This is a genomic window from Desulforhabdus sp. TSK (assembly GCF_022836495.1).
Classification (GTDB): domain Bacteria; phylum Desulfobacterota; class Syntrophobacteria; order Syntrophobacterales; family Syntrophobacteraceae; genus Desulforhabdus.
In genome coordinates this window covers 1-57,671 of record NZ_BQXM01000027.1, presented here as the reverse complement: position 1 = coordinate 57,671, position 57,671 = coordinate 1, and the positions used below count along the sequence as shown (strand labels likewise).

Genomic DNA, 57,671 nt, shown 5'->3' with positions numbered 1-57,671 from the left:
ATGTAGTTGCCAGTCGTTTCAGTCTCGTTTCCGACGAATCGGAACGTCCTGCGCCCCCTCCTCGAGCCCACACGGCGTGCCAACGCCTATCTGATTTCCGTCTGCCGTTTGTGAACCCATTCAGGCCGCCTCTCCACCCTTTCCATTCACGGGAGTGGCTGCAGACGGCTGGAATGCTCCGCAAACAACCCACCCATTCATTCCCCATTTTGCACAAGGAGAACCGCCATGCCCTGGAAAAGAGCCCTTTGCCCCGACGGGCAGGAAAAAACCTTCGATGAATGCCTCGCCTGCCGGAAAGAATGCTTCGACCTGGAAATCCGTGAGGCCCTCTTCGAGCGCGAGTGCAACTGGCAGGCCGCTGAGCACACGGGAGATCGCATCAGCGTCACGGCCCTTCTAGGATGTCTTCGGTCCACCTACCTGGAGCGAGTGACCGACTACGCGGCCACCCCTGAAAGCATGTGGTACAGCCTGCGAGGGGAGCTGATCCACCGCCTGGTGGAGCGCCCCGACATGGACAATCCCTACCTGCGTCGCTCGGAGATGCGGTTGCGGGTCAAAGTCAACGGACACGAGGTGAGTGGTCAGCTTGACAATTACAAGCTCCGCTTCCTGGAACAGGGCGTGCTCAAGGACTGGAAATCCATCGGGGACAACGGTCTGCAGTACATCATCTTCGAGGGCGCCAAGGAAGAGCACATCTGGCAGACCAACATCTATGCCTGGATCGCCCGGCAGAATGGGTTTCGGGTGGATAACATCGAGATCGCCTACCTCTCTCTCATGCAGGTCGTGAAAACGGGCCGGGTAACACCCTTCGTCGAATTTCTCGTCCATCCCCCGACCCGGAGCGGCAAACGCAGGAACATGATCGGGCACCCGCGGCTTGTGCGGGAATACCCCTCGGGTAAGAAGAAGTGGGAATGTTACTACCGCATCCCCGAGGTCCCGCTTTACGATGACCGGAGCGTCCTCACCTTCGTTACCACCAAGCTCGCCTGCCTGGCGCAGGCCTTCGATTCCGGCCTCCTGCCTCCGGTCGCCGATGAAGAGACCCGCCGCTGGAAATGCGACGGTTACTGCCGTGTGCGTGGGCTGTGTGAAGCCGAGGAGGAAAGGCAAGGCCGCTCTCTTGTGATTCCACGATAGCGCCGAGCCGAGAAGGCGTCATAAGCGAGGGAGGAATTTTACAGGGTGGCCAAGGGCAGAGTCTGTCGCCCCCTCGTCCGGATCAGCATTGCAGAGTCTCTAATCTTGCACCATTAGGAGGAGTAGTCATGGATCTCAAGACGATCACAGGAAAAAACCTCATCGAGGCATTCCGGGAGCTCGACCGGCAGCTACCCGCACATGCTTACAAAAAGATCGAGGGAGGCAAAGGCGGAAAGCTCGGGCTCACCGACATCATCCCCGCCTTCCTGCCCGATCTGCTCCTGGAGCTGTTCGGCCCTATCGGCTACGGCTGGGGCTTTCATTTGGACAGCATGGAGTCCTCCACCAAAACCGTCGAGCGCAAAGGTGGCTACACGGAGGAAGAAGTCACCGCCAATTGCAAGCTCTCCATTTGGTATCGCTTCCTGCGCGATGGCGAAGTGACCATGTCCGAGCCCATCCCCGCGACGGGCGGCAGCACCAACACCCTGGTCGAGTGGGCCATGAAGGGGGCCCTCACCAATGCCCTTGGCTGCGCCTGGTTTTTCGCCGGCTACCAGCTCAGTGTGTACAAGAACGAACGGTCCCACAATGGCGATGGGCAGCAGCAGGGGCAGGGACAGAAAAGTCAGCAGGCACACCAAGACAATAACCGGCAGGGGCAGAGAACACAAACGGGAAACAATCAACTCCCATCCCCGAATTCATCCAACGGACACTCCGCATGGCAAGCCGCCGCGAGCACCATCGACCAAATGCTCATAGAGCTGAACCTTCCTCCTGACCGCTACTGGCGCTATGCCGCCGAAAAATACAAAGCCGCCCGGGACAACCTCACAGTGCAGCAGCTCCAGGAGCAGGTCGCCCTTTTGAGCCAGTGCCGCCAAAATCCTGTCAAGCTTGACCAATTCCGCGGGCTACTTGGCGATTCCGCTGGCAAGCAGTCCACTCAGCCTGAAGACCAACAAGGGGGGATGCACTGATTCAGGAACTCTGCGCTTGCCTGTCATTAATCAGGAACGATGTAAGCCTTGTCGCAAACTCACAGCAAGATCAACTCCGATCTCGAACGAAACGTCTGCTTTCCGGCGTACGCCGAATCCATGCAGTAGTCCAAGGGTAGGAGAGCATTTCGCCGACCATGACCAAATGACGATTGTTCAGGTAGCTGATAGCGGGATTCATCCTTCGTGGAGGCCATTCGTACGAGGTAGCAAGGTTTACAATACTTACACCGTCTTTGGAACCATTGACCAAATCGGCAGCAATGCGCAGAGCGTCGCTTTCAGGGTTCCATGGCTTGAAGTGGGAGTCAAACTTTACAAACAGTTCAGATTCGGGAGTCAAAGAGCGGAATCCAATAGTGCCACAACCCAAAGTTGTATGCCGCCTCACGAACCCTTGTTCCTGCAGTTCATCGATTCCGTCAATGATGTCTTCGTCAACAAGTCTTGTGAATTGTCGTATCTCGTCCGGCTCCAACTGCGGGTCCATTGAACAAGCATGTGTGGATTTCTCCACCATCAATCGAACGATGGCTTCTGCGGCGGCGGAAAGGCCCAATTCCGGAGTGCGTTGTAAAATGACCTTTGGAATCGGTCCGAGAGGAGGTTTTTCGCTGATCCCATGTAGGTGGGATGCCAGTTTTTCCACGTCTGCTCCATAATTTGTGATCTCAGGCGAATGTAAAGATCGCAACAGAGGAGAGAGTTTTTGAATTGGGAGTCCGACTCGCAAGGGTATGAATCTTACCTGTCCTTCGATTTTTTGAATGAAGGCGGCATCGATCTCGGTATTCACCCATTCCTTCCCTATGCTGGCGGGGGTCAAGATCGCGATGAAATGGGTGCATTCCTCCAAGCCCTGATCGATCTTCCGTCGAATGCTATCACTCGGGCCAATTTCCCATTCGTCGAAGAAAACATTGATGCCCCTGCTCATCAGATCGTTAGCAAAATCTTGTACAATATCATTATCCTCCGATGCATGGCAGAGAAATACCACAGGGGGAGTGGCGATTTCAGCCTTCTCTTCTCTGATTTTCATCTCTTTATCCTCAATATTCATTGGAAAGGCGATTCTTGATCATTTCGAAAACCTCATAAAACCGGCAAGGTGTCTAATAATGTCAATGAGCAGAGCCATTTTCGTCTCGGTCCAACTCCAGCACGGCGCTCCAAAAGCTCTCTGCGTAGTGTCTCGCTTTCTGGCAAACGTAATTGGGAAGAATAGTCCGGGCGAGCAGGAATGCTGTTATCAGCAGGACTAAAGATACAGCGCACCAAATGATGCCTCTACCTGTCCAATAGAAGGAGGCGAAACATCCGGCACAACTCAGTACCGATGCGGGCAGCCAAATGAAACGGAGCCCCGCAAAGTTTCTGGTAAAACCATAATCGGCGTTGTGCACTCGAAGCCTGTCAGCGTGTTTGCCGTCTCTGAGTCGATAGCGAAGAGTGGTTACCGCATCATTGATGATCTTCTCGATCTCGTCATCATTAAGATCTGCCGCTGCGACGACATCGAGCCCCGTTAGACGCTTAATAGCTGCATACCAAAGTGCTTTCTGTTGATTAGACCGATTTTTATCATTGGGAAACAGCCACTGATTTGTAGGGGCATCGTACGGCCATCTGGGCCAGACCCTTTGCTGTAGGCGATTTCCAGCTGCGGAAGCAAGATGGGATAGGCCGACTGCCAGGGCAGCTGAGACTCCAACTCCCATTGCGAACGTACTGATCCAGCCGTCAAGTGACTTCCCAAGTGTGGCGGAAACCGGTAGTAGGAACAAAACAGAGATCAGCGCTGGAAGAAAACGCGCTTTCCGCTCATAATGGTCGCTAAGATTAATGTAGCTGAGCCAGTCCTTATTCTCCAACATCTGTTACCTCTTCATCCCTCTGCAGGAATCAGCAGCAGATTATCCATCCAATTCATCTCACCGATAAAACAGCTCACTTCTCCTTGATCTCCTGCTATCATCATCAGAGCAGGAAGCCCATCTCGCCCCATCAACTCGTTCAGCCAGGCAAAGACCTGCTGATCTTGAGCACTTGGCGTTGTACGCACCCCCTTGGGATGAGAATGCCACTCACCGATATACTCTAAACCGCCGTCTGTCTCTCGAGACACCTTCTCAGTTTTAGTTTTAAGACCTTTACATCCGCGGATATAGAGCGTTGGCCATTCCACACTGTCGGGTGGCGAGGGGATAGTATCGACGATGTAGACCACACGCCTCTCAAGATCGAAGGACCCCAGGAGCACACCGCCGGTTTCGTTTGGTAGTCTTTGTTCTCTGAGCTGATGGAGCTTCAGGACCAGCTGTGTGTCGGCGCAAACGGTCCAGTCTCCTGCTTCACGACGGGTCGTAGAGCATGGTTGCACATCCACACGCCTCACATTCCCACGTGCGTCGGCCCGCCAGATGGTTATCGATGCGGTATCAGATGTCATAACCTCGCGAATGGCCCGGCTCGCAATGGCTGCATGAAGTGCGACCAGGTCCTGGGGCAAAGTGCTCGTGACATCGCGACAGGATTGGCCGTATCGCCTTCGCCTCTGCAAAGGCTTGAAGTGGCCTGAAATGTCTTCCTCCGTGACGATAGCTCGATAGTACTGCATCTCGAGCTCGTCCAGTTTCAGCTCCCTCTTCTTGTCTTCCGCCAGAAGGACCAGATCATCACCCGTCGGAGTCAGGAACAAGGAGACGCGCCTGCTGGAAGAGTCTACATCGAGCGAGAGGTATCTTTCGACAGAGACGGAAGCAGACATGTCGAGGATAAGGTCTGAGCTTTTTAGCGTATCCGAAATTCTCTGAGCCTCTTCTCTCGGATTCATTACATCGACAGAAATGTATGAAAAGGCACTGTCGTCATGAACTAAACGCTTTGCTTCCTCCGCCATCACAAGAGATTTTTGCCAGCCTACGTGGGCTGCATGAAGAGCATGACGCGCAAGGTTGTGCGGCATCAGGCGATCATCATCGATAAAGACCCAATTCCCGAAGCCGCTCCGGACAAGATTCATTGCAACCTGGGAGCCCAAAGCTCCGAGCCCAATCGCCGCAATCGACGGAGTGTCGGCCCGTTCTTGGCCATTCAGTTTTATCGCCAGATCTCGATCGAGTTGGAAGGATGGGTTCAACAGGTCGAGAAGCACCGCCTCCCCTCGTTTTGCGTCATCAACAACAAAGAAGGGGCACAGATGCCCATCACTTGATTGCCACACACCTGTCTTTTCCCCCGCTTCCTCCAGAGTGGAACCTGTTACGAAGGCCCAGACATCGGTGGTCTCTGGCTCCAAGCCTGCGTGGCGCAACTTGGGGCACACGATCACCAGTACCAGCGAAGAACGTCGAGCATCATCGTTCAGAGCGTCCATCTCCCACCATGTCTTTAGCCTGCCTCTCAGCTCACCGAGTAGATCATGGCCAAGGTCTTGAAAGACTTTCGCTAGCTCGGCCAGGGACGCTGGACGCCTATGGATGATCCCATGTTGTTGTGGAGGACAAGCGTGAACGCTCACGACAATAGGAAGAGATTGAACTGGTGCAGGCGGTTTTTTGCAGTGGGCAATGAGAAATCGCTGTGGGTCAGTGGCCGTCAGATATAATCGTTGCGGCATATCTCCCGTGCTTGATTTTAGAAGGTCACGAGGCAGAATGATTTGGCCTGCATAGCCAAAGAGAAGCGGTTCAAGAGGCTGATCTTCCTGGTGCAATCTACCCTTTGCCGTCAGGGCGAGCCACTGTCTGACCCGCTCCACAAAACGAGGCGCGGTCCAGCGTCGCTTGAGTTCACTGTACCGTTCTTCGTAGAGGCACAGGCTGCGGGGTAGCTCTTTCTCTCGCAGGTTTAGATGCGGTACTCTGGGAAAATCACACCGGAGCGCCAAGACTTCAGGAGCGGAGTCGTCAGATCTCGGGAAGATCCCGGCAATACGCTCCACTCGATTGATTGAATGCACAGGGCGTTGTGGAACCTCCGCCTCAACGTCGAAAATGATCACATCAGCTTCTTCCGTTACCCGGCATTCAACCAGAGACGCATATTCATTGGTCTGTTGACTGAGTGTTTGTGCCAGCGCGATCGCTTTGGGGACTCGAAGGCCAGCGATCGAAGCCACTATTCCGGGAGCATCACAATAGGTGACGGTCATACCTCACCCCGCCCTTAGCGCCGGAGCGCTCATAGCTGCAACGGCCGCCGTTGACGCTTGCTTCTTCACTGTCGCTCCGGTGCTTTCAATTTCAATCACCAGTGGCTTCGGTGCCGTTTTTTTCGGATGCTGCATGGTCACCATGAATTCCCCGTTGAGCTGTGTTTCGATATCTTTGTAATAATTCGCGGCCTGCCGGTGCGGGGGATAGCTGTCCTTATCTTCTTTGCTTCCCTTTGCTGGAATGGGGTCACTTGTTGCCACGAGAATGCCTCTATCCGCACCCTGATTCTCATATAACCAGGCGACATCCGGAACGGGCTCTGTCTTATCGTTGCCCTTTTCCGGTCCGATAGACAAATAGCTGCAATGATGCGGAATCTTAACGATGTCCCATTCCAAGCGCTCGGGTCGATCCTTCTTGTTTTTTGTGACGTCGACGATGTCCGTGATGATTTCGTGAGTCACATCGGACATGAGCAGCATTTTGGTTTCAACGCCTGCGACCTGGAAAACGGCCTGCATCACCAGGCAATCATCATTCCTGTCTTCAACTTCTCTGCCATTCATGCGTTTGGCAAACGGTGAATGGACGAAAAACTCAATCCCGTCTGAGTCTTTCTTGAGCTCAGGAGCGATTTTCCCAGCATCGGTGATGATATTCAAACGCTCTTTCAGCGATATGCCGTTCTTTTCACACCAAGCCTTCAACCTCTCAGGTCGAGAGAAAACTCGAACCCCCTTCCCCTGTTTGAAACGATGCCGGGCCTCCTGGCGTATGACGCGGCCCTCTTCCTTGTCTACCGCTTCCTCGGTAATCACGGCTGCGGGAACCCACATGACCTTGATTCTGACCCGATTATCTCCTTGATACTTCTTTGCGTGATCAAACCAGAAGAATTCTGTTGCGCCCTTGTAATGATCTTCGTCCAGATGAGTGAAGGCCACCACGTCAAAATCGTTCCGTTTGGCGGTGGCGAGGTCCTCACGAAGCTCCTTCGGAAGATCGCATCGCAGATCATATTGATTGCTTGAGTCGCGCATATTGGCATAGTCGAAGAGAATCTTCTTGCCGTTTTCGAGATCGATGCGATAGCAGTCGGCAGTGCCGACGGGGAAGAAAGTAACCTTATGCATAGTGCTGCCTCCTCACAAATTTCCGCTCATCAAATCCGGCATTGTGGCGGCTGTTAGGGTTAAGGACTCTCGATGTATAAGAGCAAAAGAAGAAAATGAGCTTGAAGTCTGTGCCCGTTGGATTTTCGCGTAAGGACGATTAGATCTTTCCGACCGAGTCGCTCTAAGAAATTGAGGTGGTTCTTCTGGACGGGGTTTCTATCACTCCAAGGGAAAACACCCCGCAAGAATACTGCCTTTGGCAAACGTTATGAGCCTCTCGATATCTTCTTCCTGAAGCTTGTTTTCGATGATGAAGCGGACCAGTTCCAGGGCCTTGGGGCTCTGCCGCAGCATGTCGGTGATGTCGGGGTCCGTGGACAGGGAGAGGCGGAACAGCACATCGGGGTCCGCGGCCAGCAGCCGGGCCAGTCCCTTGATGATTTCCGGGCGTGGCGGGCTTTCCTTGTCCCGTTCGATGCGGCTCAGGTAGGCGGGGGAAATTCCCACCTTGACGGCCGTCTCCCTCAAGCCCAGGCCCTGTGCGTTACGCAGCTCTCGAATGGTTTCTCCGAATTTCTTCATAGTGGGTCAATCATATTCATGCGTTTAGTGTTTTGCAACACATAATTTATCTGGTATTCTATTTTCTCGTGGGGTATTTTGGGGTACCTTGCACTTTTTTCCGCATGCCCCTCGGGTGGTGCGTGAGAAGGCTTTCCTGAAGGAGTTTTTGAATAATCAATGAATATTATGAATGGGTTGTGCCGTTGTGGCGATCCCTGGGCAGGCCGACGCGGTTTTTGACGCCGTATCGATTCGAGGGCTGCTCCGGTCGGTCAATGCCCGCAAGCACCCCGAGCCCCAGGCGAGAGAGTACCTCATGGACACAACCAAAACGAACGTCCCCCCTGGAAGCACCATCGCGGCGGGTTACATGCTCGATTATGTTTCCGGGAAACAGGTGAAGGAGACAAAAAAAGAGCTGGTGCGTCAGCGTGTGGCGCGCGCGCTCATCCACGAATACGGGTTTTCCCCTGAAGACATGGAGAATGATTTCTCCATCGGCGGCCGCAAGAAGGTGGACATCGCCATTTTTCACCATGGCAAGGACCACACCGTGGATAACCTGGGACGCGCCGTGATCTGCCGTCCCGAGCCCAATGTCGGCAAGGGCGCCGTGCGCATCCGGGATTTCGAGCAGGCGGCCAAGGACCTGGATGAATTAGAGACCATCATGCGCGAGGTCGAGGCCGTTCGGTACGGGCTGTGGACCAACGGGCTGGAGTTCTTCTTTCTCGAAAAAGAGAAAACGCGCTTCGCCACCAACTGCAATCCCATCGGTGATTGGCCCCTCGCCGAGGAATCCGTCGGCACCAGGGAGGTGCTTTCCGACGCCCACACCCGTGTGGCCGACAAGGAAATGCTCAAGGTGACTTTCCGCCGCTGCCACAACTACATCCACGGCAACGAGGGGATGCCCAAGGACGCCGCGTTCTGGCAGTTCCTGTACCTCATTTTCTGCAAGATGCACGATGAAAATCTCCGTAACAAACAGCGCCAGGCCTGGCAGCGCCGTTTCTGGGCCGGCCCCAGGGAACAGTTCGACGACAAGGGCCGCAGGGACATCCGCAAGCGGATCGAAGACCTCTTTGCCGAGGTCAAAAAGCAGTACAACAATATCTTTCGAGGCAACGAAGAGATTTCACTCTCCGACCGCGCCCTGGCCTTCATCGTCTCGGAGCTGGCCAAGTACGACTTCACCCGCACCGACGTGGACGCCAAAGGGGTGGCCTATCAAGAGCTGGTGGGCGTCAATCTGCGCGGCGACCGCGGCCAGTACTTCACCCCGCGAGGCGTGGTGAAGCTGGTGGTCGAGATGCTCGACCCCAAGGAAGATGAAACGGTCCTGGACCCGGCATGCGGGACCGGCGGCTTCCTCGTCGCCACTCTCGCTCACATATTAGAAAAGCTCCGGGCCGCGCAAAACACTCAGGCCGGCAACGAGAGCACTTTGGAATTTCTGAACGTCCATGAGCCGCTCAGGAAATATGCCGCGGACAAAGTGTACGGAGCGGATTTCGACCCCTTCCTGATCCGGGCCTCCCAGATGAACATGGTCATGGCCGGCGACGGTCGTGGGCATATCTATCACATCAATTCCCTCGAATTTCCCAACGGACACCTGGTTGAAAAGATCGAGCAGGAAGAAGAAAAGCTCCAGATCAAGAAGGAAGAGGGATGTCGCAGGAGGCTGGCGCTCGGCTCCTTTGACATCGTGATGACCAATCCTCCTTTTGGATCGGATATCCCCATCACCGACAAAAACATCCTGCGGCACTACGAGCTGGCCCATACCTGGGAGCCGGACGGCGAAGGGGGCTTTCGCAACACCGGCATTCTGAAAGGCAGCGTCTCTCCCGAGATCCTTTTTGTGGAGCGCTGCCTCAAGTGGATCAAGCCAGGCTCCGGCCGCATGGGCATCGTGCTCCCCGACGGCATCCTGGGGAACCCGGCGGCGGAATACATCCGCTGGTGGATCATGCGGGAGGCACAAGTGCTCGCCTCCATCGACCTTCCGGTGGAAGCATTCATCGCCGAGGCCAACGTCAACATCCTCACCAGTCTCCTGTTCCTTCGGCGCAAGAGCGATGAGGAAAAGCGGATGGAGGCCCTGGGCGGCGCGAGGGAGTACCAGGTTTTCATGGCAGTGGCTGAAAAGGTCGGTATCGACCGCCGGGGCAACAAGCTCTACAAGCGCACACCGGATGGTGAGGAGATCGTCGAGCCGCGCCTGCATGTGGAGCGTCTCCGCATCGGCGGCAGCTTTGTGGAGCGCACCCTGATCCGCCCCGAAAAAATCGAGGACAACGATCTGCCGGTCATTGCCCGGAAGTACAGGAAATTCATCGAGGAGCACGAATGATGTCCACGGCGGTCCACTATCATGAGGGTGCTTTCCCTCCCGCGGAATTGAACTGGGCGCGCCTGGTGACATTGATCGGTTCGGCCAACGGCGCCGTGGCCCGGTATGACGGGTTGCTCTCGGCCATCCCCAACGCGGCGGTCCTGCTGAGTCCTTTGACCACGCAGGAAGCTGTTCTGTCATCCCGCATCGAGGGGACCCAGGCCACCATGGGTGAGGTCCTGGAATACGAGGCCAAGGGAGATACCGGCGACTTGACTTCACCCAAGGAGGCCGACATCTGGGAAGTCCTCAACTATCGAACCGCCATGCGCGCCGCCGAGACCATGCTCCAGGAGCTTCCCCTTTCGCTGCGCGTCGTTCGCGAGGCCCACAAGATCCTGCTTTCCGGCGTGCGCGGGCAGGGAAAGTCTCCGGGCGAATACCGCCGCATACCCAATTGGATCGGGCCGGCCGGCTGTACGATGGAAGACGCCAGGTTCATCCCCATTGCCGCGGACAAATTGCCCGAAGCCATGTCCCGCTGGGAACGCTACATTCATGAAGAAACCCCCGACCGCCTGATTCATCTGGCCCTCCTTCACGCCGAATTCGAGGCCTTGCACCCCTTTCTGGACGGCAACGGACGGCTGGGCCGCATGCTGATTCCCCTGTTCATGCATCAGGCCGGGTTGATCCATCGCCCCATGTTTTATATCAGCGCCTTTTTGGAAGCCAACCGCGACGCCTACTACGACAGGCTGCTGGCAGTTTCCCGAGACGGCGATTGGACCGGTTGGTGCGCCTTTTTCTTGACGGCCGTGCAACAGCAGGCCGAGGAGAATCATCGCAAGGCCGCCGCCATTCTTGATCTCTACAACCGCATGAAAACGCATTTTGTGGACCTGACCCATTCTCAATACGCCATTCACGCCCTGGACTGGATCTTCGAGCGGCCCATTTTCAAAAGCAGCGATTTCGTGACCGCCTCGCCCATTCCCAAGCCGACTGCCGGCAGGATTCTCAATGTGCTCAAGCAGGAAGGGGTCCTGAAGGAAATCGAGAAGGGAAGCGGCCGCCGGGCCGCCGTGCTGGCCTATGCGGAGCTGCTCAACCTTGCCGAGGGACGCGATGCATTTTGAGTCTCATGAATTAATGACAAACGACTTTGTGTCTCACGAATCGAAGTATATGAGTCGCAAAATATTTTGTGACTATTTCATGAGACACAAAAAGCGCGTAAATCGCCTTCGTTGGAAATCTCAGTGCTCTCCTTCGGTTTCAGGAGCTTCCGAAACCGAAGGACCTCCCTTGGAGGAAGGAAGGAGCCAGGTGACGTCATGAGCAGGACCTTTCAGTGCAAAGCGATTCCCAGCACCTGGCTGGAGCACAACGGCCGCCGCCTGGATTGCGGGCCTTATATGTCCGGAGCCATTGAAGCCAGGGAGCTGTTGAAGAAGCATCGGACCGAGGCGCTCAAGAACCTGACTGCGGGCCATGGTGGAGGGATATTCAATGGCCCTCGTTTCCCACGCATTTATGTCGACGATCCTGCCCATGGTGTGCCTTTTCTCGGGAGCACCGATATTTTGAATGCCGACCTTTCTCACGTTGCCTTGATCTCGAAGAAACAGATCGAGGAGACTCCAGCCCTCGTTTTGGATGAAGGGTGGACGCTCATCACCTGTTCTGGAACCATTGGTCGGATGGCCTTTTCCCGTTCGGACATGAAAGGCATGGCTGGATCTCAACACTTCATGCGAGTGGCGCCCGATACGGAGAAAGTAAAGCCAGGCTATCTATACGCTTACCTTTCCAGTCGATTTGGAGTTCCCATCGTCATCTCCGGTACATACGGTGCCATCATCCAGCACATCGAGCCCCACCACCTTGCGGACCTGCCGGTACCACGATTGGGAGATGTCGAGGATCGAGCGCATGAGCTGGTGCGGCAGGCGGCGGATCATCGTGTCTTAGCAACGAATTTACTCAAAGAAGCAATGAGAGATGTCTACTCGAAGCTTGACATGTCGATTCCAGTGGCTCCAGCAAAAGGTGAAGCACCATCCATCACAACACAGTCCTCCCATTTCCTTTTTCGAAGGATGGACTCGTTCTACTACAGCTCTGATAATCTCAAAGCGCGCGAAGCATTTGATGCGGCAGGCAATCGGTATGGAAGCGCTATGCTTGGAGATGTTGCAAAGGTATGGATTCCTAATATTTTCAAGCGACTGTATGTTGATGATCCAAAATTTGGCTATCCGTACTACACTGGAAAAGCGATTTATGAACTTTCCCCATCTACAGATCTTTATCTGAGAAGGGATATTGCTGATAGCAACCAGCTAGTTCTGTCAAGAGGAATGCTGCTTATTCAAGATTCAGGGCAGATCTCTGGACTCATCGGAAGACCAGTTCAAGTGGGAAAGCATCTCCATGGCGCTGCCTGCACTAACAATATGGTTCGCGTTCATTCTGCCGAAGAGTATGACAGCGGATATTTGTTTGGGCTATTGGGGACACAGTATGGCCTAAAGTTGTTGAAGCGAGAAGCCGCCGGCTCAAGTATACCGCACCTGGAAGAGAGCAGAATCAAGGAACTGAGTATTCCTTGGCCTCAAAAGAATCTGCGAAAACTTGTCGGGATCAAGGTGATGGAGGCGCTAGAACGTAGAGACAAGGCGGTTGACCTCGAAGACCAGGCACGCGCCCTCGTCGAGCACGCCATCCAGGAGGGATGCCGCTGATGGCCAGGGTCATCCCCATCGGGCAGCCCGCCAACGACTCCGAGCGCAAGGCCATCGGGTTCCTCCGGGACCATTTGCCCGAGGGCTGGCTGATCTTCCACAACTTCGAGATGCGCCAGGGGGAAGAGGTGTTCGAGATCGACATCGCCCTCCTGGCGCCTCACGCGGTCTATCTGGTGGATGTGAAAGGCACGCGGGGCCTCATCGATGTGTATGGCTCCAAGTGGTATCCCGAGGGACGCCAGCCATTCCATTCTCCCCTGGCCAAGCTGCGGAGCCATGCCAGGACCATGGCCACCATCATCCGCGAAAGCAACGCCGGTCTCATCGAGCTGCGCAAGGCGCATGTGCATGCCGCCGTGCTGCTCACCGCCGATGACGCGGCCGTCCACGACTCCGCCGGGGTCGACGGTCCGGACGTGACCGACTTCAAGCATTGCCTCAAATACTTCCGGGACATCAGCCGGATTCCCGAAAACCGCCTGGATAGCATCACGCGCTTCCACTCCCGGATCGTCAAGGTGATCACCGGCAAGGCCAGGCCGAAAAACGCGGCGCTGGTATTCCGCGACTGGCAGGTGGAAGAAAAGCTCGGGGGCACCGATCGCTACACGGAATATCGCGCCCGGCACACCCTCCTGGGCAAGAGCGGCGGCATGGCCCGCCTTCGGGTCTACCAGGCCGATCCTTACCAGGAGGAAGCCGCCCGCAAGGCCGAGGTCAAGAAGATCAGCAACGCTTACCGGGCCGTGGCGCACATGCCCACCCACCCCAATGTGCTGGCGGTGAAAGACCTGTTCCTGTCCGACGACGCGGACAAAGTGGTGCTGGTGACGGAAGACCTGCCCGGCCAGGTTTTGCACCTGCACATCAAGAAGGCGCGGCTGGCCTTGACCTTCGACCAGAAGCTTCAGGTCATGCGCGATGTGCTTTCGGCCCTGGACCATGCCCACCGGCACGAGGTGATCCACCGCAACCTGACTCCGGACGCCATTCTGGTGACCAGGGGCGGCCAGGCCCGCGTGACCGGCTTCGACTTTGCGCGGGTGGGCAAGGATCGTACCTCCACCATCGCCGACCAAATCATCGACGACCTGGATGCTGCCTACCAGGCGCCGGAATGCTTCAAGCCCCAACAACTCGACCCGACCCAGGCCGGCATTGCCTCGGACCTCTACGCCGCAGGGCTCGTTTTTTATGAGCTGCTGACCGGCGAATCGCCCTTCGAGGGCATCGACCAGATGATGGAGGCCGACGGCAAGTTCCCCATGAAGCCCTCGGAGCACAGGCCGGACCTGCCTGGGGGGATCGACGGGTGGCTGCAGAAATTCTGCGAGTTTGACCCCGAAGAGCGCCATGCCAGCGCCGCTGTTGCGCGCAAGGCCCTGGATGACATCATCCTGCCCGAAGCCGGAGGCGAGCTTGCGCGGGATGATGGGGGAATAAAAAACGCGGCGGACCTGGAGCTTCCCGAAGATTTGCGAAAATTGCCCCGGGACTTTGTCCTGGCCAACCGCTTCGCTATTCAAAAAAAGCTGGGCGAAGGGGGCTTCGGCGCGGTTTACAAAGTCTTTGATTCCTACGCCGATGTGGTGCGCGCCATAAAGATCATCGACAAGGACAGGCGAAGCGTCTTCGAGCGCGTGTGCCGGGAATACAAGGCCCTGACCAATCTGCCCGAGCACCCCCATGTGGTGAAGGTGATTTGGGCGGATCGCATGGCCGATGCCAGGCAGACCCCTTACATCGTGTTTGAGTACGTGGAAGGGCTGGATGTTTCCGACCTGATAGAAAGCGAAGCCCTCTCCCTGGAGGACGCCGTTCGCATCGCTCGCGAATCGGCGGAAGGACTGGCTCACCTGCATCGGCACGGGGTTTACCACCAGGACGTCAAGCCCTCCAATCTGCTGTGGACCGACAAGGGCGTTCGCATCATCGACTTCAACGTCGCCGTCACCGAAAGGGACGAGGCCCGAGGCGGTGGCGGTACGCGCCGCTATCTTCCACCGGACTACAGCCACTCGACCGAGCCCGATGCCTCCGACCGCATGGATCGCGACCTCTACGCCCTGGGCATCTCTTTCTACGAGTGCCTGACCGGGAGATACCCGTTCGACGAGCCGACGCCGCCCATCAGGACCAGGCCGAAAGACCCCAGGCAGTGCAAAGGGTGCGGAGACCTGAGCTCCTCCCTGGTGAGCGTGGTGCTGAGGATGATCGCGCCGGAGCGCCAGGACCGCTTCGCCTCCGCGGCGGAGCTGCTGGCGGCCCTGGCCGGGGTGAAGCGTTACCGCGCGGGCGGAACCAGCGGCGAGATCGGTATCGGGCCGAAAGCCGACGCCCGGCAGGGCTTTGAGCCTTCCCGTCCCAATACCAATCCCTTCGTGGCCCATCTCTTGACCCTCTACAGCCAGAGCCAGGTGTCCAACGCGGGCACTCGAGGTCTGGATGAGATCGGCAGGGCCACCTATGTGCCGACTTACCTGGATGTGAAGCTTCAGCCCGCCTTACTGAAGGGGGGGCTTCGCCTGGTGATCATCAGCGGCAACGCGGGAGATGGAAAGACGGCCTTCATTCAACAGTTCGAAGCCCTTGCCGAGAGCAAGGGCGCGAAGGTCCGGCGCGGGGCCAACGGAGCTGTTTTTCGGCTCAAGGGACGCACCTACCGGAGCAATTACGACGGCAGCCAGGATGAAGGCGACGAGCGCAACGATGCCGTGCTGCGCAAGTTCTTCGCCCCTTTCGCCGGCCGGGACGGCGCGACCCCGCCTGCGAACGAGATGCGGCTCATCGCGATCAATGAAGGCCGCCTGGTGGATTTCTTCCTGGAGCACGAAGAGGAGTTCCCGCGGCTCTCCCGCCAGGTCCAACGTGGGCTGGCGGGCGGGGCACCCGAGGACGCGGTGGCGGTGGTCAACCTCAATCTGCGCTCGGTGGTGGCCGATCCCCAGGAGGGACAGACTTCGATCCTGGAGCGCCTGATCCTCCGCATGACGCAGCGGGAATACTGGTCGGTCTGCGAAGGATGCGACCTTCAGGGCAAGTGTTACGCCTGCCACAACGCCAGGACCTTCCAAGACGCCACTGCCGGGCCGAAGGTGATCGAACGTTTGAAAATGCTCTACACCATCACGCACCTGAGGGGGCGATTGCACATCACCATGCGCGATCTGCGCTCCGCCCTGGCCTTCATGCTGGTGGGGACCCTCGATTGCGACGGCATTCATCGCCTCTATCAAAACGACAGCGAAAAGAACAGGAAGCGGATTCTCGACGGTTTTTATTTCAATTCCTGGCTGGGGGGGAGCTCCGGCTCCAACGACCGGCTCTTGTCGCTGCTGCGGGAAATCGATGTGGCCCAGGTGGGCAATCCGGAGCTGGACCGCGAGCTGGGTTTTCTACCGCCCTCGGTCAGGGCCATGGGCCGCTTCTCCTTCGGAGCGCGGACCGGCTACGATGAAGAGCTGCTCGAAGCGCGATTTCGCAAGCTCCCTCGGGATTACTCGTCCAAGAACCGGGCGCGGTTGATCGCCAGGCACCGGAATTATCTCTCCCACGTGCGCAGGCGGCATTTTTTCGAGCGCCGCGACATGGGCTGGAAAGACATGCTGCCTTACGGAAGCATCGAGCCCTTCCTCGACGCCATCCGGGAGCCCGGCGTGAAATGCGCGGATGAGACCGCGTCGCTGCTTCAAGCCATCAATCGGGGTGAAGGCCTGGGCGACCCCGGTTGGCCGGGCCACCGGCTGGCCTTGCGGGTCCGCCGCGTGGAAAAGGGAACGATTCGCAGCTACAGGCTTTTCGACGGGGATCGCTTCATCCTGAGGACCGACCGGGAAACCGAGGCCCATCCCTTTTTGGAGAGCCTGCCGGAGGCGCTGGTGCTGCTCTACGACTCGGGAGACGGACACCGGGCGAGCCTGCGCATCAACCTCGACATTTACGAGATGCTGATGCGGCTCAACAAGGGATATCGGCCGAGCCTCGAGGAGGAGGAAGGCTTTTACCTTAGCTTGGCCGTCTTCAAGAATGTTCTGTCCGCGGCGCCCTACCAGGAGGTTCTCTTGACGGAAAGCGGCTACGAGCTCTTCCAGATCCGCCGTGATGCAAGCGGCGTGCTGCATATGGGGAAAGTGACCCGGAGGGCCGACGCATGAGCATCAAGGGCCGAGACAAGGAGTTTCGCACACCCAAGACCACCTATGTGGACTTCAAGCACATCGAGATGGACCGGGTACTGACACTCTTGTTTCCTCGGTTGAAATTTCGCGGATACGCAGGCCGAAAGCCTCCCCGCGCGAACAACCTGCAACCCGAGGAATTTGTCGAGGAAATTCTTCGCGAGGAGGAGATGCGGAAGTTCTTCGTGGGCTTCGATCAGTATCCCGACATCGTGCACAAATGGTTTGAAACGGAGCTGCTGGATGTTGTGAATCGCGGGAAGGCCAATCAAGCCGTGGCCTCTCCACGTCCCTTGCACGGCGAGACTTATAAGTTTCGTAACGCCAGGCACTGCCGCGACTATGGCGCCGCCGAGCAGATCTACTGGATGCTTTATTTCGCGCGCCGGGGCGAGGGGGAGTCGGCCCTTTCCGACCTGAAGCGCTTCTTTTTTCCCGGATTCGACTGGATCACCGAGAAGTATGACGCGTCCGTGGTCGTCGATGTCGAAACCCAGGCACTTTTACGCTTCAACGAGCAGGTCAAGCAAGACATGCGCGACTCTCGCGAGCCGGATCGGGTCCCGCCCCTGTGCATCGGCCAGGCCGATATCCTCGCCGATGACATTCTGCGGTTGCTGGCTTATGAGCCCCACGTTCCCCGCTCGGTGCTGGTCGAGTACCTGAAGACCCTGTTGGCTTTCCACCTGGGGCTGTATCACCTCAAGCTGTTGCAGATTCTGCCAGGGATCGTGAAGCAACGGTCCGGTAACGATCTGTGCGGCATCAAGGAATGCCCCGTGAATCCGCGACTGGATAACGCCGTCGAGGGTTGTCCCTACCGCCTTTCCCTGATTGTGGACATGGGCGATGTGAACAATGCCCGCATGGTCGAGCTGGCCAGGAAATCCGCCGACAGACTGTACCGCCGGATACCGGCTTTCGTGCAGGCCAACTTCGTCGTAAAAAAGCTGGATGAAATGGCGACATATCTGAGCAAGAAGAGGGGGCAGCCTGTTCCGTCGGCGAATGGGGAGCTTTCCGTGGGCGAGCTGGCGTGCCTGCTCAAGCCGGAGCACGATGCGGACCGACAGACCTACTTCCAATTTCGTCTCGCCGGCCTGATCGAGGAATCCTCGTCCGGAGGCGGCGATGTCGATCCCGAGGTGCGGGAAGCGACCGCCATGGGACTTGGAGAATTCGATTCGTTCATCGAGATCCTCATGGCCTATCGGGGCAAATACCACCGGCAGTACATCACCGAATGCCTGGATTCCCTGCTCCTGAAGAACAAGGAGAACGGGCTGCTGGCTCAGTCCCGGAGCAAGGGGAGTCCCCGCCGGTTTGTCCTGAGCAGCAGGTTGCTGGAGGTGCTGTTGCAAGTGGCCGTGCTGACCTGGGAAGGCGGTCGGTTCATCACTCGGGAGGTGCGCATCGAAGAGCTGCTGGCGTTCTTGCGTACTCGCTACGGCCTTTATATCGACCGGCTTCCGGAAGGCAGCCAGGCCGCCGGCAGCATCGTGGACCGCCGGGCCATGCGGTTGAATCTCGAGGCCTTCAAGCGCCGCCTGCGTGAGATCGGCTTCTATGAAGACCTGTCGGATGCGTATGTCACCCAGAAAGTATCGCCGCGCTATGCCATCGGGAAAAGCCATGAAGACCAAGAAAATGGGAGGCGTCCATGAGTCAGGCCTTCATGAAGCTGACCGTGAATCAATTGAACGCTGCGGTTGCCGGCCTGCTGTGCCCTCGCATCGAGGCGATACTGAGTGAGCGCGGGCCGGGACACTGCATTCGAGTCACGGATCTCGACCATGAGGTCATGGAATCGGCTTGCAAGGAGCTTCGCAGGACGCGGCCGGATGGGAATATCTTCATCTTGGGCGGCCATGATCAGGATGGGCTTCCCTTTCGGGTCACCTCCACCAGGCTGGTCGAGCTGCGCAATCCGGAGGTCAACGGCGAGCTGCGTCCCCCGCTGCTGGTCTTCATCCCGGCTTTCCTGCGCACCAGCGCCGAGGATTCCTTTGGAGTCGCCACCTTCGAGGAGCTTGCCTTCACCGGGATTTATCGGGAGTTGATCGACTCGCTCCTGGAGCGGTTGCCCCCTTCCCTGCTGGGCCATGTTCGGGACCTGTTCGGCATTCTCGCGGAAGAAGGATGGCTCTTCGCCGATGAGGTGGCCCGAGCGAGGTATCTGCTGACGGCGCTGGAAAACGGCATCGACGGCGAAACCCTCGGGGCCGCCTTGTACGAGCTGACCCTGATTCCGGATTTCAAGCTCCTTGCCGACCCCGGGACGGTCAACGGCAAGATTCGCCGGAACCTGGACTGTGTCCGCGGCCTCATGACATCGCACAAGTCGGTGCGTGGGCGAATCGTGGAGCTTGGCCTCCGAGACAAGGCCCTTCAGTCTCGCTTGTTCGCCTTCTTTGAAAAGTTCGAGGTCCAGGAGCCGGAAGGGTGGACTTCGCTTATTGCCACGGACAAGAGCTGGTGGAGCATATCCTTCGACAAGTGGGCTTTCCAGGAAGAGCCCATGCTGGGCAAGGTTCGGTTGGCCGTTTTGAAAACCGATCTTCCCCTCGTGGAAAAGGATGAGGCCGACGAGCAGCTCTCGGGGCTCACCGGGCAACAGGTGCTCGTGCCCCATGAGCACAGGAAGATGAATGTATCTTTCGAGGTCAGTCCCCATCCGGGAAAGGTGAGCGGTCTGGACCATTTCACGGTGCAGATCGTTTCCCGCAGTGACGGTCCCGTGGGCAAGTCCAAGAAGGTGAAGGCATGGAAGCACAACCGGGTGCAATGCGCCGCCAACCTGGCGAGGCTCGACAAGATCGACTTTGAGGAAGGCTGGCATTTCATCCGGGTCCTGCCCTGGACCGCGGATGGAGACCCCGTTCCGATGGAGTCGGGGTCGGAATTGGAAACAGCCCAGCGGATCTTCGAGAGCGAGCCCTTCTATGTTCTTCCGGGAGGGAGCCTGGACGAGGAGCCGCCTCAGCGGACCGTTCGCGATGAGCAGAGCCTCGATCATGCGCGCTTCAGACTGCAACTGAACGCTCTCGGCGAAGAGCGTGATCCCGACAAGATCTTCCCGACCACTGTTTCCTGGGCGGAGGAGGGGCAATCCAGAAAGGCCTCTCGCCAGGAAGCTCTGCTGGTGAAATTCGGCCGGGAAGGCAGCGTTCAAGTCCCGGTCTCTCGAATGCTCAAGACCATCGAGCAAGGCATTTTGGCCGAGCCCGGACGCCCCTGTGGCCGACGGATGCAGGCCCGTCCGGACAGCGCCGACTATCCTTCGGAAGTTGAGCTGCCTCTCCCCTCGACGGCGGCGGCCCGGTCTTTTCTGTCTGCGCGGGAGGAGCTCTTTTCGCTCGTGCGGCAGGATGCGGCCGACCTGATCATGGAAGGGCTTTCCTTTCGTGACGCCGAAAAGGAAATCCTGGCCTACGCCGAATCCTATCTGGATCTGGTGCGCGGTCTCCTGCGCCAGGCGGAAACGACATCGGCGGTGGAACGGCAGCAGCATTTACAGTCGCTGCGGCATGTACTGGCCGTGGACTCCGTTCATGTGATCCTGACCGATTATGGCGGGCGACGGCGCGAAGCGGTCCTGGTTGCGCCCACGCACCCGCTCCGAGCACTCTGGCTTTCGGGCTGGGTGGAGCTTGGAAAGGACTGGATCGGCAAGATTCAAGCCGGAGGAAAGGATCACATTGCTTCCGTGCGGGCGGCCCTGCTGAATGGCTTGTGCTCTTCCGGATACCCCGTTGGCGTTCCGGTCGAGGATGGTCGGATTTTCACCCCTGTGGACAATGTGAATCCTTTCTGGGGATTCTACACGCCGACAGGGGAGGAAAATTCCAGGAGCCTGATGGCCGAAGTGTGTGCCGCGCTTGGTCTGGCGGAGCCTCCCAGCGTTGGCTCGGACATTTCGGGGAGCATGATCGCGGACAAGATCGAGCGCTACCTGTCGCAGCATCCTTACGTGCGCGAGCTGTCCTTGAATGTGTTCAATCCCGGCGCGGGCGCGGTGATCACGGAGGCGCTTATGGGCCTTCAGCAAAAACGTGAGTATGCGGACCTGCGTTATGACATTCGCTTGTTCACCTCCGACCCCGCGTCCTTCGTCCCGGGGGAAGCTCTCGATTCCATGGGACGGCCGGGCGCCCTGGTGAGCGAGGCGGCGGATGCCTTTGCCACGTCCACGGGAAGCCATTTGTTCTCCAAGCTGAACCTGGCCCGATATGCCCTGGTGGAATTTCATGCCAACGCCGGGAGCTACCCCGCGCACATCAGCGTATTGCTCGACGTGTTTCCGGCGGAGGAGCTGTCCATTGCCGAGAAGCCTCCCGGCCTGACTCCCCTGCATGGGCTGATCCAGGATTTTGAAACGGATTTTGTGGAGGATGACTCGGGGGCTTTTTGGAGCAAGCGGCCGGTGGTGGGAAGCGCCTGGAATGCCGACACGCAGCCCGCCTGCTTCGATTTGTTGGCTTCCTTAAGCCGAAACCTGTGCTTTGCCGTATCGGCGGTGGCCTCATCCGGGGCGGCCTTCAGGGCTGTTCCGGTGCTGACCCTTGGATTGGGTGTCCCTCAGCGGGCGCTCATTCATGAGGTGCATCAAGTGAGCGACTGGGTTCTCACCATCGATCGGAATATGGGGATTGAATTCTTCGATCACGGAGGCAAGAAAGACAGACCCGACTACCTGATCGATTACGTTCCCAGGGGCGGCTCCCAGGCGACTCATAATCTGATCATCTCCTCGAGGTCCCATGAGGAACTGGAGGCGATGCTCAAGCCCGTGCTGCTCAGGCATGGCCTGTCCGCCGACGGGGAGCAATCGGTACAAATCCTCGGCGCACTGCGGTCCCTTTCGGGACGGCTCGCTCTGAAGCTGATTTCGGCGCGCACACAACAGGATGAGGCCCTCGGCCTGGCCCTGGCCAGGCTGTACCTTGAATACCAGGGTGCCTTGAGCAATCAGATCATCATGCCCCTCGACGCGCACACCGACCTTTACCGGTCGAAAGGGGGGGCGGACGATGTGGACGATGCCATCAGCTTGCAACGTACCGACCTGGCCCTTTTCGACCTGAATCTGGCCGAACGGGTCATCACCTGCAACCTGGTCGAGGTGAAATGCTATTCGCAGGTGGGCGACTTTTCGGCCTTCAACCAGCTCAAGGAAAAAGTCGCGGTCCAGATCAGCCAGAGCGAGCGTATCCTGCAACGGCACTTCGACCCGGCCATCAAGAAGCCGGACCGTCCGGATCGGCTTCTCAAGAGCCGTGAGCTGTCTCAAATGCTTCGCTTCTACCTCGAACGGTCCCTGCGCTATGGAATTTTCGACGAAGCGGCAGCCCAGGAGGCGCGAGGCTTCCTGCAGTCCATCGAGCTGGGATACGCCCTTCGGTTCCGGCGCTGCGCCCTGATCTTCGACTTCGAAAAGAACGGCGCCGAGGCCCCGGAAAGCGAGGTGGGGATCGAGTTTCACCGGGTGGGCAGGGACCTCATCCATGCCCTCCTGGAGAATTGCCGTAAACCCGTCACTGAGGAGGTGGAGGAAGAGGCGGTCGTCCGTCCGTTGAGCGAGCGGTTCATAGCCACCGTGCCGAAGCTGGAAACCGCGGCGTTTATCGCGCCCAGGCGAGAGCGAACCACGCTCTGGCGGTTGGAGGAGACCTGGCGGGGCGAGCCGCCTCAGGGGGATGGGGATGGCCCCGCGGCGTCGGAGTCGGAGTTGGACAAGGCGCGAGAGCGGAAGGAAATGGACAAGGCCGGGGAAGACTCACGAGCAGTGCCACCTGCCGAGGACAGGGAGACGTTTGAGGTCGAGAAGGACGGTGCCGACGACCGGATGCCGGTATCCGAGAATGCACGGACTGGTGAGGTCGGCGCACCGAAGGTCGAGGAAGAGACAATCCGGGAATCGGACAGGCAAGGTCCTACCGCCGGAGTCGAGTATGACGTCATGCTTGGCGTAAACGGGACATCACCGCAGTACGGCGTGCTGGGAGAGATCGCCGGCCGGAAAATCGCCCTGGATATTAACCACACACATACGATCAGTCTCTTCGGGGTCCAGGGAGGAGGGAAAAGCTATACTCTGGGCACGGTGATCGAGATGGCTTCCATGCCCATCCCAAATATCAATATGCTGCCGGGTCCCCTGGCGACGGTGCTCTTTCACTACAGCCCGACCCAGGATTACGCTCCGGAATTCACGTCCATGGTGCATCCCAATTCGGTGCCCCAGGAGGTCCAGATCCTTAAGGAGCACTATGGCGCTGAGGGGCAGGCGCTCAAGGACGTGTTGATCCTGACGCCATCGGACAAGGTCGATTTACGGAAGGCGGAATACCCGGATATCGAGGTCCGGCCGATCACCTTCGCCGCTTCCGAGCTCAAGGCTTCCCACTGGAAGTTCCTCATGGGGGCCATCGGCAGTCAGAGCATGTACCTGCGGCAGATCAACCTCCTCATGAGAGGGCTCCGCAACAACCTGACCCTCGATGGCATCCGAAGCGGGATCGAGAAATCAGGTCTTTCGGATCATCTGAAGGAGCTGGCTCAAACACGCCTCCGATTCGCCGGCGAATATATCGACGACAGCCAACGCCTTCAAGATCTGATCCGCCCCGGACGCCTGATCATTGTGGACCTGCGGGATGAGTACATCGAAAAAGATGAAGCCCTGGGCCTTTTCGTGGTGATGCTGCAGATTTTTTCCGAAGCCACCTTCAACGGAACGGCGTTCAATAAGCTGGTCGTCTTCGATGAAGCTCACAAATACATCGAGAACGATGATCTGGTTTCCGGCCTGGTGGAAGTGGTGCGGGAGATGCGCCACAAGGGGACCAGCATCATGGTGGCTTCCCAGGACCCGCCTTCAGTCCCTGTTTCCCTCATCGAGCTTTCGACCCAGATCATCATGCACAAATTCAACTCCCCCGCCTGGCTCAAGCACATCCAGAAAGCCAACGCCGCCCTGGGGAACCTGACGTCGGACAAAATGAGCCGCCTCCAGACCGGCGAAGCCTACGTGTGGTCCAGCAAGGCCACCGACGACAGCTTTTCGAGGGGAGCGGTCAAAATCAATTGCCGCCCCAGGGTCACCCAGCATGGGGGAAGCACGAAGACGGCTGTACAGTCGTCAGGAAGGAAGCATTGAGGATAGGAACTCCCAACCAGGTGCGTACAGGCCTCACTCCCGGATGCAGAACGTCACCATCCGCACCGACTACTCCGCCATAAAGCCCGCAGTTACGCTCTTCGGAAGCTTGCCGGTGCAAAAGAGGTCGTTCTTAGAGAAACAATAACCGGAAAAACAGGCCAGCACATCACGTACATGGAAAACTTTCAAACCGATTTACTGCCCTGCTTCACACGGAAAGCGTATATCGATAATAGCCTCCAACTCTTAAGGACAGCCAACTTTTATGTTCTGATGGCTCGCATAATCAATGCCCGGATTGACCAGCACTGGATTGCCATTCTCTTCATGACGGAAATAGAAAATAGTCCTCGCCGTCAGCTTGAGCAAAAAACCCTCATAGGTCTCGCCTACGGCTAGATCTGCTTCAGTTTGCGGACCTACCCAATGGAAATGGGTAAAGCCTGGAGATTTAGGAATCTGACCGGGGTCCACACACCATGTGATCGGATTTGTACTGAGTAGCGTTGCGTTAATAGGCGTTCCAATTAATAGCCATCCCACTGTATCCTGGCCATGCACCGCAACAGGGATCCGATCGATGGTTTCATTCGTAAAGTGAATGTAAAAAAAACCCTGTAAATCCCCCTTGCCAACCATTTGTGACTGCTGATGCGTATCGATCTCATTCCCGAAAAGAAACGAGTAGGGCAAGGCGTGATCATTCCACGGTGTGCCTTGGGCTCTGCTCACTCCTGGATCCGCCACAACAAGCACTAATGCGGTGAACACCGCAATAATAAACCTCCTCATGGTATTCTCCTTGATCTTCAAGATAGCGCATTAGAAAAATGAAGCTAAGCTCACAGCGTCTTAAATATAATAGCTCCAAGTGCCCGATGCAAGACCAGCCACAAACGGAAAAACTGAAAGCGCCTGTCGAGGAGTATGCTTCATTTTGCTGAAGCATGTTCGAGTGCTGAGGCGAGAAACTTCCGGAATAGACAGCTGCTCGATGTTTATAAAAGGCGACAACAATCTTGACACCCATCGTCTGGCCATGAGGATCAGACAGCCTTGATTCCTCGTTCTCCCGTGCTGATGCGAATGGCTGCCTCCACAGGACTGACATAGATCTTTCCGTCGCCACGCAAAGAGGTCCGAGCCGCTTGCTCGATGGTGGAGACAATAGTCTCCACCAATTCGTCCCGGCAGATGATTTCGAGCTTCACCTGGGGAATGAAATCCACCAGGTCTTCCGTGACCTTGTCAGGAACGTTCCGTGCTCGCCCCCGCCCAAATCCCCGGACCTCGGAGACACTCACTCCCGTAAGGCCCTCAATTTTCTGGAGAGCCAGAGTTACGGAGGAAAGCTTGTGTCGTTTGATGTAGGCTTTGATTTCCTTCATTGAAGAAGCTCCTTCTTTTCACGGTCTTCATCGTGAGGCTCCGTATTTCCATTGAGCACCCGGGTATCCCTTGCAACCTCCACGGCGAACCACTTATAGATCGCCGGGATGACCAGCAATGTCAGCACAGTGGATGTCACCAGACCGCCGATCACCACCGTGGCCAGGGGACGTTGTACTTCGCTTCCCGTTCCGCTGGAAAACAGGAGAGGAAAGAGGCCAAGGCCGGCGCAGAGTGCGGTCATGAGCACGGGACGCAATCTCAGGCAGGCTCCCCGCACCGACGCTTCATTCAGGGGCATGCCGTCCCTCACCAGTTGATTGAGGTAGGTGACCAGCACCATGCCGTTGGCCAGCACGATGCCGAAGAGGGCGATGAACCCCACGGAGGACGGAACGGACAGGTTCTGTCCTGATAGCCACAGCGCTGCTACTCCTCCCACCAGCCCCAGGGGAATATTGAGGAGGATGAGCACCGTGTTCTTCAGGGAATTGAAGCTGCCGAAGAGCAGGAGGAACACGATGAGCAGCGTGATGGGAATCACCAGCGCCAGGCGCCTGTTGGCCTCCTGCTGCAACTGGAATTGTCCGCCCCAACTGGTGATGTAGCCGGGAGGAAATTTCACCTGGTCTGCAATGGCTGCCTGTGCATCCTGCACAAAAGACCCCATGTCTCGCCCGCGAACGTTGCACTGCACGGTGATGAACCGTTGGTTGTTCTCTCGCGTCACCTGGCGTGGCCCCACGATTTCTTCGACGGTGGCCAGCTCTGCCAGGGGAATATTGGTGCCGCCCGTGGATTTCACCACGATGCGGCGGATGGCTTCCACGCTCTCGCGGCTCTTGGGCTCATACCAGACCACGATGTCGAACCGCCGGATATCCTCGAAAATCTGTCCCGCCTTTTCACCGCCCACCGCTGTGCGAATCACCTCCTGCACGTCGGCCACGTTGACCCCGTAGCGGGCCAGGGCCTGATGCTTCATGGAGATGCGCACCTGTGGCGTTCCGGTGGTCTGGTCCTTCTGCACATCGGCGGCGCCTTTCACCGTGCGGATGACCTTTTCCACCTCGGCGGCCTTCTCCTTGAGCACCTCCATGTCGGGGCCGAAAATCTTGATGGCCAGCTCGGCCTTGGTGCCTGTGAGGAGCTCATCCACCGCTGCGGCGATGGGCTGCGTGAAGTTGAATTGCACTCCGGGAAAGTCCTCGAACGCCTCGCTCATCCGGGCATAAAGCTCCTCGGAGGTATGGGCGGTTTCCCACTGGCTTTGGGGCTTCAGTCCCACGAACGCTTCCGCGCTGTTCACGGGATCGGCATGAGCGCCCACCTCGCCGCGTCCCACGCGGCTGACCACCCGGATCACCTCGGGAAATTCCTTCATGAACTGCCGCTCGAACCGGGTCATGGTGTCGCGAGCCTCTTCGAGGGAGATGGAGGGAGCCATGGTGGCCCGCACCAGGAGATCCCCTTCATTGAGCCTGGGTACAAACTCGGAGCCCAAACGTGGAAAGAGCATCGCTCCGACGACGAAAATGCCCACCGCCAGAGCGACCGCTACCAGGCGACGCTTCACGAAGAACCGGACCACAGGCTCATAGACCTTGAGAAGCAGGCGGATGACAAGCGGTTCATGAGCCTCCCCGTGAGCTGTGGCGCTCTTGGGTCGTCGCATGAGGATGTAGGCCGCCACGGGGGCAAGAAAAAGAGCGAAAATGAGCGATCCCAGCATGGCGATGGCAAGGGTTGTGGCCAGAGGTCGGAAGGTCTTGCCTTCCACACCCTGGAGCGTAAAGAGGGGCAGGAAGACAATGATGATGATCATAATGGAAAAAAAGATAGGGCGACCTACTTCCGAGCAGGCGCGCACTACGATGTTCATGCGCGATTCCACTGGATCGGCTTCTCGCAGCATGCGGTCCACGTTCTCCACCATGACGATGGTGCCGTCCACCAGCATGCCGATAGCGATGGCAAGCCCCCCCATGGACATGAGGTTGGCGGAAATATTGAAATAATTCATCAAAATGAAGGTGAAGAGGATGGAAAAGGGAATGGAGAGCGTCACCACCAGGCTGGGGCGGACCCCTCCCAGGAAAAGGAGGATGATCAGGGTCACCAGCACGATCCCTTCCAGCAGTGCGTCCGTGACCGTCTTGATACACTTGGCTACCAGAGTGGCCTGGTCATAATAAGGGACCACCTTGATCCCCGGCGGTAGTACCTTGTTGATTTCCTCCAGGCGTTGCTTAGTTTTTTCGATGACCTCGGAGGTGTTGGTCCCGATGAGCTTCAGCACCATGCCCACCACTGCTTCGCCCTGGCCGTCCCGGGTGGCCAGCCCTTGGCGCAATTCTCCGCCGATGACCACCTCGGCCACCTGATGGAGATACACGGGAGCGCCGTCAACCGTCTTGAGCACAATGTCCCTCAGGTCGGCGATGTCCTGGGCCAGTCCCACCGACCGCACCAGGTATTGCTCGGCGTTTTTGACGATGTATTGAGCTCCCACGTTGGAGTTGTTATTCTTTATGGCCGTGACCACGTCACTCAGGGAGAGCTTGTAGCGCAGCAGGTCGGATGGACGGATCTGGATCTGATATTGTTTGACCTCGCCCCCGAGAGAGAGTACTTCCGTGATGCCGGTGACCGTTTGTAGGTTGAACTTGATGAGCCAGTCCTGGATTTCGCGCATTTCTTGCAGGGTTCGCTTGCCGGCTTCATCCTCCACAAAATAGAAGAGAATCTGGCCCAGGCCCGTGGAGATGGGTCCCATTTCCGGGTCTCCAAAGCCATCGGGGATTTCCTCTTTGGCCAACTGCACGCGCTCGCCCACCAATTGACGGGCGAAGTAGATGTCTGTCCCGTCCTCGAAATAGATGTTGATGACCGACAGACCGAAGTTGGAGACGGAACGAATCTCCTTGAGGTTCGGAAGGCCGTTCATGGCCACTTCCACGGGATAGGTGACATATTTTTCCACTTCCTCGGGAGCAAGCCCCTGCGTTTCGGTGAAGACCTGTACCAGAACGGGTGTGACGTCGGGGAACGCGTCCACGGGGAGATGGCGGTAACTGGCATATCCGGCTACCAGGACCAGGATTCCGAGCACACTCATGAGGAGTCGGTTGAGCAAAACGAACTGGAAGAGTCGGTTCATATTGTGATTTCCCTCATCAGTGATTGTGACCGTCGCCGAAAGCGCCCTTGGAGAGCTGAGCTTTCAGGGTGAAGGTTCCGGTGACGGCGCAATGCTCTCCAGTGGACAGACCAGCCGTGATTTCCGTATGTGTCTCGTTGGTGCGGCCAATAGTTACCGGTTTCGCCTGAAAACCTTCGGTGGTCTTAACAAACACCACGGCCTTATCCTCCACTGTCTGGAGGGCCGTTTTGGGGAGCACAAGGGCCGCCGGTTCTCCCCCGACGGCCACGCGGGCTGTGACGAACGTGCCGGATCGCCAAAGCCCTTGAGGATTCGGCAGAACCACCCGTGCCAGGGCTGTGCGCGTTTCCTCCTTCACCAGCGGCGACACATAGGAAATGACTCCTCGCGTCTCCGGAGTGTCCTGACCGGATGCAATAAAGACTTCCTGTCCCTGGCGCACCTGTGGCAGGTCTTTTGGGTACACATTGAGATTCACCCATACGGTGCCGAGATCAGCCACCAGGAAGGCGTCGGCATCTTCCTTGAGGGTTTCCCCCAGGGTGATGTGCTTATCGATGACCGTGGCATTGAAGGGAGCGACGATGTCATATCGCGTGTACGAAGTGTCGGGGTGGCTGGGGAGTCTGCGCACATAGTCGTCGGAAAATCCCAGAGCGTGTAGCTTTTGCTCGGCGGATCGCGTGGCGATGCGGGATTCGGCGAGGGCCTGCTTTGCGTCGAGGTAGTCCTGCTCGGCGGAGATTTTCTTGCGCCACAGCCGTTCTTCTCGCTCGAATTTAGCCCGGGCCAGCGCCATCTTTTCGGATGCACCCAGGTACTCCGCCTTCGCGTCGGCCAACTCGCGGCTTTCGATCACGGCCATGACCTCGCCCTGCCGCACCATGTCGCCCACATTCTTGCGGACTTCCCGAACAACGCCGGAAAGCCTCGGCACCACGTGGGCCATACGGTCGGCGTTGAGGGTCACTTCACCCGGAATGCTCACATAGTCCGCAAGTTTGCCGGGGCCGACCGCCGCGACCTCTATGCCGAATCGCTTTTGTTCTTCCTCACTCAAACGGACCAGGCCTTCCGCTTCGTCGTGGTCTTCGTTCTTTCCCGAAGGAACGGGCTCGATAGGTTTCCGGCCGGGCTCCACGGGCGCTTCCACTTCTTGAGCCTGTTTTTTCCCGGCCTTATCTCCGTGATCGTGCCCTTCCTCCGCGAAGGTGAGATTCCACCCGGCCGACAAGCCCCACGCCAAAGCGATTGCAACCCCCATACACAGATGGCATTTTTTCATGACAGACGTCCTTTCCCTTTATTGGTATGAGCCATCGGTTACCTCGGCCAGAGGGGTGGCGATCAACCGTTCCACATCAGCCACCGCTTTGTGATAGTTGGATAAAGACTCCACATACCTGCCGCGGGATTCGAACAGAGTCCGCTGAGCGTCCAGCAATTCCAGGAAACTGAACTTGCCTTCCCGGAATCCCTCTTCAGCAGCTTCGAAGGCCCCTTGGGCTGCCGGCAGAACATCTTGTTTCAGACTCTTGGATTCCTCATAAGAAAAAACAAGAGCCTGGTAGGCATCACCCAATTTAGAGGCAGCCTTGGCGCGGGCTGCCCGGGATTCTTCCCGTGCCTTGGCCTGCTTGTATTCCGCTTCCTGGATCCCCCCCTGATTACGGTCAAAAAGGGGCAGAGGAAGAGAAACGCCGAAGACCAGGGCAGTATCGTCGGTGTCGGCAAACTGCCTCACACCTCCGCTCACCGTGAGATCGGGAATCCGTTTGGCTTTTTCCACATCAAATGAGGCTGTGCGCTGTTCCATCTCCTTGGTCCATCGGGCGACGTCGGGGTTGCGTTCAAGGTACTCTTTCAAGACTTCGTCCGAGGGAATGGGTGCGAGGGAGTCCAAGTTTCCTTCCACCCGCTCGAAAGTGGGGGTGGTTTCGCCCCAAATTGCCGCTAGACGCTTCCGCGTGGCGATAAAATTGCTCCTGGCCTTTTCCCGTTGGATGCGTGTTTCGGAGAGAGCCACTCCGGCTTTGGTTTCCTCCAGGGGTGAGACTTTACCGGCCAGGACACGTTCAGACGCGGTCTCTCTCGCGCGCGCGGCGAGGCGGACCAGTTCTTCGGCCACGGCCACTTGTTCCTGGGCGGCCAGAACATCTATGAATGCCTTATTGGTTTCGGTGAACGCATCAAGTCGTTTGATTTCGTAATCCCAGCCGGCAAGGTCATTTTCCAGAGCCGCCAACCGGGTCCGTTTGGTCCTTTTGCCGCCCAGTTCGATCAACTGACTGAGCTGCACCGTGGATTGCGCAGCATCAAAACCATTCAGGTCCCCGGTTCCCCCGAATTCCTCCAACTCAACGCTGAGCTCCGGGTTTGGTGGCAGACTGGCCTGAAGCGTCCGGGCCTCTCCCACCTTTTTGTCCCAGGAGGTACCGGCCAGTTCTGGATTTCCGGCCAAAGCCAGCGTCAAGGCCTGCTGAAGTGTGAGGGCGCCCGTTGCCGTTGCCGATGGAGACAGTGTAGAGCGTTTGTCTGAAGAGGATTCAGCCCAGGGCACCTCTTCTTGAAGTTCCCTTCCCAAAGGGCGAGGCTCAGGTCCGGGTGTGCCGGATATCTGCTCCAGACCGGCGCAGCCGCTCAGCACCATCACCCCCACCCCCAGAATTACCCCGCCAAGCATTTGCCTTACTCGCATACATTTCCTCCTCGTTGATTTTTGTATACAATTTTTGCACCCTGGGATGCATGATTCTCGCTTGTGTGAAAGCAAAAACCGGAAGCGTGACGGCGTCTCAGAGCAAATGGTGTACCAGGAAAGGCCGAGCCGAGAAATGATATTAGACCCCTTCAGTTTATTTTAGAATGAAGTGTGGATAAAAATATGAAATCGGTCCGTTGGTGGCGTCTTACATCATTTCCGTTCGATGCGTTCTCAAGGACAGATTAAATTTTCCATAGCTTGGAGGGCAACTCTGGATCATCGAGGAACGAAAAAATTGAAACAATCTTTCAGGGACTTAAAAGAAACTTTCATCAAATATTAGAATCGAGACAAGATGAACCGGCAGAAGATGAATGCTGGAGAGCGTCTGCTCCTTGATGATGATGGAGGCCGCACCCGATTTTTGACTAGGAATAGGAGCGGAAGACTTTTACGCCAATCCAGCATCACAATGAAAGAGTCGAATCAGCACGAAACTTGCTACAATCATGCAAACAGTTCCTATTTGAACACAAGAGCTCCAGGTCTCTTCATGCATCGTAAAGACCCCATCTATTCAAACAAGGCTGCTTCATGTTTCTCATTAAAACGAAAATTTCACGGCGGTTTTTTGCGTCGCTCATGTTTCTTACGGTCATTCCCGTCGGGATCATGGGTTACGTCACGTATCTTCTGGCTGAGCGAGCTCTCACCCAGACTGCATTCCAACACATGACTACCATTGCCGAGGACCATGCCCAGCATCTGGATGCCTGGATTCGGGAGCGTCTGGACGACCTTCGGCTGTTGTCACGGATGCCGACGATTCGAGACGCCTGCAGGGATTTCTGCTGGATCGACGACCTCAATCGGTCTCCAGAAAATTACCTCACCCTGCTCAACGGCGCCATTGTCACGACTCGGGCTCGCTCTCCCTCCTATGACAGCATTTCCATTGTTCTGCCCTCAGGGAAAATACTCACCTCTTCGCGCGGCACGGTATCCGATGTCAATTCGGACTCCGAATGCACTTTGGTCCTCCATCGGATGCAAGAAGGAGAGGATACGGCCTTCGGCCCCATCTATCCACATGACAACAAGAGCTGGAAGATGGATCTGGTGGCGAGGGTCCGTTCGGAAAGCGGTGAGACAGTGGCATTCATCGTGGCCGTTCTGGATGTCTCAAAAACAATCGAACCCCTCATGACCGACCGTATTGGTTTAGGATGGACGGGTGAGACCTACCTGGTCAACAAGGACGGAAGGATGATCTCCCCATCACGGTTTCTCGGTCGTGACGAAACCTTCTCCAGGAACCTGGATACGTACGGCGTGCGGCAGGCGCTCCTCAGGCAAAAGGGGACGGCCATTTATGAAAACTATACGGGGAGCACTGTGATGGGTGCTTTCCTCTGGCTTCCCTCCTATGAGTGGGCCATCCTGGCCGAAATGAGTCTGGACGAAATCCTGCGACCCCTGCAATGGATTAAAACGCTGGGAGTCGCGACCGGGCTCCTTGTCATGGCCGTCTGTCTGGTGCCGGCCTATGTACTGAGCCGGCGTGTGGCCAAACCTATCATCGAAGTGGCCTATGCCGCACGGCGCCTGGCTGAAGGAGAGCTTGATCGGCGCATTCATTTTTCCAGCGGAGACGAGGTGGGTGTTCTGGCCCAAAGTTTCAATATCATGGCGCATCAACTGTCTCAGTCCATCACCACATTGCGCCGGAAAGAGGAGTCCCTGCAAAAGGCTTATAATGAGCTCATGGCCATGCAGGCCCAACTCGTGCAGTCGGAAAAGATGGCGGCCATCGGTGAATTGGTGGCGTCCGTGGCGCACGAAATGCGCAATCCACTGTCGTCCGTGAAGCTGAATGTACAGATTCTCGGGCGTTCTTTAACCCTCGATTCCGTACTTTACGAACACTATGCGATCGCTCTGCATCAGGTGGCACAGATGGAGAAGATGTTCAGCGATCTCCTCAACTATAGTCGTCCCTTGATCCTCCAGGTGAGCCCCGTTTCCATGCAGGAGCTTCTGAAGAATTGCCTGCAGTCCATGGATCAAGATTTCCTGACGCGCCGGATTGAAGTCCGGATGAACACATCAGGCTCGCTGCCTCTGGTAATGATCGATTCGGATAAAATCCAGCAGGTGCTGAGCAATGTCCTCAGAAACGCCATAGAGGCCTCCGTCGAGGGAGGGGCCATTGAGGTGTCTCTCAGTGTTTCAACTACAGAAAACCAGGAATATGTTGTCATTACTGTTGCGGACCATGGGGCAGGCATCGCGCAACGCCACCTCAAGACGGTCTTTCAACCCTTTTTCACCACCAAACAGAAAGGCACGGGGCTTGGGCTGTGTATTGTGAAAAAAATTGTGGACGCCCATGGAGGGGAAATTGAGCTCACCAGTGAAGAAGGTCGGGGCACCACGGTAAAGTTGGCCTTTCCCCTACCCGGAGGCAACAGATGAAAAAAATTTTGGTCGTAGATGATGATCCGTTTCTCGCACGGACGCTGGAACTCTATTTTCGAGGCAAGGGCTATGAAGTCCTGGTGTCCAATGCGGGACGACGGGGGCTGGAAATCTGGCAGAAGGAGGATCCCGACATGATCCTGCTGGATGTGCAGATCCCTGACCTGGACGGTCCCGATGTTCTCGCCAAAGCCAAGGAAGAGGGACTCAAAGGCGACGTGATTATGATCACTGCTTTTCACGACACGGAAGCGACCCTAAAAGCTATCGGTGCAGGGGCAGCCGACTACCTTTATAAACCCATCGATTTGAATTCGCTGGATCTGCTCCTGGAAAAGATCGTGGTACAGCGAAAGCAACGGGAACGTCTTGCAAAACTGAGCTACGTTATCTCAGAGTCTCACAAGCCTGACCAGATCATCGGTCGCAGCGCCGCAACCCTGGAAATCATCAAAGCCATCGTCCGGGTATCCCAGACTCCCACCAGTGTCCTCATTGAAGGGGAAACCGGCACCGGCAAGGAGCTTGTGGCCCGGACAATTCACCATGCAGCGACACCCGAGGAGCCTTTCATTGCCATCAACTGTGCAGCCATCGTGGGAAATCTTTTGGAGAGCGAACTTTTCGGCCATGAGAAGGGAGCCTTTACGGGCGCGGTGCAACGCAAGATCGGTAAACTGGAATACGCCGGCCAAGGGACTGTCTTTTTGGACGAAATCGGAGAGCTGCCTTTGGAGTTTCAGGCGAAGTTGCTGCGGGTCTTGCAAGAGAGGGAGTTTCAGAGGGTGGGAGGGGTCAAGACTCTTCCCTTCAACGCCCGCGTCATTGCCGCCACCAACAGGGACTTGGGAAAAATGGTGGAGGAGAAAACATTTCGGGAGGACCTCTATTTTCGATTGAAGGTATTTATCATTCGTATTCCACCGTTACGAGAACGCAGAGAGGATATCGTTCCTCTCACCGAGTATTTCTTAAACCGGTTGAACCAGGAGATGCACAAACGAGTGTGCCGGATACCCAACACGTATCTGAAAGCTTTGGAGGCTTACGATTGGCCGGGAAATGTACGAGAGCTGCAAAACGTTCTGCGACGGGGCCTCATCCTCTCGCCCAATGATGTCTTGGAGCTCGATGAAGGATGCCTCCATTCCAGTGGTCCCGATAAAGCCAGTGACGAGAATAGGCCCGACGATATCCTGAGGAGTCTCGAGGATGTGGAACGGGAACACATCAGTAAGGTCTTGCGTCACACAAAGTGGAACTATGGGGAGGCCTGTAAGATCCTCGGGGTCACTCGTCCCACGTTGCGCAAGAAAATCAATGATTACCAACTGCCCATCGATTTGGAAAGCTGAATCAATGGGGACTACTGGTCCAGTCCCCGAGAGGACAAGTCGACGGCAACCCCAATGCTGTCACTCCCTGTATTATGCAAGCCGCCAACGCATGTTAACTCCCGGCTTTATAGTGCGGCGCAGCGGCGTTTTGGCCGCAATCAAATGTCTTGGCTACCACAGTGGCGGGATGATGGTACGCTAGACGCACCGCTGTTTTGGGTTGAAGAACCAACGGGAAGCGGACTGTAAAAGCAGGCTGGAAGCTGTTTTTCCTTCTAAAAACGGCATGTGAGGCCGAGAACTTTTTAATAACCGATCCATCGGGGGCAAGGATCACGCCATCGACGTGCCCCCCGTTGGCAAATACGGGAAGGCGATGGGTGCCGACATTTCCGGTGATCAGCACTTCCCCATTATCCTGGTAAATGGATGTCCTCGTTATATATTCATTTCTCGTAGGCACAATTTCCATGGAAACTGTCCCATCTTTGACAAGATTCAACCGATTTGTTGCACAGCCAGACCCGACAATGACAGCGGCAACTGCGATCAGTAGGGGCAACCGTTCAATAATTCTCTGTTTTATATTTTTCATAACATCCTCCTTTTGCAACCTTTTTTCATTGAAATAAAGTTAAATCCTGCCGTCTGCTCATGGAAGCCTTCATTTTGCATTTCTTCAATAGTCGAGACGATCTTTTAAAGGAGGCATTGGTTTTGAAAAAATGGAATTTTGGTATGTTCTTTCTGGAGAGTCTGGAGGGATTTGTTGCTTTTTAGGTCGCCGGAAGTCTGAAAGGTGCGTAGGTGAAAATCTAGCGCGACTGTCGAATTGCACTGGTATAGGGTAGATTTCTATTGATTAGAGGGTGGATGCACCGCCGTATCGAAGCATTTTCAATGAATCGTACATGATTTGGGAGGAACGCATGGAAGATTTCTTTTTTCGGACGTGCTGTTTTCCCAAAAGAAAGCCGGGTGGGATGGTCCGTCTGGATTATTGGCTTACACTCGCAAAGCTCTTAAGCAACTGAGAGCTGGCTCTGAGGACCGGATCTATAGGGCAGACTATACTCGTTAAGGATCAAAAGCTTCGTTTGTGGAACCACAGGACGGGGCAACATTCGCCGTACACGGGTAGGGTGCGTTTACGCACCGACTGATACTGGTGCGTAGAACATACCCTACAGAACGCAGATTCCTATCCTTAACGAGTATCAATCAGATCTGAGGCGAAGTGAGACAAAGACTCAGTTGAAGGCTCTCATCCTGACTCTGCTATCGATGACCACCGCCCCCACCGCCGGAGCCGCCGCCATCTCCCCCACCATGGCCGCCACCGCCGCCGGAACTGCCACCATCTCCACCACCATGACCGCCGGAACTGCCACCATGACCGCCACCACTGCCGCTCATTCCGGAGCTGTGGCCGCTTCCCTTGCTGCCCGTGTTGCCCTTATCTCCTGCATGGGCGCCTGGGCTGCCGATACTGCTCATGTGGCTGCTCGAACTGCTTGCGTGGCTGTCCCTGTTTCCCTCATTGCTGGTGCTGCCCCTATGTCCGCCCGAGCTCGCATTATCACTCACGTCGCCCATGTGACTACTTCCGTAACCCCTGCCGGGCTCGCCGGCATAGTCTCCGAATTGGCTTCCTCCATACCCTCCATTGCTCTGAGCAAACACCAAGGTGGTGGTGCCGAAGATGAGGGCGGAAGCGAGCATTGTGGCAGCAAGCCGTTTCCCTTTGTGTTGCATGTTCTTTCTCCTACCGCGAATAGGTTCAACTATGCTCAAATCCCCTCATTCCAAGAGAGCACAAGGGGGATGCACCAAGTTGTAGCCGGACAAAACGGATCAAATGCTAGATTGAATTTGTCCTCCGGCCCCGCCTCTCCATGTCCTTGCCGGCGGCTTGCAAGCCGCCGGCAAGGAGCTGAGGTCAATAACCCTAATAGCTCAATGATACAGTGTAAAACGAATCAACGGATTAGAAGTGTCCACCACGATGCCCACCACTGTGCCCACCACCGTGCCCGCCCGTACTTCCACGACGGTATTCCGTAGTGTAGCTGTCAGCGCTGGATGTTGCCGCCCACAGAGGAGCGGTGGAAACTGCCAATGTGATGGCCAGCACGGCCATTGCCAAAATTTTTTTGAACATTTTGTGTGCCTCCAAAGTTTGAATTCATGGTTTCCATGCGAGGCCGATGCCTCGACAAAAGGAGAAAGCAACTCCCGTGCCAGAGGATTACTTGAATGCTCTAACAGACGTAACAACATGAAAATGCAAGCCCTTGTGTTTTCTGTTTACATTGATTCCCACTCTGAACTCCAGCCCATGGGCCTTTCGACTGAAAGAAGCTTGCAATGCTTTGAAAAGGGCTTTCAATTCCTCTTCCTCAACGCTCTCATCATCGAGCGTGAGCATTCCGGGGATCTTCCAGATTTTGATGGATCTATAAAATTGTCCGGCTGTGCGAATACGTCGAAGTCCTGCGGGATTGCCGGGTAAGGGACGTAGGAGGTTTGAATCGTTTTGAAGAGAAACGCGGGACATGAGACGCTGCAGGACAATTGTGCCGGGCTTCAAATCTCGACGGCAACCACCGTGATGTTGTCGCGGCCGCCGGCTGTCAGGGCCGCTTCGACCAAATCATCCAGCTTTGCCTCGAGCGAAACGTTGGCCTTGAGCAGGGATATGAACTTCTCTTCAGGGATTCCGTCATGCAGACCGTCCGTGGTGAACAGGAGCAGGTCTGCGGTTCCGAGCTTCAGTGTTCCGGAATCCACTTCGTATTTCTCGCGGCCGAGGCAACTTATCAGCAGATTGTGCAGTGGATGCCTTCGGGCTTCCTCCTTGGTGATCTCACCTCCGCGTACGAGAATGCCGAGAGGGGTGTGATCTTCCGTGATCTGTAGCAAAATCTCCTCGCGAAAAAGATAGAGCCTGCTGTCGCCCACGTGAACCCAATGGGCCGCCCCGTCTCGGACCAAGGCAGCCGTCAGCGTCGTTCCCATTTTCTTGAGAGTGGGGTTCCGGGCCGACGCTTCCGAGATGTCCCGATTGGCGGTACGGACCAATTGTACGAGATCGCGCTCGATATCCGGTGAATGGGTATCCAAGTTCTCCATTGTCGATATAGCCATCTGTGCGGCGCGTTCTCCTCCCTCATGCCCGCCCAATCCGTCGGCAACGGCGAGAAGAGCGACGCCGTCCGCGTATTCCTTAGCCAAAAAACGATCTTCGTTGATCTTTCGGACAAGCCCGCGATGAGTGGCGGAAAAGATCTTCATGCGATCATCCCTTTTATCACAGTGATGTATCTGCCGAATATGGTGTGATGCCTGCCGGCATCCCCGCATCAGATGGCCGAAAAGGCCCTTCGGGTCTCAGGGCGAGACACTTCGGGCACAACGAAATCCCACCTCATCAAAGGCTTCCCAAGGATAGCGCTGCAGAGACGGTGCAACAGGCTCTCGCTGATCCTGTCGATTCAGAGGGCCTCCCAGGACCACGAAATCTCCATCCACTTTTGAGGCGTTCGACGCTGTTGGAGATATTCGCCGTCCCCATTCGCCAATAGTACCGTTCAAGCCCCTGATGCCGTAAGCATTCGGTGGTGCAAGACTTACGGGGGATGGAATGGAAGACGCAGGGGAAGAAACGGCAGGAGCTGGAGCAGTGTCCCTCAGGTTGCCTTCGTTTATAGTCCCTGCCGTGGAGCCCGGCGGCATCGCGCCGGTTCCGGAGGATTGCTCCCGCGATTCCCGTCCCGTTGTCACGGCGTAGAACCATTCCGTCTCGGTGATCAGACGTTTACCATAGAACTGCACATACGCCAGGGCTCCGTAAGCCGTCACGCGAAGCACGGGGTTGGACGCATGCTGAGCAAACCGCACATGGAATTCTCCACCCTCGAAGATGATCGGTTCATAACCTTTTCGGACCTCTCCCAGCAAAAGCCAGATCTCCCCGTCTCCGCGCACCACGCCCTTTTCTACTTTGATTTTCGCCAGAACTTTGTTCAGAAAATCCACATACTGATGAACGGTCACGGGAGTTTCGTCCAGGTAGAAAGCCTCCACTTGAATGGTCTTCCCGCCAACCGGCCCGAAAGACTCGGAGAGAGTAACGGTCCCGCCCGGAATGAGGTGCATGACGTCTTCATCCTCGCCACTCAGCTTGGAGAGGGGAGGGTTTCCTGCTGAGGAGGTGGCCGGCGATGGGCTAATAGTTTTCCCTTTGGCTGCCTGTTCCGAGACAGCATTGTGTGAGGGAGACCGAATGGATGAGTTGAAAACGTGAGGTTTTTCGTGGAAAAGGAAAAATCCGAGCCCGATAACGATAATCAGGGAGAGCATTACCAACCAAGATAAGGCAGATGCCCTCCAGCGCGGGTATCTCTTGCCCGAAATCCGGCTCAGAGGCGCGCTGTTGGCGTCGTTCGTTCTCGACACCTCCTGCAAGGCCTGTCTGAAAGCCTGTGTAGATGGCAGCCGCTGGCTGCGGATTTCATGAGTGGCTTCCTGAATGATCTCGTCCAATCGCTTGAAAAGTGAGCTCTCGCTGGTCTGCAGACGTGCCTGCTTGAAGGGGATGTGATCCGAAGTCAGTTTTCCTGCGATGGCTTCGTAGAGGATTTTTCCCAGAGAATAGACATCCGCCCGCTCATCGGTTCGCTTGAGATCCATGAAGTGCTCGGGGGACATGTAAGGCGGAGTCCCTTTGATGTCCATGGACTGGGTGACCGGGGTCAGACGGCAGGAACGGGCCAGGCCGAAATCAGCGAGCTTGGGAACATGGTTGTCGAGGAGAACGTTTTCCGGTTTGAGGTCCCGATGCACGATGCCCTGAGCGTGCATCGCCTCCACTCCCTCCAGTACGGGGAGGAAGTAGCGGGAAAGCCATTCGAGGGTTCGAGTCTCATCAGGATAAAAGCCCTCAGCGGACATGGTGCTTCGAAGTGTGCCGCCGGGGACGTACTCCATGACGATGTATTCGACCATCAAGTCCTGATCGCCCCTCCGCACCGGGGCGGTACCATAGTCGAAAATCTGGAGCACATTGGGATGGCGAACCTGCGCCATAACCTCCACTTCCCGGTGAAAGCGCTCCAGGCATGCGCCGGATTCATATTCGTCCTCATCGAGCTCCTGAAGCCATTTCTGGGAGATAACCTTGATGGCGACATCTCGATTCAAATTGAGTTGATGCGCCCGGTAGACTTCTCCCATTCCCCCACGACCTATGAAGCCGAGAATGACCCATTTGCTGTCCAGCACCGTTCCGGTCTCGAATGTTCCAGGCGATTGTTCGTCCATCGTTTTCGAAGCTCCCTCTCGTTTTCTTCTATGATAGTCAGCCTGTTTGAATTCTAACCCCTTGAGCTCAATCCCTGGTTCTCAACAGGTCCTTTCGGATCATGCTTCGAATGCAGCAATCTGAGGGCATTGAAGATCACCAGCAGGGAAGCTCCCATATCGGCGGCAATGGCGGACCAGAGATTTGCCTTGCCGCTCAGGGCTAGCAAAATGAACAACGCTTTGAGGCCCAGCGCGAAAATGATGTTTTGTTGAATGATACGCAGCACCTTGCGCGAATGCTCAATGAGCCATGGGATTTTAGCCAGGTCATCGGACATGAGCGCAATATCGGCCGTTTCGATGGCGGCATCCGAACCGATGGCTCCCATGGCGATGCCCAGGCCAGCCTCCGCCATGGCCGGCGCATCGTTGACTCCATCCCCCACGATGGCTACTTGTCCGAGCTCATCCTTCAACCGGGAGATACTTCTCACCTTGTCCTCCGGTAGCAGTCCCGCCTGGTATTCATCCACGCCAACGGACTCGGCCACGGATCTGGCCGTTTGCTCGTTATCCCCGGTGAGCATGACGGTCTTTTTCAGGCCGAGCTCTTTGAGTCTGCGCAAGGATTCCCTCGCTTCGGGACGAAGTTTGTCCCCAACTCCGAGCAGTCCGCACACATGATCTTCACACCAGAGGAAAATCAGGGAGTGCCCGGCATTTTCCATTTCAGTGGCGATCCCATGGAGTTGAGGGGACTCTTCCTGAGCTTGCTCCAGCATGCGATGGCTACCGATCCAGTAGGAGCGGTTTTCAATGGTCGCCTGGGCTCCCAGTCCGGGGAAGGATGTGAAATTTTCAGCCGAGGGGGGGCTGATCCCCTGAACCTCCACTCGATGGAGAACGGCGTGCGCCAGAGGGTGCGTGCTGTGGGCTTCGAGGGCGGCGGCATACCCCAGGAGCTCCGCTTCGGTATGGCCGTTCAGCGAGACAATGCGCTCCACGGATGGTTCGCCACGTGTCAATGTGCCGGTCTTGTCAAACGCGATTCCCTTGAGATGGGCGGGGGCCTCCAGGTAAGCGCCTCCCTTGATGAGGACCCCATTCCGAGCGGCGGAAGTGAGCCCTGCCACAATACTTACCGGAGTGGAAATGGCCAGAGCGCAAGGGCAGGCGATAACCAAAATGACCAACCCCTCATAGAGCCATTTTTCCCATCCCGCTCCAAAGATTAGGGGTGGAGCCAGCGCGATGGAGATAGCAAGGGCCATCATGGCCGGAGTGTAGATGCGGGCGAACTTTTCCACCCACTGTTCTGTTGGTGCGCGTCTGGACTGAGCTTCTTCCACCATGTGGATGATGCGCGCCAAAGTGGTGTCCGAGGCAGCCTTGGTGGACCGGAATTCTATGGCTCCATCACCATTGATGGTTCCGGCAAAGACTTCATCATCGTGCTTCTTGAAGACCGGTGTGGATTCTCCCGTGATTGGGGCCTGGTTGATGGAAGTTTCACCCTTCGTGATCCTCCCATCCAAAGGAATCTTCTCACCGGGGCGCACCAGCACCGTGGCTCCCACGGGAACATCCTCAACGGGTCTTTCTTGAAGGACGCCATCGCCTGGAGAGAAAAAACGAGCCGTGAGAGGAGAGAGATCCATCAGACGGGAGATGGCCTGGCGCGCTTGTCCGACACTCCAGGATTCCAGGAACAGGGCGAGGGAAAAGAGAAATGCCACAGCGGAAGCTTCGAGCCATTCGCCGATCCACATGGCTCCAATGACGGCGATCGTCATGAGAAAATTCATGTCCGGTCGCAGCCTGCGGGCCGCATCAAAAGCCTTGGGAAAGATGAGCCAGCCGCCTGTGACAATTGCCCCTACATAGAGAATGATTACCTCCACGGGGAGGATGTGGCCTCCGCTGTCCTTTTCGAACATCACCCGGCTAAGGCTCCCCTCACGAAATGAGTGAAGCACAAAACCGGCAGCCATGAGAAGCCCGCTCGTCAGGCACAGGAGTAAACGTTGACGACGTTGCCAGAGTCCCTCTTCCGTCTTACACGTACCGCCTACGCATGGGTCTGCCCAGGGAACTGCTCGCATGCCGGTCTTGGCTACCACCTTCTGAATATCTTCAACCGTAAGCGTGTTCTCATCGGGCAGGGAAACCGTCATCTTCCCCTTAAGCGCATCAAATGCGAGATTCAGCTCACCGCCCACCAGTGACCCCAAAACCTGCTTGAGGACGAGCACCTCATTGATGCAGTCCATGCCTTCGATATGAAACACCAGTGCTTTCATCAACTCACTCCCTCACCGAACATTAAGAAAGTGCTTCATGGTTTGCTAAATAGTTTAGACCATAAAATAAGAAGTGAATCCCGTCCTGAACATGCTGATGAATCAATCTCCTGTCGAGCAGTCGGAATTCCCCTGGCAATGGGTCCCCGAATTGCGTTGGAGCGTCACCTGCAAGGGCCGCATGGCTTGTATGATCGATTTGATCCAAAAGGAAATCCCCTCCCACCCTTGGGTGAAAGGGGAATGCGACAAGATTCCATTGTCCGGTCCCCGGCTCCCGCCCGTGTTCACGAAGTGAACCGAAGGCGAGAGTGACGGCAACAGTAGCAATGAGCAAGGGTCAGGAAGCTCTACGGAACCAGCCGGTATTCTTGTCGATCTGAATCTTTTCCACCAGTGAGCCTTCCTTGGTGACCACGGTGGCCTCGAAGACATCGCCCTTTTCCGCCACCTCCCCAACCTTGATGTTGGGGTTGTTGGTGTTGCGGACATAATCATCGACCACCTGTTTGGCCTGTTCCTTAGTCAGTGGGGCTCCGGAAGGGTTCCGGTTCATCATGGCGCAACAACCCATTCCCGAACCGTGCTGCATCATCCCACCATGATGCATCATCCCTCCGCCCTGGCCCATCATGGGGCACATCCAACCGCTTCCCTGAGGAGGTCCCTGCTGCTGCGCCTGAACATAAGGCAATCCCAACATGAGAACCAAAACCATCACTGCGCCCATTTTCATCAATGTCTTCATGATCTTTTTCCTATTCTATTCCGCGATCTGTTTGGTGTCTTTCAGGGCCGCACACTGCGATGCCCCTCTCAGCGTCGGAGGGTCTGGAGAGAACCTGCTCCCTCCGGATAATCGACGCACTTGCCGTATTCAGATGAGCATCAAGCGTGCCAAAGTTTCCGGCATCTTTTTCGCGCAGGATGAACCGGGCAAGAACCGGATTCCCGTTTCCTCGAGAAGCACTCTGCAGTCCATCTCTCCATCGTTATCCGCTCCACGAAGTCGGATTCTGGATAGAAAATACCCGGTGAGAGCCAACGGTATCCATCAGAATGGTTACTTTCTATCCAGAAGTGCAGCATGCCGGCATGTTCTTTCCATAATGAGGAAAGGATCAATTTTTGCATCGTTTAAAGTGTGTGATGTATCTGACTAAGGAGAGCACGTTATGAACCGGACAACAACCCCGCTGGTGCTCATTGTAGATGATGATGCAGCCCATCGCATGATGCTGGTGACCCTCATGGAAGAATGGGGATATGGAGTCGAGGAAGCTCGAGACGGGTTGGAGGCGGTGGAGAGGATCCGCCGCGGCCCCGTGGACCTCATCCTCATGGACTTGCGCATGCCCCGGTTGGACGGCATTGAAGCCACCCGAGCGATCCACGAGTACAATGCAGCCATCCCCATCATCATACTCACCGCCTATTCTTCCATCCCGTCGGCGGTGGAAGCCCTGAAGACCGGGGCTTTCGACTATCTCACCAAACCCATTGACTTCGAGGCACTGAAGGTGGGGATGGAGCGAGCCTTGGAGCACACGCACCTGCGCAGTGAGAATGAGGAGTTGAAACGCCAGTTGGCCAGATTTCAAATCCCCGAAATGGTGGGGCATGGAACCGCCATGAAACGCCTCTCTGAAATGATCGCCCTGGTGGCGCCCACCGAGGTAACTGTGCTCATCACCGGCGAGAGCGGCACGGGAAAGGGGCTTGTTGCTCGGGCCATTCATGCCCACAGCGTCCGTCGGGAAAAGCCGCTTGTGGACGTGAATTGTGCCGCCATTCCTGAATCTCTTATCGAATCGGAGCTCTTCGGCCATGAAAAAGGGGCTTTCACGGGGGCCGACCGGTTGCGGCGCGGCCGCTTTTCCATGGCTGACGGGGGGACGCTCTTCCTGGATGAAATCGGCGAGTTGCCTCTTTCCATGCAGGCCAAGCTGCTTCGGGCGATCCAGGAGGGGGTGATCCAGCGAGTCGGAAGCGACGCGGCCCTGCGTGTAGATGTAAGGATTCTTGCGGCCACCAACCGTAACTTGGAGAAGATGGTGGCTGAGGGAACCTTTCGGGAGGATCTCTTCTACCGTTTGAATGTGATGAGCCTGGTGGTCCCGCCTTTGCGTGATCGTCCCGAGGATATCCCGAATCTGGTCAGCCATTTTCTTCCTCACCTCGCCGAAAAGAATCACAAGCGCGTGAAGGGGTTGACGCCCCAAGCACTGGATCTGTTCCTGCGTTATCCTTGGCCGGGTAATGTGCGGGAGTTGGAAAACGCGCTGGAGCGGGCGGTGATCCTGATGCCGGGAGAGTTTGTTTCAGAAAGAGAGCTCCCGTTACCGCTTCAAACTTTCGTGGCTGAAGCGCGAGCCTGTTCGGGGGAGACCACGAAAACCTCCCAAGAAACACTCACGGAAATCCCGGGAAAAACCCTTGAGGATATGGAGCGGCTGAAGATCTTCCAAACGCTGGAGGAGGTGCGGGGAAACAAGAGCGAAGCGGCGCGCAGGCTGGGAATTACCCGACGTACCCTCAAGCTGAAGCTCAAGAAGTACGAGGCCGTTGAAGTTGAAAAGGAGAACGCACGGGAGGCAGCTCCATTTGGAACGACCACAGGGAACCAGCCAACACGGGGAATGGTTTGAGACAACCGCTAACCGCTTGTGCTCAGTCGATTCAAGACATCAACTTCACAGCATAGCACGGTCGTGCGGGATTCTCCTCGCGTGGAAATAGTGGCACACATGTTGCTTTTAAATATGGAGGGGCAGGTCCCCTGCATATTCAAAAGGCGATCTTCTAACAGACTCGGGAGGTGGTGCTATGTTTAAGGAAATATTAGTCATATTGATTCTGATGGCCGCGTTTGCGGGTTGTAGCCACTATGGGGGCTACGGCCATTGTGGTGCGCATGGAAGCTATTGCCGGTGGCATAGCACTCATGGGTACTGAATACCGTATGAAACCCCATATGGGGCCTTGTAGCGATGATTGACGGGATTTTTTCGCCGATGAAGAGAGAGTATATCGAGGCGAAATGGAGGATCGGGCATGAAAAGCCTGTTCATTGTTTCAGCAAAGGACGGCTCGTTGGCGGACAAAATCCACGTGAACAAAAACACGGGATGGTTCCTCTCGGCTTACGGCCGGTAGCTGTCTTTAAGACTTGATGGACGACAGGCAGAGCCTCCTCTCTCGTAAGGGGAGGCTTTTTTTGTTTGAAGGAGGATGAGATATGGACTGTGAATTTCTGCCGGCCCTCGTGACGGAGCTATTCGATAGGGTAAATTTCGTTCAATGGAGCCAGTGCCCCCTCTGGGGCATGAATCACGGGATGATGGGGGGTGCCTGGGGATGGATCGGAGGAATATTCATGATGTTTTTTTGGGTCTTGGTGCTGATTGCTCTGGCCCTTTTCATTCGCTGGCTGGTTACTGCGGGGGGGAGAGGCCGGATCTCCCATGGTCTTCAGGAAGGCACTGTAGAATCTGCCCTGGATGTTTTGAAGAAACGCTACGCAAGTGGAGAGATCACAAAAGAGCAGTTCGAGACCATGAGGCGGGATATTGAGTGAGGCTCCCGATCAGCGTAGCATCGGAATAGTTCCGGCCTGCCGGCTGGGTAAGGCCTATCCAGGACAACCAACGGCCTTCCAACTTGTTGATCGGTTGCCGGGCGCGCATAATGAGCTCTGCTGAATTCAGGTGGGGCCGACCAATTTCCTCCATAACAAATAGCAAAACCTCCCGCTTCCATGGAAGCGGGAGGTTTTGCTCACGCCGTTGCACGTCGGTAATATTCATGGGGCTTTTAAGTGGGAAGCACGCGTGCCGCTCTCGAGGACTGATTCTCAGGTGGCGTCGGTACGTTACCTTCCCGGTGGCCTTTGGGAATGCGCATGATGATTTCGGTGCCCCGGCCGGCCTCGCTGTCGATCTTGATCTCACCTCCATGGGCTTCGACGTACTTATATACATTGGCCAATCCCAGCCCTACGCCCTGGGGTTTGGTAGTGAAATAAGGGTCGAAAACATGGGGAAGATGTTCCGGGGAAATTCCAGCGCCGGAATCCGAGACCGACAGCATCACGCTATCCCCGTCCCCCAATGCCTCCACCACCAGGCTTCCGCCCTCATCCATGGCTTGAAGGGCATTTAAATAGAGATTCAGAAGCACCTGGGTGAACCGATCGGGATCTACGTCGAATGATAATTCATGGGGTTTTACACGAAAAGTGACAGCCACACCTCGTTGTTGGGCGTCTTTATCAATGAGCTGAAGCGACCTTTTGATGAGCTCTTCACACGAGGATGAGCGCTTGTGGAGCTCCGTGGGTCGAGCATAGTCCAGGAGCTCGCTCACCACACGATCAAGCCGTTCCACCTCGCCTTCCATCACCTGGGCGATTTGGCGACTGCGATCGTCTGTCTTAGCCCGATTTGCCAGGATGCCTGCAAACCCCTTGATGGAGCTTAGAGGATTGCGGATCTCATGGGCGATTCCAGCAGCCAGGCGACCGATACTGGCCAGCCTTTCACTCCGCCGGAGCCGTTCTTCCAGTTGCCTGATCTCCGTCACATCGGTGAAGAGCAGGACGCACCCCACAATGCCGTTTTCCCCGTCGCGGATGCCTGCAGCGTTCACGAGAAGAGGTACGCTTTCGCCTCCCGGAAGGAGACATAAAAGCTCACGCCCTGCGAGTCGTTCGTTACGCTGGAGCTGGGTGAGTATGGGGAGCAGGCAGGGAATATCTTCAATGTGACCTCGCAGTCCATCCGGGCGTTTCAGGATCATGCGAGCGGATTCGTTGGACTGCTGGATTTGCCCCTGCGGGTCGGTGGCGATCATGCCGACCGGCATTTGAGCAACCAAGGTGGAAGTAAAAGCCTGCATGGTTTGTAGTGAAGATCTGGCGCTATGGTAATTCTGAGCCCATATGAGAGAGACAAATCCTCCAGCCCCCACCAACAGCATGGTGCTCAAAAGCACCATTGTCTGGCGTATGTCCTGGTCGATGGCATGTTCAAAAGGCGTCGGGTCCAGCCCAACTACGATGAACAGGTCGCCCGTAGGGGGGGGCTGAAACGACATGGGCATCGGGCAGAGGTCTCCTCTGCCGAATCCTCTCCCTTTCTGCCTCATCCACGGCTGGTAAAGACGAATGACCTCGAAGCTCCTGGCTTCTTTTTCTACAAAACGATGAGCTGTTTCACCCGATTCGGGAAAAGTAAAAGGCAAGATTTGCCCCACCTGGCTGCGGTCGCTATGGGCGACAACCTGTCCCATGGGGTTCACCAGGGCCACATACAGAACATCCGCCTGCTGAGCCATTTCCTCCAGGAGGAGTTGATGCTGTCGATGGCCCCAACCCATTTCCATCATCCCCGTACGACTGCCGGCTTCGATGGAACGCATGAGCACATTCGCCTGAGAGAGAAGCGCTTGCGTCATGAACTCTCTCTCCCTGTGCACATTCTTTACCGCCAAAACCATAAGAATGATGGCGAGGATGCAGACGGAGCCAATGATCATCCACGGGGACATCCACTTCCGTTTCGCCAATTTTTCTTTGCCCGAAATCATTTACAAACTCCTGTCGGCCGGCTTTTTTTAGCGTAAACATTTCAAATGTCTTTATGCAAAAGAGAAGCCACGTAAATTGATCGTATCCCGCCAGGTATAAAAAGGAAAAAGCGAATTTTCGCGAGGCCGGGTGGAGTAAGTAATTTATACCAATTATATTATTTACTTAATAATGCTTTGGCACGAGATATGCTGTATCCCAGTTGTGACAAGACAATCTACTCTCTGAGAATCGACTCGATTCTCAGAAACACTGCGTATCCGTGAATGGTCGAACGGAGCAGTCGGCGAGGAATACTTTCAATAGCAGCATTACCTGCACCAAAGGAGAATCCCATGAAACGAGTACTTTCCATCAGCATAGCGGCGGCATTCCTGCTGGTATTCGGTCCGGGGATGGTTCACGCTCAGCATGCGGAAAACACCCCTTCAAGAAAGGGTCAAGTCGGCAGAGGGCATGCTGCCCATGGGGTAGTGGAAGGTTGGCATTGCCCGTGGATGGGGCATGGGAGCATGATGCCGGATCGTGGGGACATGGGGTGCGGCATGAGGGAAACTGGTGGTGTGAGGCAGAGCACGGATCGGCTCTTGAGCCAAGCTCAGGCCGAACAGATGATGCAAAACTATGTGCGTTACTTGAACAATCCTAACGTTAAAGCTGGGGATGTGGCCGATAAAGGCGAATTCTTCGAGTCGACGGTTGTGACCAAAGAAGGATCACTGGTCGAGAAAATCCAGATTGATAAGAGCACCGGTTCATTTAGAAACGTCTACCAATAGTCTCCGTAGTTTCCCATGGGAGGTGTACGATGAAACTTGCAGAACGAAAATCCGGGATAATATTCATCGCTTTGCTGGTCGTTTTGATCGCTTCCTGCCAGTATGGCACCCGCTCTGCGTTGCACCATTATCACGTGCTTTTCAGAGAACTTTATTTCATTCCCATTGTCCTGGCGGGCTTCTTCTTCGGTTTCCGCACTGCTCTGGCGACGTCTTTGAGCGTTACCCTGCTGGTCGCTCCCCTGGTTTTTTTCAATTGGGAGGATTTTTCGCCCAATGACTTCACTACCCTTCTGGAAATACTGCTTTACAACTTGACGGCAGCAGCCATTGGCGTCCTGAGTGATCGCGAGCGGATGAGACAGAAAAAACTGCATGATGCCGAGAGGCTTGCGGCGATCGGTCGGGCAATGTCAGGGGTCGCTCATGATATGAAGAGTCCCATCGTAGCCATAGGTGGGATGACCCAATTGGTGCAGCGGGAATTCGACAAAGATCACCCCAGCTTCCACAAGTTGGAACTGGTGCTGCAGCAAGCTCGCCGCCTGGAAAACCTGACAAAGGACCTCCTGGATTTTGCCAGGCCTTTGGAGCTTCAGCGAGCACCGCGGGATCTCAATAGTCTGATACGGGAGAGTTTTCAGCCAGTTGAGGCAGAGGCCTTAAAAAAAGGAGTGAAGGTTCAGCTAGATCTGTTCGAGAAGCTTCCGCTGGTTTCCATTGATCCTTTCCGGTTGGAACGTGTTTTCATAAACTTGATGCTTAATGCAGTCCAGGCTTCACCGGAAGGGGAAACCGTTCGTATCAGGACTTTGGTTGAAAAGGGCATGGTCGTGGCCGACATCATTGACTGTGGTTGCGGAATAAAGGCTGAGCAGCGGGAGAAAATATTCGAGCCCTTCTTCACCACAAAACGAGAGGGAACCGGTCTGGGACTGCCCATCTCAAGAAAAATCGTCGAGGCACATGGAGGACGACTCCGATTCATGGATAGCCCAAAGAAGGGAACTACTTTCAGAGTGGAGTTGCCTGCAGGGTGACTGTTTGATCGAAAAATCCGGATGACTTTTTGTTCATGTGGCTGGTTCTTATAATTTTCCCAGTACAGCTCGGCAGAAATATTCACTTGGCTATGGTGCGCACGATAAAAGGATGTGAGTACCTTAAGCCGTTGATCGCCAAGTTTAGATGTAGGGTGGGCGCGTCCTCTTGCGCCCACCGGAGAACCTGTTAACTAATTTTGGCGTGGTGTAACAGTGAGTGAATAGGACCGAGCCCCTTAAGGCGTCGATTTGCCGAGGTCGACAATATTGGATTTTCCTACATAGTGCGTCAGCTCGATATGATTTATGGCCGTGATTTTTTTTATAAGATCTCGCATGCGTTTGAGATTCTTTTCTATGGATTGTAGTGTTTGTTGGTGTTCGGATTCCGGCTCCATCTCTTCCTGAAGGATTTGAGTGGCCTGCAGCGCAATTGCCAGAGGGTTATTGAGCTCATGCCCCACACATCCTGCCATGGCCATGACGGCTTCGAGCTTTTCCTTCTCGCTCGCTTTTTCTCTGTCCCTCATGGTTCCGAAAACGACTCCCACAGCATTGAACAACACCAACTCAATGAGATTGCTTGCAAAGAGGGAACTTCCCGCCGGAGCCGCCAAGATGGCGCAAGGAAGGTAGACGGCTGAAGCGATTATACCGGTGGATACTCCTCCACTTTTCCCAAACCAGTACGCACCCAAGAAGACCGGGATCAGATAGAATTCTCTGAAAACCAGATCGAAAGGCGATTGATATAAGTTGGTGAAGTAGTCAATCGCGCCAATGATCAGGAGCAGTAAAAGGATAAACCACATTCGGCGGTTTTTGATTAACGGATTTATTTTCATCTTGCTCTCCATTGTTCATTACATCCTCTGGATCAGCAACAATTGCCAGCCTTATGTTTTTCTTAATTTAAATGGGAATGCTATTTCTGTACCATTTGACGAACATCAGTCCATCGCATGGTTTTGACAGACAAGTGGTGGGAAGGCCGTCCTCCATCAAGCGATTTTAACCGGGCAAAACGGATAAAAAGACATACCTTCCGTTCTGAAGGTATTCTTCCTTGGTTAAAAATTATCCAAAACCATGGGCAATGGAATAACGAGAGTTGCTGGCGAAAACAGTGGGTGCCGGGGCTGAGGGCGAGCGGAAAATCCAGAAATGGCCTGATGAGGGAGGAGGTTGGCTCAGATTTCAGCCCCCAAGCAATCTGCATTGCGTTTGGGGAATCCCAGTTCGAGAATCCGCCGTGCTGTTCTGGCAGCGTTGTAGGGAACGAACCGGACCTCCAGATATCTCGTTCGGTCATCCCAGAGAACATACTTGGCCCGGAAGTCCCCATCTCGCGGCTGCCCGACGCTGCCCGCATTGACGATGTATTGTCGTCCGGAGGGTAGATGAATGCATCCTTCGGGAAAAAGATCGTGCTCAACCCTCTTGCCATCAAAAGCAACAAGGGCCAGCACGTGGGTGTGGCCCACGAAGCCCATTTTTTCCCGCATTCCGTGAAAGATGTGGCGTTTTTCATCCAACGAGCCCTCGAGAAAACTCCTTGTAAGGGAATCCGGTGGAGAGCCGTGAACAAAAAGGCATCCCTGTGCGACCAGTTTTGTGGGCATGGTCCGAATGCGGTTCAGGCTCCTTCTTGAAAGGAGCCTTTTGGTGATCAGAAGAGATTTCCATGCGCTGGGGTTGAAAAGAGAAGCACACGACGAATCGACGGCTCCCAGTTCGTGGTTGCCCATGACGGAAGGGATGTCTCGCTCGCCAAGGAGTCTCAGAACGCTTTCGGGTTCAGGGCCGTAGCCGATATTGTCTCCCAGGGAGACAACGCCGTCGGCTCCTGCCTTGTCTATGTCGTCCAAGACTTCCCGGAGCGCTTCAAAATTGCCGTGAATGTCTGAAATCACCGCGATGCGCATGAGAATTCAATCTCCGTCTATTACTTATCTCTGGCGATTAGGGCGCAGGCACTTCATTATCATGAGGGCTCAACATCAACCACCGGAGACGGGAGCGCTCACAACACACCGAAAACCCACTTCCTCGAAGGCCTCCCACGGGAAACGTTTGATGGCCGCCGCAAGGCCGTCTCCGCTCTCGCTGTCATTCAAAAAACCTCCAAGAGCCACGAATTCTGCGGGCTGTCCCGTTTCCGCCGAAGAAGGCCTGTCGCCTCGAAGCCCCCACTCACCGCCTGCGTTGAGTCCTCGAATGCCGTGGGCGTTGGCTTTGAACAGCCCAACTGGAGAGCACAGGGGCAGGTCGCCGGCTTCGGGCTGCGGGTGCTGCCCCTCCATCATCATCCAATTCTCCTTTTCCGTGCCTTTAAAAGAAGCTTTGGAGCTCCTTGCGGCCTCTTCGTCCAGCACTACGAGCCATTCCGCCTCCGTGGGAATGCGCATCGAGAAGAAACGGGTGTAAGCGAGCGCGCCGTAAGGAGTGACGCGCAGGACGGGGCAGGCGGAGTGAACGGGTTCCTTAATCATGAACCGTCCTTCCTCATACCCGATGGGGTCGCAGCCCTTGGTGACCTCCCCCAGAAGCAGCCAGATTTTCCCATCTCCCCGCACTACGCCGTTTTTCACCTCGATGCGTGGAAGAACCCGGTTCAAGAACTCCACGTACTGGTAATTGGTGACCTTCGTCTCATCCATATAAAAAGGGGCGACCTCGTAAGACCTTCCCGTCCCTTCGCCGGCTCTTTCTCTGGTCGTAATCTTTCCTCCCGGAATGAGGCGGAGCACGGTGCCGTCTTTGGCGTGAAAAGTTGGTGCCGGGGGTGCTCCCTTGGCTGAGAGCAGAGGTGGAATTTCTGCTTCGAAGATTTCGCCGAGAGTCGGCAAAGTGGGGGAGGTCGTTTGAGATGGAGTGGAAGTATGGCCTCCCTCGTGAAAAATTAGAATCCCCAAACCGATGGCAGCCGTAAGGAAAAGTACTGCGGCGCTCCACAGGATCAGTGCTTTGAAATGACGCTTCTTGATGCCCTCGTTTCTTGAGGGTGACGCAGAAATTTGCACCGCTCCTCCGAGAAGGCCGACCAGTGCATTCTTCAACGCTTCAACGGTGGGCGTCCGCTCATTCTTCTCCTCCGTCGTGGCTGAACGGATGATGCGATCCAGTTCGACGAAAAAGGGCGCTTGTGGGTTGGGAAGGCTCGCCTGTTTGAACGGAATCTGGTCTGGCTTCATTTTACCGACGACAGCCTCAAAAAGTATTTTTCCCAAAGCATAGACATCCGTTCTCTCATCGGTCCGTTTGAGATCGAAGAAATGCTCGGGAGACATGTAGGGGGGTGTCCCCCGCATGTCCATGGATTGAGTAAAGGGTTTGAGGCGGCAGGAGCGGGCCAGACCGAAATCTGCGATTTTGGGTATCTTTCCGTCGAGAAGAATGTTCTCGGGCTTCAGGTCCCGATGAATAATGCCTGCCTCATGCATGGCCTGGACCCCGTTCAGGAGAGGCATAAAAAGGTTTTGAATCCATTCTCTCATGCGGCCTTCTTCGGGGAAAAAGCCCTCTTCCGACATGGTGTCTCTCAGGGTCCCGCCGGCAATATATTCCATGGCGATGTACTCGAGAGTGTCGCCCTCAGCGGTTCCGCTGGCTGTGATGGAGCCGTGATCGAAGATCTGGAGCACATTCATGTGGCGGACTTGAGCCATGAGCTGGACTTCGCGGCGGAAACGGTCGAGAGAGAGAGTCATGGCTTCCGTGTCTCCCTCCAGGGACTTCACGAATTCCTTGGAGATAACCTTTATGGCGGCATCGCGATTGAGGTTGAGCTGGTGCGCCCGGTACACCTCTCCCATCCCTCCTTTTCCTATGAATTCGAGGATAACCCACTTGTCGTTGAGCACAGTCCCTGTTTCAAATGCTTTGTTCGATGGCTTGCTCATGGTGACTACCTTTTTCCCGTCCCGCATCTATTCTCACGCGATCAACGGCCAAAAGCGAAATGCATAACTCTTCCGTTTTCGATGCAAATAGGTCGACTCTGTCTGCCCCCCAGTCATCAAGAAGCATAAAAGTTTGGGCATCAGGTCAGCCCATGCCCAAACTTTTTGTGTCATGTTCAAAGGGAAAAGGCAAGAACTACGCCAAGTTTTTTGTGCTTTGACCAGTTTGCCGAAGGCGGATTTGAAAGCTCTCGACTTCGAGCTGTGATTTCTCAGGTGAAGAGGCTGAAGTTCCTGAAGTTAAAGAGTTCTTGCAGCTCTTCGGAATCGGTCCACACCTTACCACGTCTAAGGTCGGAGAGATTGTTGCCTAAGCCATGGCCCTGGAATGGAAGGGGGCTCTTGATGCCCGTCGTGGTTTTCAGTGACAGCGAGTTCCCTCATCCATTCCTTGCTTGTGGCGCATCAACGATTTGTTACCAGCAGTAGCCGTTGTATCGGGAACCGTGAGCACAGGTGGGACCGTGGCGATGAAAACCCCGGCTTCTTGCATTGGAGTTCCGGTACGTGCCGGTGGTCGAACCTTTCACTGCGGTGTTTCTCCAGTCGGAGTGGTGCGAGCCGTTCCAGCTTCCCTGTGTCCCGGAAGCCCAAGGGCAATTCCAACCGCCGGAGCCGTAATTGTAGGATGATGGCTGGGCGTGGGCTGAACCGATGGCTAAAGTGAGCCCCAAGGCGACTATTCCGAGGATTCCAGTCAGCTTTTTCATGATTGACTCCTTATTTTTTAAAGTTTATCGAATGATTTTTCTCCACACACGTTCATCGCTGGCTTTTAATCAAGCATCTCTTGTGCCAAGGTTTGGATTTATATTATAGCATTTGGATATTATTTATAATTCAGCGTCTGAGTAATGCTTGCTTCGTAATCAAAAAACCTTGAGGTTTCCTATTTTGGATAATTATTATCCATATGGATAAGAAATCTTGGATACTGTCTATCCAGTTGGGCAATTTTCAAATTGGCAATATTCTAAATCATTGGTCTAATCGTGAAATAATTGGCTGAGGGGGATCTCAAAGAGTTGAGCGGAAATCGTAACCGCTCAGTAGGGGTGATAACTTAAAGGCGTAGCGCCTTCGTCTTTTTCACCGAATGCGAGTGCGGATTTCTCTGCTGGGGTAGGCTGAAACACTATACACAAGGACGGAGGAGTGGCAGCATCGTGCTTTCCAAGACACTGAACGCCGAGTCCTGACGATTTCCCACGAAGAATGAGAAAACACTGACCCCCTCTGTGCTGGCTTGAACCTAACCGACCAAGTGCATTGAAGAATTGGAAGCAAAGCTCGGTCAGCATTCGCAGAACTCGAACCGGCCCCCGCCGTCGGACCCACTCCAGCAAGGAGTTAAAGAGAAAGTCATCGAAGGGAAACCACATAAGATCATAAATATTCAGGAATTTTCACTTTTAAATTTTTTCTGTAGTTCGCAGATAATGTATTCCATCTGTTGTAGCTTCCTCTTCTCAGAAACAACAGATCGGATGTCATTCATGGCATTTTGATCCAAATCATTCAGCATCATGATGATCTCTCCCGCCAAGGCGTTCGCCTCCTCTTCTTCATTACGATATTTCCATTGTGTCCCCACATTTGACCTAAAGATCTCTCCCTCACCGAGCATGAGCCATGTGGGGTTAATGTCTTTTAGGTCTTCAAGAAGACGGATGATCTTGTCTGAACCTGGAACCTGTTCCTGCTTTTCATACTTGCGATAAACCCGCTCCGTAACACCCATTTTTTGAGCCATTTCTTTGGGGTGAAGTGACAATCGTGTCCGGAGTCTTGCGAGTCTTTCCGCGAGAGACATGTGTCCTCCTTTTTTGATTTTTAGATCAAAAAAAGCTTGACTTACGTTCTATTCATCATACATTGTATTACATTCTTTGAAAGATGCTATCATGCAACGGCTTGTGATTCAAGATCTAAAGGACAAACTGTGCAACACTTCTCCACACCGTTTGATTGTCGGAGGGCATATCCTCCTGCATGGAAACGGGACATCTCGTTGTGCTTGTCCCAGTGAAAGATCACGCAAGGTCAGAGGGTTGTCCCTATAGAACCTTGCAGCGGCGCGAATTTCACCATGCACATGTGTACTTCTTGCCATGATGAGCCGACTTCTGAAGCACTTGGAACAGTCTCCTCATCCGGTTTTTAGTGAAAGCGAGCTCCGCACTCTTTTGAGTGCTCGAGAAACTGAAAACCTGATGCAGCAACGCATACTGATGGCCTGTGCTTCTGAGGTCCATGGGTGCCCGTTTTCCGCAGCCTGCAGCCATGCCTGTCCCATGTGCTCTTTTCCCCACGAAGACTGTATCGAAACCAGCCCTTTCTCCCGTGAAAAGGAGATCCCTTCGGCCCTTCGCGAAAATGGTGCACACCGTTATGCGTTGTGCCTGCGGCAGTTTCTGTCTGTTCTGCATAGGGTCAACGGTTTTCATGGCCAAGTGCATCGCCTGGATCGAGATGGATTTTACCTGGGGCGTAGGGTTTACGGAAACCGCCGGGTTGGATTCGTATTTCTGCGGCGGGTGGACGAAAGAGAAGTGTTGAAATTGGCAGGGCTCCGCTATCTATGCCGAGAGGATGAATTCCTGGTGCTCCTGAATCCGTCCTTCACCATCGAAAACCTCTTCACGCGTCACCTCCTGCATCAACAAAACATGGTCCAAAAGCCCCTCGCGCAATGCCTCGATCCCGAGACGCTGGAAATTCCCTTGGAAGAAATGGTGTCGGAATTCCTGCAACTGGAGAAAAGCGAAATCCCTCGATCCGAGCCTCTCTCCAAAGCCCAAGCGTCGGATTATCAAAGGTTAGAATTCCTCTGCCATGACCGCTTGCATTTCCCTGGCACTCTCCCGACCAAACGCAGCAATCTCGTCCAACTCAATGACAATGCCCTCCGCCTGGGAGATGCGCTTTTCGTACTGCTCCTGTACCTGGCTGTGGAGCTCAAGAAAGGAGAAGGGGGTTGGGCGGACAAACTCACCCTGTGGGAGAAGGGACTGGTTTCCAGCCCCGACTCCTATCAGGCCTACAGCAACCTGCGCAACACACTCACGGGTATTACCGGCGGTCAGCAAACCTGCCAAAATGGCCGGTTGGAAAGTCGTCCATCGCGATGAAAGGGCGTAGCTCAGCGACGTTGTCTCTTTTTGAGAACAAAAAAAGGCCACTGAGGGATCTCGGA

The 57,671-nt window shown here is 55.5% G+C and carries 39 protein-coding genes (1 of these 39 running past the window's edge); 17 read left to right on the top strand and 22 right to left on the bottom strand.

Going from position 1 to position 57,671, the window contains the following annotated elements:
• The 3 genes from MWC30_RS15305 to MWC30_RS15295 form a co-directional block, all read left to right on the top strand.
• Nucleotides 1–6, top strand: partial view of an AAA family ATPase gene (locus tag MWC30_RS15305; protein ID WP_244085066.1) — the 3' end only. 1,443 nt of this gene lie to the left of the window's left edge; the window shows 6 of its 1,449 coding nt (coding positions 1,444–1,449); its start codon lies off the left edge, out of view; it ends in the stop codon at nucleotides 4–6.
• Between the two features lie 222 nt (nucleotides 7–228).
• Nucleotides 229–1,152: a hypothetical protein gene (locus MWC30_RS15300; RefSeq protein ID WP_244085065.1), complete on the top strand. Its 924-nt coding sequence runs from the start codon at nucleotides 229–231 to the stop codon at nucleotides 1,150–1,152.
• A gap of 128 nt (nucleotides 1,153–1,280) precedes the next feature.
• Complete coding sequence (locus MWC30_RS15295; protein WP_244085064.1) at nucleotides 1,281–2,138, top strand: hypothetical protein; 858 nt, start codon at nucleotides 1,281–1,283, stop codon at nucleotides 2,136–2,138.
• A gap of 70 nt (nucleotides 2,139–2,208) precedes the next feature.
• On the opposite strand, the gene MWC30_RS15290 is transcribed toward MWC30_RS15295, so the two are convergent.
• From MWC30_RS15290 to MWC30_RS15270, 5 genes are all read right to left on the bottom strand, one after another.
• Complete coding sequence (locus MWC30_RS15290) at nucleotides 2,209–3,201, bottom strand: toll/interleukin-1 receptor domain-containing protein (RefSeq protein WP_244085063.1); 993 nt, start codon at nucleotides 3,199–3,201, stop codon at nucleotides 2,209–2,211.
• Nucleotides 3,202–3,283: 82 nt separating this feature from the next.
• The gene (locus MWC30_RS15285; RefSeq protein ID WP_244085062.1) at nucleotides 3,284–4,036 is read right to left on the bottom strand and encodes a hypothetical protein; all 753 of its coding nucleotides are present in this window, start codon (nucleotides 4,034–4,036) and stop codon (nucleotides 3,284–3,286) included.
• A gap of 11 nt (nucleotides 4,037–4,047) precedes the next feature.
• On the bottom strand, nucleotides 4,048–6,315 hold the full coding sequence (locus MWC30_RS15280; RefSeq protein WP_244085061.1) for a ThiF family adenylyltransferase: 2,268 nt from the start codon (nucleotides 6,313–6,315) through the stop codon (nucleotides 4,048–4,050).
• 3 nt (nucleotides 6,316–6,318) lie between these two features.
• Nucleotides 6,319–7,266, bottom strand: coding sequence for a hypothetical protein (locus MWC30_RS15275; protein ID WP_244085060.1), 948 nt, complete (start codon nucleotides 7,264–7,266; stop codon nucleotides 6,319–6,321).
• A 387-nt stretch (nucleotides 7,267–7,653) separates the two neighbouring features.
• Nucleotides 7,654–8,016, bottom strand: a complete 363-nt coding sequence (locus MWC30_RS15270) for a helix-turn-helix transcriptional regulator (RefSeq protein ID WP_244085059.1) — start codon at nucleotides 8,014–8,016, stop codon at nucleotides 7,654–7,656.
• Nucleotides 8,017–8,314: 298 nt separating this feature from the next.
• Between MWC30_RS15270 and MWC30_RS15265 the strand changes: the two genes are divergently transcribed.
• The 6 genes from MWC30_RS15265 to MWC30_RS15240 all read left to right on the top strand — a co-directional run bounded on the left by MWC30_RS15265 (nucleotide 8,315) and on the right by MWC30_RS15240 (nucleotide 24,426).
• Nucleotides 8,315–10,357 carry a restriction endonuclease subunit M gene (locus MWC30_RS15265; RefSeq protein ID WP_368860867.1) on the top strand — a complete coding sequence of 681 codons (2,043 nt, stop codon included), beginning with the start codon at nucleotides 8,315–8,317 and terminating at the stop codon, nucleotides 10,355–10,357.
• On the top strand, nucleotides 10,357–11,478 hold the full coding sequence (locus MWC30_RS15260; protein WP_368860866.1) for a Fic family protein: 1,122 nt from the start codon (nucleotides 10,357–10,359) through the stop codon (nucleotides 11,476–11,478). Before MWC30_RS15265 ends, MWC30_RS15260 begins: the two co-directional genes overlap by 1 nt.
• A 198-nt stretch (nucleotides 11,479–11,676) precedes the next feature.
• Nucleotides 11,677–13,086 carry a hypothetical protein gene (locus tag MWC30_RS15255; protein ID WP_244085056.1) on the top strand — a complete coding sequence of 470 codons (1,410 nt, stop codon included), beginning with the start codon at nucleotides 11,677–11,679 and terminating at the stop codon, nucleotides 13,084–13,086.
• The gene (locus MWC30_RS15250; protein WP_244085055.1) at nucleotides 13,086–17,243 is read left to right on the top strand and encodes a protein kinase; all 4,158 of its coding nucleotides are present in this window, start codon (nucleotides 13,086–13,088) and stop codon (nucleotides 17,241–17,243) included. The genes MWC30_RS15255 and MWC30_RS15250 overlap by 1 nt, the downstream gene beginning before the upstream one ends.
• On the top strand, nucleotides 17,240–18,931 hold the full coding sequence (locus tag MWC30_RS15245; RefSeq protein WP_244085054.1) for a hypothetical protein: 1,692 nt from the start codon (nucleotides 17,240–17,242) through the stop codon (nucleotides 18,929–18,931). Before MWC30_RS15250 ends, MWC30_RS15245 begins: the two co-directional genes overlap by 4 nt.
• Nucleotides 18,928–24,426 (top strand): ATP-binding protein, encoded by a 5,499-nt coding sequence (locus tag MWC30_RS15240; protein ID WP_244085053.1) that lies wholly within the window; start codon nucleotides 18,928–18,930, stop codon nucleotides 24,424–24,426. The genes MWC30_RS15245 and MWC30_RS15240 overlap by 4 nt, the downstream gene beginning before the upstream one ends.
• Before the next feature lie 249 nt (nucleotides 24,427–24,675).
• Here MWC30_RS15240 and MWC30_RS15235 read toward each other — a convergent pair whose 3' ends face one another.
• The 5 genes from MWC30_RS15235 to MWC30_RS15215 all read right to left on the bottom strand — a co-directional run bounded on the left by MWC30_RS15235 (nucleotide 24,676) and on the right by MWC30_RS15215 (nucleotide 31,679).
• Entirely contained in the window at nucleotides 24,676–25,221 is a 546-nt protein-coding gene (locus tag MWC30_RS15235; protein WP_244085052.1) for a hypothetical protein, read from the bottom strand.
• Between the two features lie 254 nt (nucleotides 25,222–25,475).
• Complete coding sequence (locus tag MWC30_RS15230; protein WP_244085051.1) at nucleotides 25,476–25,817, bottom strand: P-II family nitrogen regulator; 342 nt, start codon at nucleotides 25,815–25,817, stop codon at nucleotides 25,476–25,478.
• Entirely contained in the window at nucleotides 25,814–28,978 is a 3,165-nt protein-coding gene (locus tag MWC30_RS15225) for an efflux RND transporter permease subunit (RefSeq protein ID WP_244085050.1), read from the bottom strand. The genes MWC30_RS15230 and MWC30_RS15225 overlap by 4 nt, the downstream gene beginning before the upstream one ends.
• Nucleotides 28,979–28,994: 16 nt before the next feature.
• Complete coding sequence (locus MWC30_RS15220; RefSeq protein ID WP_244085049.1) at nucleotides 28,995–30,266, bottom strand: efflux RND transporter periplasmic adaptor subunit; 1,272 nt, start codon at nucleotides 30,264–30,266, stop codon at nucleotides 28,995–28,997.
• 18 nt (nucleotides 30,267–30,284) lie between these two features.
• A complete protein-coding gene (locus MWC30_RS15215; RefSeq protein ID WP_244085048.1) occupies nucleotides 30,285–31,679 on the bottom strand; it encodes a TolC family protein in 1,395 nt (464 codons plus the stop codon).
• 600 nt (nucleotides 31,680–32,279) lie between these two features.
• Between MWC30_RS15215 and MWC30_RS15210 the strand changes: the two genes are divergently transcribed.
• A complete protein-coding gene (locus MWC30_RS15210; protein ID WP_244085047.1) occupies nucleotides 32,280–34,160 on the top strand; it encodes an ATP-binding protein in 1,881 nt (626 codons plus the stop codon).
• Complete coding sequence (locus MWC30_RS15205; protein ID WP_244085046.1) at nucleotides 34,157–35,518, top strand: sigma-54 dependent transcriptional regulator; 1,362 nt, start codon at nucleotides 34,157–34,159, stop codon at nucleotides 35,516–35,518. The genes MWC30_RS15210 and MWC30_RS15205 overlap by 4 nt, the downstream gene beginning before the upstream one ends.
• A gap of 94 nt (nucleotides 35,519–35,612) precedes the next feature.
• Here the strand turns inward: MWC30_RS15205 and MWC30_RS15200 are convergent, their stop codons facing one another.
• The 6 genes from MWC30_RS15200 to MWC30_RS15175 all read right to left on the bottom strand — a co-directional run bounded on the left by MWC30_RS15200 (nucleotide 35,613) and on the right by MWC30_RS15175 (nucleotide 43,852).
• Entirely contained in the window at nucleotides 35,613–36,095 is a 483-nt protein-coding gene (locus MWC30_RS15200) for a hypothetical protein (RefSeq protein WP_244085045.1), read from the bottom strand.
• 655 nt (nucleotides 36,096–36,750) lie between these two features.
• A complete protein-coding gene (locus tag MWC30_RS22590; protein ID WP_244085081.1) occupies nucleotides 36,751–36,903 on the bottom strand; it encodes a hypothetical protein in 153 nt (50 codons plus the stop codon).
• A gap of 1,183 nt (nucleotides 36,904–38,086) precedes the next feature.
• Nucleotides 38,087–38,794 (bottom strand): PP2C family serine/threonine-protein phosphatase, encoded by a 708-nt coding sequence (locus tag MWC30_RS15190; RefSeq protein WP_244085044.1) that lies wholly within the window; start codon nucleotides 38,792–38,794, stop codon nucleotides 38,087–38,089.
• Nucleotides 38,795–38,890: 96 nt separating this feature from the next.
• Nucleotides 38,891–40,822, bottom strand: a complete 1,932-nt coding sequence (locus MWC30_RS15185) for a bifunctional serine/threonine-protein kinase/formylglycine-generating enzyme family protein (RefSeq protein ID WP_244085043.1) — start codon at nucleotides 40,820–40,822, stop codon at nucleotides 38,891–38,893.
• A gap of 53 nt (nucleotides 40,823–40,875) precedes the next feature.
• Nucleotides 40,876–43,104, bottom strand: coding sequence for a cation-translocating P-type ATPase (locus tag MWC30_RS15180; protein ID WP_244085042.1), 2,229 nt, complete (start codon nucleotides 43,102–43,104; stop codon nucleotides 40,876–40,878).
• A 340-nt stretch (nucleotides 43,105–43,444) separates the two neighbouring features.
• Nucleotides 43,445–43,852 (bottom strand): hypothetical protein, encoded by a 408-nt coding sequence (locus tag MWC30_RS15175; RefSeq protein WP_244085041.1) that lies wholly within the window; start codon nucleotides 43,850–43,852, stop codon nucleotides 43,445–43,447.
• Between the two features lie 427 nt (nucleotides 43,853–44,279).
• Here MWC30_RS15175 and MWC30_RS15170 point away from each other — a divergent pair, with 427 nt between their 5' ends.
• The gene (locus MWC30_RS15170; protein WP_244085040.1) at nucleotides 44,280–45,752 is read left to right on the top strand and encodes a sigma-54 dependent transcriptional regulator; all 1,473 of its coding nucleotides are present in this window, start codon (nucleotides 44,280–44,282) and stop codon (nucleotides 45,750–45,752) included.
• 590 nt (nucleotides 45,753–46,342) lie between these two features.
• Nucleotides 46,343–46,681, top strand: coding sequence for an SHOCT domain-containing protein (locus MWC30_RS15165; RefSeq protein ID WP_244085039.1), 339 nt, complete (start codon nucleotides 46,343–46,345; stop codon nucleotides 46,679–46,681).
• Nucleotides 46,682–46,917: 236 nt separating this feature from the next.
• Here the strand turns inward: MWC30_RS15165 and MWC30_RS15160 are convergent, their stop codons facing one another.
• The gene (locus MWC30_RS15160) at nucleotides 46,918–48,690 is read right to left on the bottom strand and encodes an ATP-binding protein (protein ID WP_244085038.1); all 1,773 of its coding nucleotides are present in this window, start codon (nucleotides 48,688–48,690) and stop codon (nucleotides 46,918–46,920) included.
• A 336-nt stretch (nucleotides 48,691–49,026) separates the two neighbouring features.
• On the opposite strand from MWC30_RS15160, the gene MWC30_RS15155 reads away from it, so the two are divergent.
• A complete protein-coding gene (locus MWC30_RS15155; protein WP_244085037.1) occupies nucleotides 49,027–49,470 on the top strand; it encodes a hypothetical protein in 444 nt (147 codons plus the stop codon).
• 29 nt (nucleotides 49,471–49,499) lie between these two features.
• Nucleotides 49,500–50,510 carry a sensor histidine kinase gene (locus MWC30_RS15150; RefSeq protein ID WP_244085036.1) on the top strand — a complete coding sequence of 337 codons (1,011 nt, stop codon included), beginning with the start codon at nucleotides 49,500–49,502 and terminating at the stop codon, nucleotides 50,508–50,510.
• Nucleotides 50,511–50,749: 239 nt separating this feature from the next.
• On the opposite strand, the gene MWC30_RS15145 is transcribed toward MWC30_RS15150, so the two are convergent.
• The 4 genes from MWC30_RS15145 to MWC30_RS15130 all read right to left on the bottom strand — a co-directional run bounded on the left by MWC30_RS15145 (nucleotide 50,750) and on the right by MWC30_RS15130 (nucleotide 55,185).
• Nucleotides 50,750–51,358: a histidine kinase dimerization/phospho-acceptor domain-containing protein gene (locus MWC30_RS15145; RefSeq protein WP_244085035.1), complete on the bottom strand. Its 609-nt coding sequence runs from the start codon at nucleotides 51,356–51,358 to the stop codon at nucleotides 50,750–50,752.
• Between the two features lie 345 nt (nucleotides 51,359–51,703).
• On the bottom strand, nucleotides 51,704–52,438 hold the full coding sequence (locus MWC30_RS15140; RefSeq protein WP_244085034.1) for a metallophosphoesterase: 735 nt from the start codon (nucleotides 52,436–52,438) through the stop codon (nucleotides 51,704–51,706).
• Between the two features lie 75 nt (nucleotides 52,439–52,513).
• Complete coding sequence (locus MWC30_RS15135) at nucleotides 52,514–54,415, bottom strand: bifunctional serine/threonine-protein kinase/formylglycine-generating enzyme family protein (protein WP_244085033.1); 1,902 nt, start codon at nucleotides 54,413–54,415, stop codon at nucleotides 52,514–52,516.
• A gap of 476 nt (nucleotides 54,416–54,891) precedes the next feature.
• Complete coding sequence (locus tag MWC30_RS15130; RefSeq protein ID WP_244085032.1) at nucleotides 54,892–55,185, bottom strand: hypothetical protein; 294 nt, start codon at nucleotides 55,183–55,185, stop codon at nucleotides 54,892–54,894.
• A 567-nt stretch (nucleotides 55,186–55,752) separates the two neighbouring features.
• Here MWC30_RS15130 and MWC30_RS23040 point away from each other — a divergent pair.
• Complete coding sequence (locus MWC30_RS23040; RefSeq protein WP_368860865.1) at nucleotides 55,753–55,983, top strand: hypothetical protein; 231 nt, start codon at nucleotides 55,753–55,755, stop codon at nucleotides 55,981–55,983.
• Here MWC30_RS23040 and MWC30_RS15125 read toward each other — a convergent pair.
• Nucleotides 55,872–56,288: a helix-turn-helix domain-containing protein gene (locus MWC30_RS15125; RefSeq protein ID WP_244085031.1), complete on the bottom strand. Its 417-nt coding sequence runs from the start codon at nucleotides 56,286–56,288 to the stop codon at nucleotides 55,872–55,874. The two genes, MWC30_RS23040 and MWC30_RS15125, sit on opposite strands and share 112 nt — an antisense overlap.
• A 400-nt stretch (nucleotides 56,289–56,688) precedes the next feature.
• On the opposite strand from MWC30_RS15125, the gene MWC30_RS15120 reads away from it, so the two are divergent.
• The gene (locus MWC30_RS15120) at nucleotides 56,689–57,606 is read left to right on the top strand and encodes a hypothetical protein (RefSeq protein ID WP_244085030.1); all 918 of its coding nucleotides are present in this window, start codon (nucleotides 56,689–56,691) and stop codon (nucleotides 57,604–57,606) included.
• Nucleotides 57,607–57,671: the final 65 nt, after the last annotated feature.

Excerpts from the sequence above, each read along its gene's own strand:
- MWC30_RS15135 (WP_244085033.1), bottom strand. The coding sequence starts at position 54,415 with ATGAGCAAGCCATCGAACAAAGCATTTGAAACAGGGACTGTGCTCAAC.
- MWC30_RS15205 (WP_244085046.1), top strand. The coding sequence starts at position 34,157 with ATGAAAAAAATTTTGGTCGTAGATGATGATCCGTTTCTCGCACGGACG.
- MWC30_RS15190 (WP_244085044.1), bottom strand. The coding sequence starts at position 38,794 with ATGAAGATCTTTTCCGCCACTCATCGCGGGCTTGTCCGAAAGATCAAC.
- MWC30_RS15185 (WP_244085043.1), bottom strand. The coding sequence starts at position 40,822 with ATGGACGAACAATCGCCTGGAACATTCGAGACCGGAACGGTGCTGGAC.
- MWC30_RS15220 (WP_244085049.1), bottom strand. The coding sequence starts at position 30,266 with ATGAAAAAATGCCATCTGTGTATGGGGGTTGCAATCGCTTTGGCGTGG.
- MWC30_RS15215 (WP_244085048.1), bottom strand. The coding sequence starts at position 31,679 with ATGCGAGTAAGGCAAATGCTTGGCGGGGTAATTCTGGGGGTGGGGGTG.
- MWC30_RS15140 (WP_244085034.1), bottom strand. The coding sequence starts at position 52,438 with ATGCGCATCGCGGTGATTTCAGACATTCACGGCAATTTTGAAGCGCTC.
- MWC30_RS15155 (WP_244085037.1), top strand. The coding sequence starts at position 49,027 with ATGAAACGAGTACTTTCCATCAGCATAGCGGCGGCATTCCTGCTGGTA.
- MWC30_RS15280 (WP_244085061.1), bottom strand. The coding sequence starts at position 6,315 with ATGACCGTCACCTATTGTGATGCTCCCGGAATAGTGGCTTCGATCGCT.
- MWC30_RS15200 (WP_244085045.1), bottom strand. The coding sequence starts at position 36,095 with ATGAAAAATATAAAACAGAGAATTATTGAACGGTTGCCCCTACTGATC.
- MWC30_RS15295 (WP_244085064.1), top strand. The coding sequence starts at position 1,281 with ATGGATCTCAAGACGATCACAGGAAAAAACCTCATCGAGGCATTCCGG.
- MWC30_RS15230 (WP_244085051.1), bottom strand. The coding sequence starts at position 25,817 with ATGAAGGAAATCAAAGCCTACATCAAACGACACAAGCTTTCCTCCGTA.
- MWC30_RS15270 (WP_244085059.1), bottom strand. The coding sequence starts at position 8,016 with ATGAAGAAATTCGGAGAAACCATTCGAGAGCTGCGTAACGCACAGGGC.
- MWC30_RS15170 (WP_244085040.1), top strand. The coding sequence starts at position 44,280 with ATGAACCGGACAACAACCCCGCTGGTGCTCATTGTAGATGATGATGCA.
- MWC30_RS15240 (WP_244085053.1), top strand. The coding sequence starts at position 18,928 with ATGAGTCAGGCCTTCATGAAGCTGACCGTGAATCAATTGAACGCTGCG.
- MWC30_RS15250 (WP_244085055.1), top strand. The coding sequence starts at position 13,086 with ATGGCCAGGGTCATCCCCATCGGGCAGCCCGCCAACGACTCCGAGCGC.
- MWC30_RS15210 (WP_244085047.1), top strand. The coding sequence starts at position 32,280 with ATGTTTCTCATTAAAACGAAAATTTCACGGCGGTTTTTTGCGTCGCTC.
- MWC30_RS15175 (WP_244085041.1), bottom strand. The coding sequence starts at position 43,852 with ATGAAGACATTGATGAAAATGGGCGCAGTGATGGTTTTGGTTCTCATG.
- MWC30_RS15225 (WP_244085050.1), bottom strand. The coding sequence starts at position 28,978 with ATGAACCGACTCTTCCAGTTCGTTTTGCTCAACCGACTCCTCATGAGT.
- MWC30_RS15125 (WP_244085031.1), bottom strand. The coding sequence starts at position 56,288 with ATGTCTCTCGCGGAAAGACTCGCAAGACTCCGGACACGATTGTCACTT.
- MWC30_RS15235 (WP_244085052.1), bottom strand. The coding sequence starts at position 25,221 with ATGAGGAGGTTTATTATTGCGGTGTTCACCGCATTAGTGCTTGTTGTG.
- MWC30_RS15120 (WP_244085030.1), top strand. The coding sequence starts at position 56,689 with ATGCAGCAACGCATACTGATGGCCTGTGCTTCTGAGGTCCATGGGTGC.
- MWC30_RS15130 (WP_244085032.1), bottom strand. The coding sequence starts at position 55,185 with ATGAAAAAGCTGACTGGAATCCTCGGAATAGTCGCCTTGGGGCTCACT.
- MWC30_RS15290 (WP_244085063.1), bottom strand. The coding sequence starts at position 3,201 with ATGAAAATCAGAGAAGAGAAGGCTGAAATCGCCACTCCCCCTGTGGTA.
- MWC30_RS15145 (WP_244085035.1), bottom strand. The coding sequence starts at position 51,358 with ATGAAAATAAATCCGTTAATCAAAAACCGCCGAATGTGGTTTATCCTT.
- MWC30_RS15180 (WP_244085042.1), bottom strand. The coding sequence starts at position 43,104 with ATGAAAGCACTGGTGTTTCATATCGAAGGCATGGACTGCATCAATGAG.
- MWC30_RS15150 (WP_244085036.1), top strand. The coding sequence starts at position 49,500 with ATGAAACTTGCAGAACGAAAATCCGGGATAATATTCATCGCTTTGCTG.
- MWC30_RS15265 (WP_368860867.1), top strand. The coding sequence starts at position 8,315 with ATGGACACAACCAAAACGAACGTCCCCCCTGGAAGCACCATCGCGGCG.
- MWC30_RS15285 (WP_244085062.1), bottom strand. The coding sequence starts at position 4,036 with ATGTTGGAGAATAAGGACTGGCTCAGCTACATTAATCTTAGCGACCAT.
- MWC30_RS15255 (WP_244085056.1), top strand. The coding sequence starts at position 11,677 with ATGAGCAGGACCTTTCAGTGCAAAGCGATTCCCAGCACCTGGCTGGAG.
- MWC30_RS15260 (WP_368860866.1), top strand. The coding sequence starts at position 10,357 with ATGTCCACGGCGGTCCACTATCATGAGGGTGCTTTCCCTCCCGCGGAA.
- MWC30_RS15160 (WP_244085038.1), bottom strand. The coding sequence starts at position 48,690 with ATGATTTCGGGCAAAGAAAAATTGGCGAAACGGAAGTGGATGTCCCCG.
- MWC30_RS15245 (WP_244085054.1), top strand. The coding sequence starts at position 17,240 with ATGAGCATCAAGGGCCGAGACAAGGAGTTTCGCACACCCAAGACCACC.
- MWC30_RS15165 (WP_244085039.1), top strand. The coding sequence starts at position 46,343 with ATGGACTGTGAATTTCTGCCGGCCCTCGTGACGGAGCTATTCGATAGG.
- MWC30_RS15300 (WP_244085065.1), top strand. The coding sequence starts at position 229 with ATGCCCTGGAAAAGAGCCCTTTGCCCCGACGGGCAGGAAAAAACCTTC.